At 70.4% G+C, this 56833-nt stretch carries 51 protein-coding genes (1 of these 51 cut by a window edge); 17 read left to right on the plus strand and 34 right to left on the minus strand.

All coding sequences use genetic code 11. The features are described from left to right. The 3 genes from sucB to ABD466_RS35305 all read left to right on the plus strand — a co-directional run. The coding region (gene sucB / locus ABD466_RS35295) for a 2-oxoglutarate dehydrogenase, E2 component, dihydrolipoamide succinyltransferase (protein WP_344661597.1) at nt 1-1591 on the plus strand (1591 nt) is incomplete at its 5' end. A 106-nt stretch (nt 1592-1697) separates the two neighbouring features. Next, nucleotides 1698-2600 carry a TIGR01777 family oxidoreductase gene (locus tag ABD466_RS35300; RefSeq protein WP_344661598.1) on the plus strand — a complete coding sequence of 301 codons (903 nt, stop codon included), beginning with the start codon at nt 1698-1700 and terminating at the stop codon, nt 2598-2600. Between the two features lie 225 nt (nt 2601-2825). Further along, the gene (locus tag ABD466_RS35305) at nt 2826-4130 is read left to right on the plus strand and encodes a protoporphyrinogen/coproporphyrinogen oxidase (RefSeq protein ID WP_344661599.1); all 1305 of its coding nucleotides are present in this window, start codon (nt 2826-2828) and stop codon (nt 4128-4130) included. Nucleotides 4131-4263: 133 nt separating this feature from the next. Here ABD466_RS35305 and ABD466_RS35310 read toward each other — a convergent pair whose 3' ends face one another. After that, nucleotides 4264-4887, minus strand: coding sequence for an NAD(P)-dependent oxidoreductase (locus tag ABD466_RS35310; RefSeq protein ID WP_344661600.1), 624 nt, complete (start codon nt 4885-4887; stop codon nt 4264-4266). Between the two features lie 86 nt (nt 4888-4973). On the opposite strand from ABD466_RS35310, the gene ABD466_RS35315 reads away from it, so the two are divergent. Further along, nucleotides 4974-5333, plus strand: a complete 360-nt coding sequence (locus tag ABD466_RS35315) for a winged helix-turn-helix transcriptional regulator (protein ID WP_344661653.1) — start codon at nt 4974-4976, stop codon at nt 5331-5333. Between the two features lie 34 nt (nt 5334-5367). Here the strand turns inward: ABD466_RS35315 and ABD466_RS35320 are convergent, their stop codons facing one another. Together ABD466_RS35320 and ABD466_RS35325 are read right to left on the minus strand one after the other, a co-directional pair. Continuing rightward, nucleotides 5368-6687, minus strand: coding sequence for an FAD-binding oxidoreductase (locus tag ABD466_RS35320; RefSeq protein WP_344661601.1), 1320 nt, complete (start codon nt 6685-6687; stop codon nt 5368-5370). A 113-nt stretch (nt 6688-6800) separates the two neighbouring features. Further along, entirely contained in the window at nt 6801-7703 is a 903-nt protein-coding gene (locus ABD466_RS35325; protein WP_344661602.1) for an NAD-dependent epimerase/dehydratase family protein, read from the minus strand. A 157-nt stretch (nt 7704-7860) separates the two neighbouring features. Here ABD466_RS35325 and ABD466_RS35330 point away from each other — a divergent pair, with 157 nt between their 5' ends. Further along, nucleotides 7861-8610 carry a TetR/AcrR family transcriptional regulator gene (locus tag ABD466_RS35330; RefSeq protein ID WP_344661603.1) on the plus strand — a complete coding sequence of 250 codons (750 nt, stop codon included), beginning with the start codon at nt 7861-7863 and terminating at the stop codon, nt 8608-8610. Here the strand turns inward: ABD466_RS35330 and ABD466_RS35335 are convergent. Further along, nucleotides 8594-9535, minus strand: coding sequence for a phosphotransferase family protein (locus ABD466_RS35335; RefSeq protein WP_344661604.1), 942 nt, complete (start codon nt 9533-9535; stop codon nt 8594-8596). The genes ABD466_RS35330 and ABD466_RS35335 overlap by 17 nt on opposite strands. 63 nt (nt 9536-9598) lie before the next feature. Here ABD466_RS35335 and ABD466_RS35340 point away from each other — a divergent pair, with 63 nt between their 5' ends. The 3 genes from ABD466_RS35340 to ABD466_RS35350 all read left to right on the plus strand — a co-directional run bounded on the left by ABD466_RS35340 (nt 9599) and on the right by ABD466_RS35350 (nt 11631). Next, complete coding sequence (locus tag ABD466_RS35340; protein ID WP_344661605.1) at nt 9599-10057, plus strand: MarR family winged helix-turn-helix transcriptional regulator; 459 nt, start codon at nt 9599-9601, stop codon at nt 10055-10057. 111 nt (nt 10058-10168) lie between these two features. Beyond that, nucleotides 10169-10798, plus strand: a complete 630-nt coding sequence (locus ABD466_RS35345) for a GTP cyclohydrolase II (protein ID WP_344661606.1) — start codon at nt 10169-10171, stop codon at nt 10796-10798. 26 nt (nt 10799-10824) lie between these two features. After that, nucleotides 10825-11631 carry a dioxygenase family protein gene (locus ABD466_RS35350; protein ID WP_344661607.1) on the plus strand — a complete coding sequence of 269 codons (807 nt, stop codon included), beginning with the start codon at nt 10825-10827 and terminating at the stop codon, nt 11629-11631. A gap of 7 nt (nt 11632-11638) precedes the next feature. Here the strand turns inward: ABD466_RS35350 and ABD466_RS35355 are convergent, their stop codons facing one another. The 4 genes from ABD466_RS35355 to nrdR form a co-directional block, all read right to left on the minus strand. Further along, on the minus strand, nt 11639-12043 hold the full coding sequence (locus ABD466_RS35355; protein ID WP_344661608.1) for an SRPBCC family protein: 405 nt from the start codon (nt 12041-12043) through the stop codon (nt 11639-11641). Between the two features lie 80 nt (nt 12044-12123). Next, on the minus strand, nt 12124-13026 hold the full coding sequence (locus ABD466_RS35360; protein WP_344661609.1) for a hypothetical protein: 903 nt from the start codon (nt 13024-13026) through the stop codon (nt 12124-12126). A gap of 172 nt (nt 13027-13198) precedes the next feature. Then, nucleotides 13199-16129 carry a vitamin B12-dependent ribonucleotide reductase gene (locus ABD466_RS35365; protein WP_344661610.1) on the minus strand — a complete coding sequence of 977 codons (2931 nt, stop codon included), beginning with the start codon at nt 16127-16129 and terminating at the stop codon, nt 13199-13201. A 159-nt stretch (nt 16130-16288) separates the two neighbouring features. Next, on the minus strand, nt 16289-16744 hold the full coding sequence (gene nrdR, locus ABD466_RS35370) for a transcriptional regulator NrdR (RefSeq protein WP_344661611.1): 456 nt from the start codon (nt 16742-16744) through the stop codon (nt 16289-16291). A 532-nt stretch (nt 16745-17276) separates the two neighbouring features. Between nrdR and lexA the strand changes: the two genes are divergently transcribed. Next, nucleotides 17277-17957, plus strand: coding sequence for a transcriptional repressor LexA (gene lexA / locus ABD466_RS35375; protein ID WP_344661612.1), 681 nt, complete (start codon nt 17277-17279; stop codon nt 17955-17957). Nucleotides 17958-18098: 141 nt separating this feature from the next. Next, on the plus strand, nt 18099-18830 hold the full coding sequence (locus tag ABD466_RS35380) for a hypothetical protein (RefSeq protein ID WP_344661613.1): 732 nt from the start codon (nt 18099-18101) through the stop codon (nt 18828-18830). Nucleotides 18831-18887: 57 nt separating this feature from the next. Here the strand turns inward: ABD466_RS35380 and ABD466_RS35385 are convergent, their stop codons facing one another. From ABD466_RS35385 to ABD466_RS35435, 11 genes are all read right to left on the minus strand, one after another. Continuing rightward, the gene (locus ABD466_RS35385) at nt 18888-20987 is read right to left on the minus strand and encodes an ATP-dependent DNA helicase (protein ID WP_344661614.1); all 2100 of its coding nucleotides are present in this window, start codon (nt 20985-20987) and stop codon (nt 18888-18890) included. Nucleotides 20988-21241: 254 nt separating this feature from the next. Beyond that, complete coding sequence (locus ABD466_RS35390) at nt 21242-23041, minus strand: IucA/IucC family protein (protein ID WP_344661615.1); 1800 nt, start codon at nt 23039-23041, stop codon at nt 21242-21244. Between the two features lie 2 nt (nt 23042-23043). After that, complete coding sequence (locus ABD466_RS35395; RefSeq protein WP_344661616.1) at nt 23044-24378, minus strand: lysine N(6)-hydroxylase/L-ornithine N(5)-oxygenase family protein; 1335 nt, start codon at nt 24376-24378, stop codon at nt 23044-23046. After that, a complete protein-coding gene (locus ABD466_RS35400; RefSeq protein ID WP_344661617.1) occupies nt 24378-24953 on the minus strand; it encodes a GNAT family N-acetyltransferase in 576 nt (191 codons plus the stop codon). The genes ABD466_RS35395 and ABD466_RS35400 overlap by 1 nt, the downstream gene beginning before the upstream one ends. Continuing rightward, on the minus strand, nt 24953-26758 hold the full coding sequence (locus ABD466_RS35405) for an IucA/IucC family protein (RefSeq protein WP_344661618.1): 1806 nt from the start codon (nt 26756-26758) through the stop codon (nt 24953-24955). Before ABD466_RS35405 ends, ABD466_RS35400 begins: the two co-directional genes overlap by 1 nt. Beyond that, on the minus strand, nt 26755-28629 hold the full coding sequence (locus ABD466_RS35410; RefSeq protein ID WP_344661619.1) for a pyridoxal phosphate-dependent decarboxylase family protein: 1875 nt from the start codon (nt 28627-28629) through the stop codon (nt 26755-26757). The genes ABD466_RS35405 and ABD466_RS35410 overlap by 4 nt, the downstream gene beginning before the upstream one ends. Further along, the gene (locus ABD466_RS35415) at nt 28622-30061 is read right to left on the minus strand and encodes a diaminobutyrate--2-oxoglutarate transaminase family protein (RefSeq protein WP_344661620.1); all 1440 of its coding nucleotides are present in this window, start codon (nt 30059-30061) and stop codon (nt 28622-28624) included. The genes ABD466_RS35410 and ABD466_RS35415 overlap by 8 nt, the downstream gene beginning before the upstream one ends. Before the next feature lie 171 nt (nt 30062-30232). After that, a complete protein-coding gene (locus ABD466_RS35420) occupies nt 30233-31045 on the minus strand; it encodes an ABC transporter permease (RefSeq protein ID WP_344661621.1) in 813 nt (270 codons plus the stop codon). A gap of 15 nt (nt 31046-31060) precedes the next feature. Further along, nucleotides 31061-31888: an ABC transporter permease gene (locus tag ABD466_RS35425; protein WP_344661622.1), complete on the minus strand. Its 828-nt coding sequence runs from the start codon at nt 31886-31888 to the stop codon at nt 31061-31063. A 2-nt stretch (nt 31889-31890) separates the two neighbouring features. Next, nucleotides 31891-32886, minus strand: coding sequence for an ABC transporter ATP-binding protein (locus tag ABD466_RS35430; RefSeq protein WP_344661623.1), 996 nt, complete (start codon nt 32884-32886; stop codon nt 31891-31893). Nucleotides 32887-32938: 52 nt separating this feature from the next. Then, nucleotides 32939-33607: a DUF1707 SHOCT-like domain-containing protein gene (locus tag ABD466_RS35435; protein ID WP_344661624.1), complete on the minus strand. Its 669-nt coding sequence runs from the start codon at nt 33605-33607 to the stop codon at nt 32939-32941. A 164-nt stretch (nt 33608-33771) separates the two neighbouring features. Between ABD466_RS35435 and ABD466_RS35440 the strand changes: the two genes are divergently transcribed. Next, nucleotides 33772-35040, plus strand: a complete 1269-nt coding sequence (locus ABD466_RS35440; RefSeq protein WP_344661625.1) for an RNA-guided endonuclease InsQ/TnpB family protein — start codon at nt 33772-33774, stop codon at nt 35038-35040. On the opposite strand, the gene ABD466_RS35445 is transcribed toward ABD466_RS35440, so the two are convergent. Genes ABD466_RS35445 through ABD466_RS35460 form a run of 4 tightly spaced genes read right to left on the minus strand, consistent with a single transcriptional unit; the run spans nt 35027 to nt 39330 of the window. Continuing rightward, nucleotides 35027-35809, minus strand: coding sequence for a 3-oxoacyl-ACP reductase (locus ABD466_RS35445; protein WP_344661626.1), 783 nt, complete (start codon nt 35807-35809; stop codon nt 35027-35029). The two genes, ABD466_RS35440 and ABD466_RS35445, sit on opposite strands and share 14 nt — an antisense overlap. Before the next feature lie 40 nt (nt 35810-35849). Beyond that, a complete protein-coding gene (locus ABD466_RS35450; protein WP_344661627.1) occupies nt 35850-37208 on the minus strand; it encodes an aldehyde dehydrogenase family protein in 1359 nt (452 codons plus the stop codon). Between the two features lie 3 nt (nt 37209-37211). Then, nucleotides 37212-37955: a gamma-glutamyl-gamma-aminobutyrate hydrolase family protein gene (locus ABD466_RS35455; RefSeq protein ID WP_344661628.1), complete on the minus strand. Its 744-nt coding sequence runs from the start codon at nt 37953-37955 to the stop codon at nt 37212-37214. A 7-nt stretch (nt 37956-37962) separates the two neighbouring features. Then, the gene (locus tag ABD466_RS35460) at nt 37963-39330 is read right to left on the minus strand and encodes a glutamine synthetase family protein (RefSeq protein WP_344661629.1); all 1368 of its coding nucleotides are present in this window, start codon (nt 39328-39330) and stop codon (nt 37963-37965) included. A 261-nt stretch (nt 39331-39591) separates the two neighbouring features. Here ABD466_RS35460 and ABD466_RS35465 point away from each other — a divergent pair, with 261 nt between their 5' ends. The 5 genes from ABD466_RS35465 to ABD466_RS35485 are packed head-to-tail and all read left to right on the plus strand — an operon-like array spanning nt 39592 to nt 42989. After that, nucleotides 39592-40428: a phosphatase PAP2 family protein gene (locus ABD466_RS35465; RefSeq protein ID WP_344661654.1), complete on the plus strand. Its 837-nt coding sequence runs from the start codon at nt 39592-39594 to the stop codon at nt 40426-40428. Then, nucleotides 40428-40658 carry a heavy-metal-associated domain-containing protein gene (locus ABD466_RS35470; RefSeq protein WP_344661630.1) on the plus strand — a complete coding sequence of 77 codons (231 nt, stop codon included), beginning with the start codon at nt 40428-40430 and terminating at the stop codon, nt 40656-40658. Before ABD466_RS35465 ends, ABD466_RS35470 begins: the two co-directional genes overlap by 1 nt. A gap of 39 nt (nt 40659-40697) precedes the next feature. Further along, the gene (locus ABD466_RS35475) at nt 40698-41426 is read left to right on the plus strand and encodes an alanyl-tRNA editing protein (RefSeq protein ID WP_344661631.1); all 729 of its coding nucleotides are present in this window, start codon (nt 40698-40700) and stop codon (nt 41424-41426) included. A 21-nt stretch (nt 41427-41447) separates the two neighbouring features. After that, the gene (locus tag ABD466_RS35480; protein WP_344661632.1) at nt 41448-42194 is read left to right on the plus strand and encodes a DUF427 domain-containing protein; all 747 of its coding nucleotides are present in this window, start codon (nt 41448-41450) and stop codon (nt 42192-42194) included. A gap of 60 nt (nt 42195-42254) precedes the next feature. Continuing rightward, nucleotides 42255-42989, plus strand: coding sequence for a DUF899 domain-containing protein (locus ABD466_RS35485; protein WP_344661633.1), 735 nt, complete (start codon nt 42255-42257; stop codon nt 42987-42989). A gap of 158 nt (nt 42990-43147) precedes the next feature. Here ABD466_RS35485 and ABD466_RS35490 read toward each other — a convergent pair whose 3' ends face one another. The 9 genes from ABD466_RS35490 to ABD466_RS35530 all read right to left on the minus strand — a co-directional run bounded on the left by ABD466_RS35490 (nt 43148) and on the right by ABD466_RS35530 (nt 55865). After that, complete coding sequence (locus ABD466_RS35490; RefSeq protein ID WP_344661634.1) at nt 43148-44287, minus strand: winged helix DNA-binding domain-containing protein; 1140 nt, start codon at nt 44285-44287, stop codon at nt 43148-43150. A 113-nt stretch (nt 44288-44400) separates the two neighbouring features. Then, the gene (locus tag ABD466_RS35495; protein ID WP_344661635.1) at nt 44401-45972 is read right to left on the minus strand and encodes an ArnT family glycosyltransferase; all 1572 of its coding nucleotides are present in this window, start codon (nt 45970-45972) and stop codon (nt 44401-44403) included. Nucleotides 45973-46148: 176 nt separating this feature from the next. Continuing rightward, nucleotides 46149-48272 (minus strand): 1-deoxy-D-xylulose-5-phosphate synthase, encoded by a 2124-nt coding sequence (gene dxs / locus ABD466_RS35500; protein WP_344661636.1) that lies wholly within the window; start codon nt 48270-48272, stop codon nt 46149-46151. 234 nt (nt 48273-48506) lie between these two features. Then, complete coding sequence (locus tag ABD466_RS35505) at nt 48507-49736, minus strand: ROK family transcriptional regulator (protein WP_344661637.1); 1230 nt, start codon at nt 49734-49736, stop codon at nt 48507-48509. Then, entirely contained in the window at nt 49733-50608 is an 876-nt protein-coding gene (locus tag ABD466_RS35510) for a carbohydrate ABC transporter permease (RefSeq protein ID WP_425558828.1), read from the minus strand. Before ABD466_RS35510 ends, ABD466_RS35505 begins: the two co-directional genes overlap by 4 nt. Then, nucleotides 50605-51501 (minus strand): carbohydrate ABC transporter permease, encoded by an 897-nt coding sequence (locus ABD466_RS35515; RefSeq protein ID WP_344661638.1) that lies wholly within the window; start codon nt 51499-51501, stop codon nt 50605-50607. The genes ABD466_RS35510 and ABD466_RS35515 overlap by 4 nt, the downstream gene beginning before the upstream one ends. 147 nt (nt 51502-51648) lie before the next feature. Continuing rightward, nucleotides 51649-52971, minus strand: a complete 1323-nt coding sequence (locus ABD466_RS35520; RefSeq protein WP_344661639.1) for an ABC transporter substrate-binding protein — start codon at nt 52969-52971, stop codon at nt 51649-51651. 184 nt (nt 52972-53155) lie between these two features. Further along, entirely contained in the window at nt 53156-54475 is a 1320-nt protein-coding gene (locus ABD466_RS35525; RefSeq protein ID WP_344661640.1) for a DUF1501 domain-containing protein, read from the minus strand. A 103-nt stretch (nt 54476-54578) separates the two neighbouring features. Then, nucleotides 54579-55865, minus strand: coding sequence for a DUF1800 domain-containing protein (locus ABD466_RS35530; protein ID WP_344661641.1), 1287 nt, complete (start codon nt 55863-55865; stop codon nt 54579-54581). Nucleotides 55866-55912: 47 nt separating this feature from the next. On the opposite strand from ABD466_RS35530, the gene ABD466_RS35535 reads away from it, so the two are divergent. Continuing rightward, entirely contained in the window at nt 55913-56308 is a 396-nt protein-coding gene (locus ABD466_RS35535; RefSeq protein WP_344661642.1) for a hypothetical protein, read from the plus strand. Between the two features lie 4 nt (nt 56309-56312). Here the strand turns inward: ABD466_RS35535 and ABD466_RS35540 are convergent, their stop codons facing one another. Beyond that, nucleotides 56313-56642, minus strand: coding sequence for a hypothetical protein (locus tag ABD466_RS35540; RefSeq protein WP_344661643.1), 330 nt, complete (start codon nt 56640-56642; stop codon nt 56313-56315). Beyond that, on the minus strand, nt 56642-56833 hold the 3' portion of the coding sequence (locus ABD466_RS35545) for a hypothetical protein (protein WP_344661644.1). It continues 1284 nt past the right edge of the window; 192 of the gene's 1476 nt are visible here — the last part of the coding sequence; the start codon falls outside the window, past its right edge; the stop codon is at nt 56642-56644. Before ABD466_RS35545 ends, ABD466_RS35540 begins: the two co-directional genes overlap by 1 nt.

Genomic DNA, 56833 nt, shown 5'->3' on the forward strand with positions numbered 1-56833 from the left:
CGCTCCCGCTCCGGCTCCGGCTCCGGCTCCTGCTCCCGCCCCGGCTCCGGCTCCGGCTCCGAAGGCGGCCGCGCCGCAGGCTCAGCCCGCCCCGGCCCCGCAGGCGGCCCCGGCTCCGTCCGGCGGCGGCGACGGCGGCACCCCGGTGTTCCTGCCGGCGATGGGCGAGTCGGTCACCGAGGCGACCGTGACCCGGTGGCTGAAGTCGGTCGGCGACACCGTCGCGGTCGACGAGCCGCTGCTCGAGGTCTCGACCGACAAGGTCGACACCGAGGTGCCCTCGCCGGTCGCCGGCACGCTCCTGGCGATCAACGTCCAGGAGGACGAGACCATCGACATCGGCGCGCAGCTCGCCGTGATCGGTGCCCCGGGCTCCGCTCCCGCCCCGGCGCCGCCCGCCGCCGCTCCGGCTCCGGCCGCCGCTCCCGCGCCGGCCCCGGCCGCACAGCAGCTCCCGGCCACCCCGCCGGTCGCGGCTCCGGCACCGGCTCCGGCCGCCCCGGCTCCCGCCGTCGCCGCCGCGCCGTCGTTCACCGCGACCGCTCCGGCCCCGACCGGCGCGGCTCCGGCCCCGGCCGGCGAGTACAAGCCGGGCACCCCGGCGGTCGTGGCCCAGGCCCAGACCGCCGCGCGGGTCGACGCCCCGGGCGCCGGCTCCGAGCCGGCCGCCGCGTACGTCACCCCGCTGGTCCGCAAGCTCGCCGCCGAGCACGGCGTGGACCTGGCCTCGGTCACCGGCACCGGCGTCGGCGGCCGGATCCGCAAGCAGGACGTGATCGACGCGGCCAAGGCCAAGCCCGCCGCCGCGCCGGCCGCCGTCTCCGGCGCGGCCCCCGCGGCGCCCAAGGCGCCGGTCACCCCGTCGCCGCTGCGGGGCCGCACCGAGAAGCTGACCCGGATGCGCGCGGTGATCGCCAAGCGCATGCTCGAGTCGGTGCAGACCTCGGCGCAGCTGACCACCGTGGTCGAGGTGGACGTCACCAACGTCGCCCGCCTGCGGGCCCGCGCCAAGAGCGAGTTCGAGGCGCGCGAGGGCACCAAGCTGTCGTTCCTGCCGTTCTTCGCGCTGGCCGCGGTGGAGGCGCTCAAGCAGCACCCGAACCTGAACGCGGTCATCGACACCGACGCCGGCACGGTCACGTACTTCGACTACGAGAACCTGGCCGTCGCGGTCGACACCGACCGCGGTCTGCTGACCCCGGTCATCAAGAACGCCGGCGACCTGAACCTGGGCGGCCTGGCGCGGTCCATCGCCGACCTGGCGGACCGGACCCGGAACAACAAGATCACGCCCGACGAGCTGTCCGGCGGCACGTTCACGCTGACCAACACCGGCAGCCGCGGCGCGCTGTTCGACACGCCGATCCTGAACCAGCCGCAGGTCGGCATCCTGGGCACCGGCGCGGTCGTCAAGCGCCCGGCGGTCATCAACGACCCCGAGCTCGGCGAGGTCATCGCGGTCCGCTCGATGGTGTACCTGGCGCTGACCTACGACCACCGGCTGGTGGACGGGGCCGACGCCGCGCGCTTCCTGAGCACGATCAAGGAGCGCCTGGAGGAGGGCCGGTTCGAGGCCGACCTCGGGCTCTGACCCCCTGAGCGACAGCGAGCGGGCCCGGTCCGGCAGGACCGGGGCCGTTTCGCGTCCTCGGCTTCTCCTCCCAGGCTGGGGAAGGTCACAGGTCTATGCTGCTGCTATGCGGATCGCCATCACCGGCTCCACGGGAATGATCGGCGCGGCTCTGACCGCCTCCCTGAGGGAGGACGGCCACGAGGTGGTCCGCCTCGTCCGCCACACGCATCCCGACGAGTCCGCCGGCGAGCGCCACTGGGCGCCGTTCGGCGAGCCGGATCCGAAGCCGTACGAGGGCTGCGACGCCGTGCTCCACCTCGCGGGCGCGGGGCTGGGCGACAAGCGCTGGTCGGCCGCCTACAAACGGGAGATCCGCGAGAGCCGCATCCACGGCACCGACACGCTGTCCCGCTCCCTGGCACAGCTCGCCGAGCCGCCGAAGGCCCTGCTGTCGGCCTCGGCGATCGGCTGGTACGGCGACACCGGCTCCACGCCGGTCACCGAGCAGGCCCCGGCCGCGGACGACTTCCTGGGCAGCCTGTGCCGGGACTGGGAGGAGGCGACCGGGCCCGCCGAGGACGCCGGGATCCCGGTGGCGCACCTGCGCAACGGCGTGGTGCTGGACCGTTCCGGCGGCGCCCTGGCCCGGATGCTGCCGTTCTTCAAGGCCGGGATCGGCGGCCCGATCGGCAGCGGCCGCCAGTACTTCTCGTTCATCAGCATGACCGACTACCTGGCCGCGGTGAAGCACATCATGGGCCTCACCATGGCCGGGAGCATGACCGGGGCGGTGAACGTCACCGGACCCCTGCCGGTCACCAACCGGGCCTTCACCAAGGCCCTGGGCCACGTGCTGCACCGGCCCGCGATCCTGCCGGTCCCGGGCTTCGCGCTGCGGGTGCTGTTCGGCCCGATGGGCGGCGAGCTCACCGGCAGCCAGCGGGTGCTGCCGGCCCGGCTGACCGACTCCGGCTTCACCTTCACGACCGCCGACCCGCGCTCCGCGCTGCGCTCCGCCCTGGCGTGAATCCGGCATTTAAGTGCACTGATAATCGCGGGTAGCCGGACGACCACCCAGAGTTCTCGAATGCTGAGACAGCGGGCGTTTCGCAAGAGTACGCCACGGGCGCAGGGGTAGGGATCCCTCCACAAGGCGCCGACGCTCGGCCGGCTTCGCCGTGCCCGTGCGCAGCCGCGCGGGCCCACAAGGCGCCGCCGGGTGGGTCGGCTCTAGGAGTGTGGAGGGGCTCTAGTGACAGCACAAGGTCCGAGCCATCGGCACCAGGACGCCGACGTGATCGTCGTCGGCGCGGGAGTGGCCGGATTGCAGGCCGCGGGACGGCTGCACGAGGCGGGGTTGGACGTCCTGGTCGTCGAGGCTTCCGACCGGGTGGGGGGCAGGGCCGGCACCGAGAGGGTCTCCGGCTTCGTCGTCGACAGAGGCTTCCACCTCGTGTCGACGGCCGAACACGGGGACAACACGAAACTGGAACTGGGCCTGTTCGCCCCCGGTGTGGACCTGCAACTGGACGGCAAGCGCATCCGCTACGGCGACCGCGCCATCAGCACGGACGCCTACCAGGTGGGCCCCAGCCCGGTGCTCCGCACCCCGCTGGGCTCCCCCGCCGAACGCCGCCGCCAGTCCGGCTGGCTCCTGCGCGTGGGGGCCGGCAGCACCGACGCGATCCTGGCGGCCCCCGAACGCCCGGCCGCCGATCTCATAGCCGAGCTCGGCCTCTCCCGCCGGGTGGTGGACGGCTTCCTCCGCCCCTACCTGGAAGCCTTCGCCGCCGAGTCCGACCCGCGTCTGCAGGTCTCCGGCCGCGCCGTGGAACTGGCCCTGCGCCAACTGGTCCGAGGCCGCTGGTGCCTCCCGGCCCAGGGCATCGCGGCCATCCCCCACCGCCTCGCCGAGCAGCTCCCCCCGGGCGCCGTGCGCCTGGAGACCGAGGTCCTGGTGGTCCACGCCAACGGCGTCGTGACCGCCGACGAGGTCCTGCGCAGCTCGGCGGTGGTGGTGGCGACCGACCCGGCGACCGCCGTGGAGCTGCTGCCGGGTCTGCACGAACCCCAGATGCGTTCCGTGACCACTTTCCACCACGCCGCCACCCTGTCCCCGCCCCGCGGCGAACCCACGGTCCTGGTCGACGCCGACCCCCACTCCCCGGTCAGCCGCACCGCCCCGGTGAGCCACGCGGCCCCGGCCCGCAGCCCGGACCACCGCACCCTGGTCTCCACCAACGTCGTCGGCCACACCGGCACCCGCACCTCCGAACTGGAGTCGGCGGTCCGCGCCCGCCTCGGCGAGCTCTATCCCACGCCCGACGACCACTGGGAATGCGTGGCCGTGCACCACTTCCCCCATGCCGCGCCCGCCATGACCTCGCCCCACAACTTCCGCCGCCCCGTCCGCCTGATCCACGGCCTGTATGTCTGCGGCGACCACCGCGGCACCACCGGCATCGACGGAGCACTGGAGTCCGGCCGCCGGGCGGCGCGGTCGGTGATGACAGACCTCGGCGTCACTTTTCGCACCGAGGATCGGTTCACCGCCTGAGGCGCCGTAGGGCGCCTGTTTCTTGTCGGAGCACGGACGACGGCCCCGACCGGTCCGGTCGGGGCCGGCGCCGGGGCACGGCCTGATGTAGTGCGAACGGCGATCCACTGAAGAGATACGAAGGGGTGCTACATCAGGCCACCGCGACGAGCTCCCGGAAGCGTGTGGGCTCCGTCGCCTCGTCCACGAGCGCCAAGGCCAGATCGGCGTAGGCGAACTTGTCGGCGCCAGGGATCACCTGCTCGTTCCCGAGCCGGTAGGAGCCGGTGCCGTCGCCCTCGTCCAAGAACACCAGGGGCGGCGCCAGGACGACCCACTCACGATCCGACGCGCGCAGGATCGGCAGCTGCGCGGCGTGGTTGCGCGAGAAGGTCCGGGCTTCCTCGGGCAGCCCGTCTCCGTCATGAGCCGCTACGCCCGGAGCCACCTCGAGGGCCCCGCCGATCCCGACCGCGACGAGCCGCGCGACGCCGGCCTCGGCCAGACCGGCGGTCAGGGCCCGTGCGGCGGACGCGAAGTGGTCCTCCTCGAACGCTGCCGCGGCGTTGATCGCGGCGTCGTGGCCGGGGGCGAGGGCGGCGACCGAGGCGGCGTCGGTGACGTCGCCGGCCACCACCGCCACCGTCTGTCCGGCCAGATGCGCATACTTCTCGGGATCGCGCACGACCGCCGTCACCCGATGCCCGCGCCGCACGGCCTCGGCCACCGTAGCCTTCCCGGCACGTCCGCCGGCTCCGAAAACAATGATGTTCGCCATGCCGCCGACGCTACGGCCGGTGGCCCCGCTTACTTCAACGTAACTATGCTCGACCTGTGGATACGCACGAGCCGCTGGACCCGGAGATGTTCGACCCGGCCTGCCCGTCGACGGCCAGCCCGTTCCGGATCGCCGACAAGTGGGGCGGTCTCGTCGTCCTCTGTCTCGAGTCCGGACCGCGCCGCTTCTCCGAACTCCGCGTCCCGCTGCGCCGCGTCGCGCCGAAAGTGCTCACCGAGACCCTGCGCTCCCTCGAACGGGACGGCTTCGTCACCCGCACCGACTACCACGAGAACCCGCCTCGCGTGGAGTACGAGCTCACGGCACTCGGCCGCAGCCTGCTGCCCGCCATCGCCGCCTGCCGCGAGTGGGGTGCCGCCAACTTCGACAGCCTGCTCGCCGCCCGTGACCGCTACGACGGCGGCACCGCCACCACAGCAGCCTGAGCCGCTGCGGCGCCGGCGTCCGATTCGGACGCGTCTACTCCCCGACCGGGAAGTTCGCCACGAACCGGCCCTCCGCGTCCCACTTCTTCTTCGTCGCGCGCAGGCGGTCCATCTCCTCGGCCGAGAAGGCGTGTGCCAGCGAGTCCGTCGGCCCCAGGAACGTCATCGGCTTCCGCCCCGTCACCGCGTCTCCCAGTCGCGCGGTCAGCTCCGCCTGCTTCGCCGCGACGGCCGCGCCGCCCTCCGGCGTCAGCGCCAGCCCGAGCATGTAGACCGCGTACTCCTCGCTCAGCGCCCCGTGCGGGCCCGGCCGCTCCTCCGCCAGCGCGCCGCCCAGGTGCCGCACCTGCACCGCCAGCAGCGGGTCGATCGGCTCGGCCAGCAGCGTGGCGACCACCTCGTCGTCGAACCGCGCGAACAGCTCCGTCCGCGACACGCTCGGGCCCGGGTCGACCGGGTCGTTCGTGATGGTCCCGATCTCCGGGAACGGCACCGTCCGCCACTCGCCCTGCAGCACGCCGCCGACCGCGTCGAGCGGCTTCAGCAGCGCCCGGCCCTCGTCCTCCGGGCCCAGATACGCCACCGAGGCCGCCACCATCGCGGGCGCCCCGCCCGGGAACTGCACCAGCGACGTCCAGACCGTCAGCTCCCTCGGCGCGGTCGCGGTGATCTCGCGGAACGCCGCGAACACCTCCGCCGCCCGCGCGGCCGGCCACATGACCGTGCCGCCGAACAGCTCACGCTCCTCGTGCAGCCGCACCGTCATCGCCGTCACGATCGCGTAGTCGCCGCCACCGCCGCGCAGCGCGTGGAACAGGTCGGCGTTCTCCTCGGCGTTCGCCCGCCGCCGCTCCCCCCGCGCGTCGACGACCTCGAACTCGATCACGTGGTCCGACGACATCCCGTACTTGCGCGCGAAGAAGCCGATGCCGCCACCGAGGGTGTATCCGGTCGCGGACACCACCGGCGAACTCCCCGGCTTGTGCACCAGCCCGTGCTCCGCGACCGCCTTCGTCACCGCGCCCGACTTCACGCCGGCGCCGAAGCGCGCGGTGCGGTTCCCCGGGTCCACGCTCAGCTCGTCCAAGCGCCCGGTGCGCAGCAGGATCGTGCCGATCGCGGTGCCCGAGGCGCCGTGACCGCTGGGCTGGACGGCGATCGGCACCCCGAGGCCGTTCGCGAAGCGGACCACCGCGGCCACGTCGTCGGCGTCGGCGGGCGTCACCACCGCGACCACGGGCTGGTCGATCGCCAGGTTCCAGGGACGCCGGGCGTCCTCGAAGCCGGGGTCGTCCTGCAGAAGGACCTCGCCGCGCACGGCGTCACGGAGCGGAAGGAGAGAGGGCAGAGACATGGTTGGTGCTCGCTTTCCTAGTCTTCGGTGATCGACCACCACGGTACGGATCACCACCGACAAACGATCATTACCCGCGGATCGTTCTCCGGTTCGAGCTCGAACCACCCGGCTCAGGCGCTGATGGTGGCCAGCACCTGGTCGAGCGGTGTCGGCGCCAGCCCGAACGTACGCTCGGTCAGGCTGCTGTCGATCGTGAAGGGCTTCGCGAACTGATAGCGCGTGTGCCGCAGCTCCTTGGTCATCTTGTCGAACAGCCCCGCCGTCCACAGCACGGCGTACGGCAGCTCGGTCAGCTTGGCCGGCGGCAGTCCCTTCACCGCCACGAACCGGTCCGCCACCTCCCGCACCGTCAACGGCGCGTTCGTCGGCACCAGCCACGCCTTCCCCCAGGCCCGCTCGTCCCCTGACACCGTCGCCAGCGTCCGTGCGACGTCCGCGATGGCGGTCCACGAATGCTTCACGTCCAGCGGCGTCGGCACGTACGCGCGCTTCCCCGCTTCCAGCGGCTTGGCCAGCGCGTAGGAGAAGATCGAGTTCGCCTCGAGATAGTCGCTCGCCCGCACCTCCGTCATGCGGATCCGCCCCTGCTCGTGCAGGGCCAGGGCGTCGCGGAACATGTCAGCGCGCAGCTTCAGCTTCGGATGCGTCGCCGCCAGCGGCGTCTCCGGGGTGATCGTCCCCGTGACCGGCCCGTACCCGTACAGATTGCTGGCCACGGTCAACACCGCCCCGCTCCGCTCCGCCGCCGCGAGCAGCGCGGCGGCCAGCGGCGGCCAGTCCCGGAACCACTGGTGGTACTGCGGGCTCGCGCAGTTGTAGAGCGCCGCGGCGCCCTCGGCGAGCGCGCTGAGCCGGTCGGCGTCCGTGGCGTCCGCCGCCACCCGCTCGACGTTCGCGTGCTCCGGGCCGCCTCCGCTGCGCGTGACGACCCGCACCTGCTCGCCGCGCTCGGCCAGCACCCGCGCGGTCGCCGTTCCGACCGGTCCCGCACCCACGATGACGTGCAGCGCCATGGTTCTCAACCCCTCAGTCCGCCCGCCGCGCGGTGCGGCGGATCCGGCGTGTCCACCGTTTCTGTTCGAGAGCACTGCTCTCTGTTGACATCACTGTGTCGCGGATCGCCTCTCACTGTCAAGAGCACTGCTCTCGTTTGTGTGCGATACTCGCGTCATGAGCGCTGAGAAGGCCCCGGCCCAGCCCCCAGCCCCGGCTCCGTCGATCCGAGCCCGCGTCCGCGCCGAGATGACCGACGAGATCAAGCGCGTCGCCCTGGAGCACCTCGCGCGCGACGGCTCGGCGCTGTCCCTCCGCGCCGTCTCCCGCGACATGGGAATGGTGTCCTCAGCGATCTACCGCTACTTCCCCAGCCGCGACGAGCTGCTGACCGCCCTGATCATCGACGCCTACAACTCCCTCGGCGACGCCGCGGACGCCGCCGACGGCGAGGTGGACCGCCGCGACGCCTACGCGGCACGCTGGTTCACCGTCGGCCACACGATCCGCCGGTGGGCTCTGGCCCACCCCGCCGAATACGCGCTCATCTACGGCAGCCCGATCCCCGGCTACAAGGCGCCGGAAGAGACCATCGTGCCGGCCACGCGCGCGATAGCCACACTGGCGCGGGTTGTCGCGGAAGCCGAGGCTGCGGGCAGACTCCGCACGCCCCAAGGCGCCGACGCGACAGTCCCGACCGAGAACGCCGACTACGCCGCTGAGCTTCGCGTGGTCGCCGCCAGTCTGGGATTCGCCGAGGACTCCTGGGTCGTCGAACGCTTCCTGGGCGCCGTGACGCACTTGTTCGGCGCGGTGAACTTCGAGCTGTTCGGCCGCCTGAACAACGTCGTCAACGAACGCAGCGAGTGGTTCGACCGCCAACTCCGCGAGCTGGCGGCCTCGATGGGGCTCAGCCCGCGGCGATGAGGCCGCGGATGTCCTCGATGATGCCTTCGGGCGTTCCCGGTTCGCGCCCGTAGAAGAAGCCCCACAACTCGAAGAGATGCACCATCTGGAACAGCCGGAAGCGGCGCTCCCACTCCACGATGGCCCCGCCATAGCCCTCGAAGAGACCTTCCAGCTTTACCTGGCTGCCGCGGATCGAGTAGCTGTGAGTCTTGGAGAGATCCACTATCGGATCGCCGGCCATAGCGTTCTCGACATCGATGACACCGCTGATCACCGGGCCGTCCACCGTCTGTTCCACGATGATGTTTCCCTCGTGGAAGTCGTTGTGGATCAGGACCGGCGCTTCGCATAGGGCGAAGAGTTCAGTACGCGCGGAGACGTATTCACGCGCGGCCTCATAGAGCTCCCGATCCCCGGTCGCCTCCAAGTAGGCACCGGAAGCGCGCGCGAGCACACTCTTCATACAAGCCTCGTTGGTCGGCTGCGGATCGATGATTTCCGTGCCGCGGTATCCATACGCTTCCTGGCTTATCGTGTGGATCTGCGCGACCAGCTCCCCCATCTGCCGGTAAAGAGAGCGCAGGTCCGCGTCGGACATCTCCGGACTCAGCCGATCTGCGGCCACTCCCCGCAGCTTGCTCATGACCAGATACGCACGCCCCAGAAGACCGTCGCTGCCGGCCCCCGTGAGCAGACGCGGGATCTTCGTGACCCCGTGCTGACGCAAGAGCCGATAGACACTGATCTCCTTAGAGAGCCGCCATCCCTCTCGGTCGCCATAAACCTTTATCACGACGTTCTGTTCAGGGTCCGCGCAGAGAACCTCATACGCGCCGCTCACTCCTCCTCCGACCAGGCGCACGACGCCAGTCACCTCGGCCCCCGGCACCGCCTCGCGGAGAATCTCAGCAGCCTGTTCCCGCGTCAGCCCGTCGTCGGTCATCGTGCCAAGCTAGAGACCGGCGACGAGCGATCTCAACCGATTATCGGCCGTTACAATCGGCGCATGGGTGACGAACCGCGGTGGCTGTCCGAGCAGGAGATGCGTGCCTGGACAGGCTTCCTCACCGCGGGGGCGCTGGTCGAGCGCCGGGTGGAGCAGCAGCTCAAGGAAGAGTCCGGGCTTTCCCACACCCAGTACGAGATCCTGGTCCGCCTGTCCGCCGCCCCGGACGGGGCGCTGCGGATGACCGAGCTGGCCGAAGCGCTGCTGAACTCCAAGAGCGGGCTGACCTACCAGATCACCCAGCTGGAGAAGGCCGGGCTCACTGAGCGCCGGTCCTGCCCGACGGACGTGCGCGGGGTCTTCGCGGTGCTCACCGAGGCCGGCCGCAAACGGCTGGAGGCGGCCGCGCCCGGGCACGTGGCGGTGGTGCGCGAGGCGCTGATCGACGTGCTGACCCCCGAACAGCTCGCGGTGCTGGCCGACGGGCTCGGGGAAGTGGCGCGCCGGTTACGGGAATAGCCCCGGGGCCCCTGGGACTTGTTCAAATTTGAACACCGGAGACGGCCGGGCTAGGCTCGGGTTCCGCCGGTGGTTCGAATTGGAACTACCACTTCCGGAGGAACCCCGCCCATGAGCGAGACGCCCGAGGCCACGGTCCGCACCCGAGTGCGTGTCCCCTTGCGTTTCGGCGACGGCTACAGCGTCGACGCCGAGCTGGTGACGTTCCACGGTCTGGTCGACGGCGGAGAGCACCTCGCCGTCGTGCTCGGCGAGCCCGGCCCCACCCCGCTCGTCCGCATGCACTCCGAATGCCTGACCGGCGACGTCTTCGGCTCGGCCCGCTGCGACTGCGGCCCGCAGCTGCGCGAGAGCGTGGAACGGATCGCCGAGGCCGGCGGCTACCTGCTCTACCTGCGGCAGGAGGGACGGGGGATCGGGCTCTACAACAAGCTCGACGCCTATGCCCTGCAGGACGCCGGACTGGACACCTACCAGGCCAACGTCGCCCTCGGGCTGCCCGAGGACGCGCGGGACTACACCGTCGCGGCGCAGATGCTGACCGCGCTCGGTGTGGACAGCGTGCACCTGCTGTCGAACAATCCGGACAAGGAGGCGCAGCTGGCGGGACTGGACGTGACCGTCGCCGAGCGCGTGCCGACCGGCGCCCACACCACAGCCCACAACCTGCGCTACCTGCGGGCCAAGGTCGAGCACACCCGGCACAGCATCGTGCTGGACGGCGCGCTCTCCGTAGCCTGAGGCCCCGCCGATCACCAGGAGCAACCATGACCGCCAGCACCGCGTCCCCCGAACGGCCCACAGCGGGCCGGATGCCCGCCCTGTACCTGAGCCACGGCGCTCCCCCGCTGGCCGACGACGCCGTCTGGCCCGGCCAGCTCGCCGCCTGGAGCGCCGACCTGCCCAAGCCGACCGCGGTCCTGATGGTGTCCGCGCACTGGGAGGAAGCGCCCCTGGCGCTCGGCGCGACCCAGACCATCCCCCTGGTCTACGACTTCTGGGGCTTCCCTCAGCACTACTACGAGGTGCAGTACCGCGCGCCGGGCGCCCCGGCCCTGGCCGACTCGGTCCGGAAACTGCTGCACGGCCCCGGCGGCGTCGAGGTCCGGGACGAGCCGGACCGCGGCCTGGACCACGGCGCGTACGTGCCGCTGGTGGAGATGTACCCGGATGCGGACGTGCCGGTGCTCCAGGTCTCCATGCCGACGCTGGACCCCGCACAGCTGATGGCGATCGGCCGCCGGCTGGCGCCGCTGCGGGATGAGGGCGTGCTGATCGTCGGCAGCGGCTTCTTCACCCACAACCTGCGGGCCCTGAGCCAGGACAACCAGGTCCACTCGGTGATGTCCGAGTTCGACGACTGGGGCAAGCGCGCCCTGGAGGCCGGCGACGTCGACGCCCTGCTCGACTTCGAGAACAAGGCCCCGGCCGGCCGCCTGGCCCACCCGCGCACCGAGCACTTCGCACCGCTGTTCGTGACGCTGGGCGCGGCGTCGGACGAGCTGGCAACGCAGCGGAGTGTGATCGACGGGTTCTGGATGGGGCTGGCCAAGCGGTCGGTGCAGTTCGGCTGAGCAGCTTCTAGAGAACCTGCTCCAGCGCGGCGATGACACCTCGCCAGTGCTCGCGCTGCCGCTCCCGCTCATCACCGTCGGCCAGCCACTCCTGGTGCACGCCGAGCCGGGTCTTGGCGGGGTCGGCGGCCTGCGTGACGGTGAGCTGGAGCGTGGTGTCGTGGTCCCAGTCCTTGGGCCGCCAGGTCAGCCGGACGCGGTGACGCTCGTGGTAACTGCGGATCTCGCCGACGGTGCCCTCGGCGGTCTCGTAGGTCTGCCCCGCCTCGGTCGGAAGCTGCTCGACCGTGCCGAGCCACAGGCGCAGCCCGTCCGGCCCGGTCAGCAGCTCCCACACGTGGTCGACGGGCGCGGCGAGGGTCTTGGAGACACCGATCTCCCAGCCCGCGTCCTTGGTTTGTCCGGTCGGCATGGTGGCCCCTTTCGTCGCCCCCAGATGTACCAGGCTCCACCCACACTCGGTCGTGCTCAGTCGTGCTCGGACGCGCTCGGTCAGCCGCAGGAGACGTTCGAGATCTGTCCCAGGGCGGCGTCCACGGTGTCACGGACAGGGCCGACCCGGTACTCGACCGAGTTGCCGGTCACCCCACCTTCCTGCGTGGCGATCCAGTAGGGGATGCCGTTCTGGCTGCAGCTCCACTTCGGGCCGACGTAGGTGGTGCCGCTCGGCCATCCGGCCCGGTAGGCGGGCGTGAAGTACTTGGCCTCGTCCATCGCGGGGTCGAGGCCGACGAGCGTGCCGAAATAGCCGGCGACGGGCCCCAGGCCGGGCAGGTCGGGCTGGGGGTCGGAGCACGAGAACCCCGTGACCTTGCCGGAGGCCGGGTCGAGGGTGATCGTGACCGGGTTGGGCGTCGTCGTCGTGTCCTGGAAGAGCCGGACGTAGACCTTGACGCCGCCGCCGTCCGCCCTCGGCTCCCCGATCGCGGCACCGTTCGTCCCCAGGACCGCGCCGCACATCAACGGCCGCGGCGACGTCGTCGAAGCCGAACCCCACAGCTTGTTCAGCACCGCGTCGCCGCCGACCAGCGGGGCGACGTCCTTGCTGCCGAGCCCGGCGGACACGAAGTGCGACTTCCCACCCCGGGTCACCGAGTCGTCGATCGCGGCGCGGTAGATCTGAGCGACGGCGGTCGAGAACCGCGTCGGGTCGGCGACGCCCGACGCGCTCGTGGGCGACGAAGCACCCGTGACCGTGCTCCCCGTCGGAGCCGCCGGCGACGAGGTCGCGACCGGCGCGGACGTCTCGGTCGCCGAGCTCGTCGCGGTGGTCACGGTGCCGGTCACGGCGCCGGTCCCCGCCGATGACGCAGCCCCGCTGTGTCCCGAGCAGCCGGCGGTCACCACGGCCGCCGTCATCGCGATGCCGAGCCCGCACAGCTTCTGCGCCTTCATGTCTGTCGTCCCTTCGTGGCTTCCGGCCCTTCAGCCGGAAGGACGCAGACCGCGACGACAGGTTGTCGATCGTGACAGAACCGTGATCCGCGGGCACAGACAAGGGCGGCGGAGACGCACAGCATCTCCACCGCCCTGACCAGCTACATCAAGCCCCTACCAGGGCCTGAGATCAGCTGCACCCACTCGTCGACCCGCACCCCTCGCACACGTAGCAGCTCCCCGAAGGACGCATCTTCGTCCCGCACGTCAGGCACAGCGGCGCGTCGGCCGCGTAGCCGAGCTTCGCCTCCAGCAGCTCCGTGGACGAGCCCACGCGCTTCGGGGCCTCGACGGCGACCGGGGCCGTCTTCTTCGCCGGGGCGGCCGGCTCGCTCCGATGCTCTATCGGCGCGGACTGGGCGAGCGTCTCGTGGTCGAGTTCCTCGTCGCCGTCCGGGAGGTAGCTGCCGGTTTCGAGCTGGCGCTGGCGCTCCTCGTTGGTGTAGATGCCGTAGGCCGCCCGGGTGTCGAAGTCCAGGTGGTCCAGGGCCAGGCGGCGGAAGATGTAGTCGATGATCGACTGGGCCATGCGGACGTCCGGGTCGTCGGTCATGCCGGCCGGCTCGAAGCGCATGTTGGTGAACTTGGCGACGTAGGTCTCCAGGGGGACGCCGTACTGCAGGCCCACCGAGATGGCGATGGAGAAGGCGTCCATCATGCCGGCCAGGGTCGAGCCCTGCTTCGACATCTTCAGGAAGACCTCGCCCAGGTCGCCGTCGTCGTAGGCGTTGGCGGTCATGTAGCCCTCGGCGCCGCCGACGGAGAAGGAGCTGGTGATGCCGCGGCGGCTCTTGCCCAGGCGCTTGCGGACCGGGTGCGCGACCGCGGCCAGGGGGGCGGCGGCCGGGGCCGGGGCGGAGGCCGACGCGGCCGCGGCGGCCTTCTGGCCCTTCGCGTCCTGCAGCGGCTGCCCCACCTTGCAGTTGTTCCGGTAGATCGCCAGCGCCTTCAGGCCCAGCTTCCAGCCCTCGAAGTAGATCTCCTCGACGTCCTCGACCGTGGCCTCCTCGGGCATGTTCACGGTCTTGGAGATGGCGCCGGACAGGAACGGCTGGATCGCCGCCATCATCCGGACGTGGCCCATCGGCGCGATCGAGCGCTCGCCCATCGCGCAGTCGAAGACCTCGTAGTGCTCCGGCTTCAGCCCCGGCGCGTCCACCACGTGGCCGTGCTCGCCGACGTACTCGACGATCGCCTCGATCTGCTCCTGCTGGTACCCCAGGCGCTTCAGCGCGCGCGGCACGGTGTTGTTCACGATCTGCATCGACCCGCCGCCGACCAGCTTCTTGAACTTCACCAGCGCCAGGTCCGGCTCCACGCCGGTGGTGTCGACGTCCATCATGAAGCCGATGGTGCCGGTCGGCGCCAGCAGCGAGGCCTGCGCGTTGCGCCAGCCGTTCTGCTCGCCGATCCGCAGGCCGCGCTTCCACTCGGCGCGCGACAGCTCCAGGATCTCCCGGTCGAAGTCCTCGACCGGCGCGTAGGCGTCGGCCGCGTCCGAGTGCTTCCTCATCACGGCGGCGTGCGGCTTGGCGTTGCGCGCGTAGCCGTTGTACGGGCCCACCACGCCGGCCAGCTCGGCCGAGCGGCGGTACGCGACGCCGGTCATCAGCGAGGTGATCGCCGCGGCGATGGCCCGGCCGCCCTCGGAGTCGTAGGCGTGGCCGGTCGCCATCAGCAGCGCGCCCAGGTTCGCGTAGCCGATGCCCAGCTGCCGGTAGTCCCGCGTGGTCTGGCCGATCTCCGGGGTCGGGAAGTCCGCGAACGAGATCGAGATGTCCATGGCCGTGATGACCAGCTCGACCAGCTTGACGAAGGTCTCGGTGTCGAAGCTGTCGTCCTCGCGCAGGAACTTCATCAGGTTCAGCGAGGCCAGGTTGCAGGACGAGTTGTCCAGCGACAGGTACTCCGAGCACGGGTTGGACGCGGTGATCCGGCCGGTCTCGGGGTTGGTGTGCCAGGCGTTGATCGTGTCGTCGTACTGCAGCCCCGGGTCGGCGCACTCCCACGCGGCCTGCGCCATGTCGCGGAACAGCTTCTTGGCGTCCAGGGTCTCGATGATCTCGCCGGTGGTGCGGGCGCGCAGGCCGAACCGCTCGCCGTTCTCCACGGCGGTCATGAACTCGTCGGTGACGCGGACCGAGTTGTTCGCGTTCTGGTACTGCACGCTGGTGATGTCCCGGCCGCCGAGGTCCATGTCGAACCCGGCGTCGCGGAGCGCGCGGATCTTGTCCTCCTCGCGCGCCTTGGTCTGGACGAACTCCTCGATGTCCGGGTGGTCCACGTCCAGCACCACCATCTTGGCGGCCCGGCGGGTGGCACCGCCGGACTTGATGGTGCCGGCCGAGGCGTCGGCGCCGCGCATGAACGACACCGGGCCGCTGGCGTTGCCGCCGGAGGACAGCAGCTCCTTGGAGGAGCGGATGCGGGACAGGTTCAGGCCGGCGCCGGAGCCGCCCTTGAAGATCAGGCCCTCCTCGCGGTACCAGTTCAGGATCGAGTCCATCGAGTCGTCCACCGCGAGGATGAAGCAGGCCGAGACCTGCTGCGGGGACTTGGTGCCGACGTTGAACCAGACCGGCGAGTTGAAGCTGAACATCTGGTGCAGCAGCGCGTACGCGAGCTCGTGCTCGAAGACCTCGGCGTCGGCCTCGGACGCGAAGTAGCCGTGGTCCTCGCCGCCCTTGCGGTAGGTCTTCACGATCCGGTCGATGAGCTGCTTGAGCGACCACTCGCGGGCCGGGGTGCCGACGGCGCCGCGGAAGTACTTGGTGGTGACGATGTTCGTGGCGTTCACCGACCAGAAGGCGGGGAACTCCACGCCCTTCTGCTCGAAGTTCACCGAGCCGTCCCGCCAGTTGGTCATGACGACGTCGCGGCGCTCCCACTCGACCTCGTCGTACGGGTGCACGCCGGGTGTGGTGTGGATGCGCTCGATCTTCATGCCCTTGCCGCCCTTAACGGGAGCCTGAGCCGGCACAACCTGCCCGGGCTTGATAGGAGCCTTCCCGTTGCCGCGAGCCGCCGCCGCGCCGCGCGGTCCGCTAGCCGTCTCCGTCATGCTTCTTCCCTCTCCCGTCCTGGGGAACCATTCCGACACCCCGCGGGCGGCCTGCCGCCTACGGAATTGATCAAGTTCTGAACCGCCGGGCCGCAGCCAACGACCCCGCGAAAGTCCTGCTTATGCCCGCCGGTTACGTGGCGACTCCGGCGGAGTGACTCAGGTCCGCTCGTGCTCCGCCCGGAGCATGAGGATCTCCGCCTCGAAGTCCTCCAGGGACTCGAACGCCCGGTACACCGACGCGAAGCGCAGATAAGCCACCGTGTCGAGCTCCCGGAGCGGCCCGAGTATCGCCAGCCCCACCTCGTGCGTGGGGATCTCGGCCGAGCCCTGGGCCCGCAGCACGTCCTCCACCCGCTGGGCCAGCACGGCCAGCTGGCCCTCGGTCACCGGCCGGCCCTGGCACGCCTTGCGCACCCCGCCGACCACCTTGTCCCGGCTGAAGGGCTCGGTCGCGCCGGAGCGCTTCACCACAACCAGCTGGGCGCTCTCCACCGTGGTGAAGCGCCGCCCGCACTCCGGACACTGCCGCCGGCGGCGGATCGAGGTGCCGTCCTCGGAACTGCGCGAGTCGACGACCCGGCTGTCGTCGTGCTTACAGAAGGGACAGTGCATTTTCCTGTCGTTCCTCCCTCTTCAGCATGACGTGACCCACAGCTCGCGGATGAGCGCGCGACGGGATGGCGTCACCCTCCGCTGTGTTGTACTAACCACAACCGGTGGAGCGTGAACGCTATTCCAATCACAAGATGTAGGGGTACCGTAGGGCAGCCGCCACACCGGCCGCAACCCGGAACGGCGTGTCGCGTAAGGGGTGAGCGGGGTTCGTGGGACTACCGTTCGCGATCGCCGCAGCTACGGGGGCAAGCCCGGACCGCTGTTCGAACCGCCAAGAATCTTCGGGGTTCCACCCGACCGGACCAACGGGTCCCGGACCCGGATGCGGACCCGATCCGAACGGACTATGGAACGGGCCGTTACCTTCCCGCCGGTGCCGCGTTAGACATTCCGTACGCCCGGCGCCCATCACCGCGTATCGAACAGCCGTTCGTCACCGTGGGGGTGGGAGCCGCTACCGTTGATCCCGAGCTACGAAGTCGACCCGCACCACCACCGCCCAGCTCAATGGCGAAGGAGCCGCAAAGCCATGGCCGTCCGGAGCACCAACCCGACCGTCACCCCCGAGGCCGCGCACGACGGGCACGTCCCGTCGCCGCGCCTGACCGAACGCCAGACGGCGGTCCTGAACGTCATCCGCGACTCGGTCCGCCGGCGCGGCTACCCGCCGTCGATGCGCGAGATCGGCGAGGCCGTCGGCCTGCAGTCCACCTCCAGCGTCCGGCACCAGCTGGTGACCCTCGAGAGCAAGGGCTACCTGCACCGCGACGCCAACCGCCCGCGCGCCTACATCGTGCGCGGCGCGGACGCCGACCAGCGCTCCGGCGAGTCCCCCGAGCCGGCGTACGTCCCGCTGGTCGGCCGGATCGCGGCCGGCGGCCCGATCCTGGCCGAGGAGCGGGTCGAGGAGCTGATCCCGATCCCGAAGCAGATGGTCGGCGAGGGCGAGTTCTTCGCCCTGAAGGTGGTCGGCGACTCCATGATCGAGGCCGCCATCTGCGACGGCGACGTGGTCGTCATCCGCCAGCAGAAGCAGGCCGAGAACGGCGAGTTCGTGGCCGCCATGATCGACGGCGAGGCCACCGTCAAGGAGCTGAAGAAGGAGGCGAACGCGGTCTGGCTGCTGCCCCGCAACGCCGCCTACGAGCCGATCCCGGGCAACGACGCGGTCATCCTCGGCCGCGTGGTGACCGTGCTGCGCCGCCTCTAGGACGCTTCGGCGCCGCCGCGATCCACCGGCCGACGCGGTTCGCGGCGGATCACGGCGGCGCCGAAAAGGAGCGGGCCCGTCCGCCCTCAACGGTTTTGAGGTTGTTAGCAACCTGGTGGCTGCGTCGCACGTCACCTCCACATGAAACGTCTGCAGTACGCACTTCTGACCGGCTCCGCCCTGGTGGCCCTGACGGTCGCGGGTTGTTCCTCGAACACGTCGAAGCCCGCCGCCCAGCAGCCCCCGGCGTCGACCTCCACGACGGCCGCGGCCTCCGGCACCCCCAGCACCACCGGCACCACCGCGCCGTCCACCGGGGGCACGGCGACGTCCGGCGCCCCGGCCGGCAGCGGCAAGTCCTCCAGCCCGGCCTCGAAGCCGTCGGGCAAGGCGAGCAGCGCCCCGGCGGGCACCCCCGCCGACTGTGACAACGCGAAGCTGAACGCGTCGCTGGCCCCGCGCACGTCGACGCAGAAGGCCTCGGTCCACGTCATCGCCGTGAAGAACACCGGCGCCGCCTGCACGCTCCAGTACCTGCCCTACGTCTGGATCACCGCCGGCCCCGGCGGCGGCCCGGAGCAGACCCGTCCGCTCATCCCCAGCGGCCTCGGCGGCGGCCCGAACATCCTCGCCGCCGGCGCTACCCAGTACGCCGCGATCGACCTGAACCCGGGCAACGCCTCGAACGCGGTCGACGGCTACACCTACCTGGCGGTCACCGCGAACCCGACGCCGAACACCAGCGGCAAGGACGTGCAGGACCTCAAGCTGCCGGCGCCGGCGAAGGTCGCCAAGGCCAAGCTCGGCATGTACCTGGCCAGCCCGGCCGAGGCGATCAGCTCCGCCGAGGGCGCCGACACCCCGGAGCAGTGACGGCTCGCGGGTGAAGGACCCCGAACGACCCGGCCGCCGGGCAGTACTGAGCGACAGTCAGTTCTGCTCGGCGGCCTTCGCCATCGCGTCGATGGCCCGCAGCGACTTCAGGACCCGGTCGGTGTCGTCGGTCTGCCAGAACGGCGGCATGGACGCCCGCAGGAACCCGCCGTAGCGCGCGGTGGCCAGGCGTGAGTCCAGGACCGCCACCACGCCCTTGTCGTCGATGGCCCGGATCAGGCGTCCCGCGCCCTGCGCCATCAGCAGCGCGGCGTGCGAGGCCGAGACGGCCATGAAGCCGTTGCCCCCGCTGCGCCCCACCGCCTCGGTCCGCGCCGCCGCCACCGGGTCGTCCGGCCGGGGGAACGGGATGCGGTCGATCACGACCAGCTGCAGCGACGGCCCCGGGACGTTCACGCCCTGCCACAGCGAGAGCGTGCCGAACAAGCACGTCTCCGGGTCCTCCGCGAACTTGCGCAGCAGCTCCGCGAGCGAGTCCTCGCCCTGACACAGGATCGGCAGATCGATCTTCTCCCGCAGCTTCTCCGCCGCGGTCTGCGCACCCCGCATCGACGAGAACAGGCCCAGGGTCCGGCCCCCGGCGTTGTCCATGAGGTCGGCCAGCAGGTCCAGCTGGTCGTCCCGGATGCCGTCGCGTCCCGGCGCGTCCAGATGCCGCGCGACATACAGGATGCCCTGTTTGGGGTAGTCGAACGGCGAACCGACGTCCAGGGCGCGCCAGTGCAGCGGCAGGTTCTGGACCATGTCCAGGAACTCCTCGCCGTCGCTGTCGCCGTCCCGGAGCAGCTTCACCGCGGCGTCGTAGAGCTCCTCCGGCTTCTCCGGCACGAAGTCCAGCTCGATCCGCTCGCCGCTGTTGAGGCCGACGCTGGCCGCCACCCCGGTAAAGTCGCCGCCGAGCTTGAGCGTGGCCGACGTCAGCACCACGGGCGTGCGCGCGAACATCTTGAAGCGGAGCAGCGACTCGATCCCGAGCGGGGCGATCTTGAGCGTGGAGTTCTTGTTCCCCTTGAACTCGGTCCGCTCCAGCCACACCACGTCCTGGTCGGAGCCCTCCAGGATCCGCTCGGCGACCTGGTGCACCCCCTCGCACGCGGCCCGCGCCTGTTTGCGCGCGCCGTCCATGTCCAGGTCGCCGCCCTTGTTCTTGGACAGGTCGGTCAGCGCCGCCCGACTCGCGTCCCGCAAAGCCGCCAGCGCCATGCCCAGCTCCTCCGGCAGCGCGCGGAAGCGGCCCTCGGGGATGTTCTCAAGCGCCTCGGTGAAGTCGAGGGTCGCCACGGCCAGGTTCGCGGCCGTGCCCTCCTTCACGAACTTGTCGGCCCGGTGGTGCGCCCGCTCGACCGCCGTCTTGGTCAGCTCCCCGGTGGCCGCCGACGTGACCCGGTTGACCAGCTCGTGGGCCTCGTCGACGATCACGGCGTCGTGCTCGGGGAGCACCTGCACGTCGGAGTCCATGGCGGCGATGGCCAGCAGGGCGTGGTTGGTGACGACCACGTCCGCGGCCCGCGCCAGCTCCCGGGCCTGCTCGGCGAAACAGTCCTCGAAGTAATGGCACTTCGAGCCCAGACACTCCCGCGCCGAGACCGACACCTGGGCCCACGCGCGGTCGGACACACCGGGCGACAGGTCGTCGCGGTCACCGGTCTCGGTCTCCTCGACCCACTCCCGGACGCGCAGCACCTCGGCGCCGAGCTTGCCGACCGCCAGGGGGTCGAACAGCATGTCCTGGTTGTCGTCGTCGGCCTGACCGCCCTCGACCTTGTTCAGGCAGACGTAGTTGTTCCGCCCCTTGAGCAGGGCGAACGCCGGCTCGCGCTTGATGAGCGGCGCTATCGCCGTGGCGAGCCGGGGCAGGTCGTGGGCGACCAGCTGCCGCTGGAGCGCGAGGGTCGCGGTGGCGACGATCACCCGCTTGTGGTGCGCCAGCGCGGGGACCAGGTAGGCCAGCGACTTCCCGGTGCCGGTCCCGGCCTGCACCAGGAGGTGGACCCGGTCGTCGAGGGCGGCTTCCACGGCCTTGGCCATGGCGATCTGCCCGGGGCGGGTCTGACCGCCCAACGCCTCCACCGCCGCGTCGAGCAGGGGAGTCAGGTCATCTTCGGAATCGGGGGCGGCCCCGCCAGAGTTCGGCATGGTCGGACCAGAGTACCGAGCGCCGGTGACAGGCCGGGCCGGAAACCGGTGGGTCGGCGGCGGTTCAGCGGGAGCGGGCCGGTCGGGACCGGCTCGGCGATCAGTGCGCGCTGAGCCGGCCCGCGACCGTCGACGCCAGCCAGCCGCCCCGGCCGGGCATCAGGACGACGGTGCCACCCCGGCCGGTGTCCTCGTAGGAGATCCGCCGCCCGATCAGCCCTGCCGGCTCATCGAGCCGACGGTACAGCGGGTCCTCACAAGCTCAGCGGGTTCGCCACCGTCCCCTCGGCCTCGACATGCGGCCGCTCGGCCCGATCGCGGTAGCCCGTCAGGTGCAGACGGTTACGGTTCAGGCACAGCCGGTCGATGCGCTGCTGGAAGAGGTCGAACATCTCGAACCGGTCCGCCATCTGCGGGAAGCTGGCCTGGTAGTCCAGGACGCGGTCCGCGACCAGGCCCCAGAACAGCCGCCGGTCCACCTCCAGGTGCTGCTCGGCCAGCCTGGCCAGGTACCGGAAGTGCCCGATGAACAACCCGGACTGGATGAACTGGCACAGATAGTCCGGCGACTCCCGGTTCAGGACCGCCTCGACGTCCGCCGGCAGGCTCCCCAACTCCGGCAGGTCCTTCTCGCTGATGTTCACATCGTCGACGAAGTCCTTCACCGCCAGCCGCGTCGGCCACTCCCGCTCGTCCGACACCAGCACCGTGTTCTCCCCGTGCGGATTGAACACGATCCCGTACTTGTACAGGAAGTGCAGAAGGGGCGGCAGCACCGCGGCGAACAGCTTGTCCAGCCAGTCCGCCCCGTCCAGCCCCGACCGCTCCACCAGCTCGACGACGAACGGCCGTCCCTCGGGGTCCACGTGCAGCAGCGACGCCATCGTCCGCGCCCGCTCCCCCGGGTCCAGCCTCGGCTGCAGCGGCTGCCGCCAGATCGCGCCCAGCAACTCCCGATACTGGTACGGCGCATCCGGCATCCGGTCCAACACCGGGTGGCGGACCGCCACCGACGCCACCTCGCCCAGGAGGATGACCCGGCACTCGTCCGACAGGAACGTGTCCCCGTCGGCCACGTCCAGCAGCCACTCGGTCACCGCCGGCGCCGCGACCGTCCGCTCCGTCGGCAGTCCCCGCCACACCATCGTGTTCAGCACCGACAGCGGCAGCTTCACGTGGTGGCGCTCGGGGTGGCTGACGTTCGCGAACGTCCGGATCGACTGCTGCGGCAGGTACTCGTCGTCCGCGTACCCCAAGGGCACGATCAGGCCGGCCGCCACCTCGGCTCCGAACAGCGGCTGGATCATCTCGTCCCACTGCCACGGATGCACCGGCAGCCACCAGTACCGCGCCGGGTTGAACCCGTTGCGCACCAGCTCGCTCCCGAACCGGATCCGCGTGTTCGAGTCCAGCTCCGTCGTGTACAGGCGCTGCGACGTCAGGTTCCGGACCGCGTTGAAGTCCGCCAGGTCCTGGTCCACCGCGATCCACGGCAGCCGCACCTGGTGCCGCGCCTCGGGCGCGTAGCGCAGCGCGTCCGAGGCCGAGAACCCGAACCGGCCCTTGTTGAACACGATCCACGGGTGCCCGGTCATGTGGCCCTCGAGCTCCGCGTACGACAGCTCGGCCAGCTCCGCCACCCCGACCGCGCCCCGGGCCAGGCACACGTCCGCGGACAGCGTCGCCGCCAGCTCGCGGATCAGGTGGCCGGCGGTGTCGCCGGGCAGGCCCAGCCGGCCCTGGGCGTCCCGGATGAAGGCCAGCGGATCGTGCGGGGCGCTCTCCGCGCCGCGCTCGGAGCGCCGCAGCGACTCGTCGTCGACGAACCAGGACCCGTAGTCCCCGCGGTCCGCGCGGAACCGGTAGCAGACGCCGTGGTCCAGATCGAGCCGGTACCTGTCACCCCCCTCCGCCTCCGGGTCCGGCTCGGGTGTGAGCAGCCCTTCGTAGCAGAACTCGCCGACGCACTTCGCCAGCAGCGCGCGCGCCGCCCTGCGCCAGGTCTCGGACGCCGCGCCGGCCTCGGCGCGGAGGTTGCGGGCCGTTGGGGACATCGTCAGGACACCTCGATTCGGATTCCGGGATCACGCTCGGCGGCCGCCGTCGGGTCGAAGGCGGTGTGCGCCGCGCGCCTGGGTAAGTCGTAGACAGTGCGGCCGGTGACGGCGTTCAGGATCACGGCGGCCCGATGCGCCCCCAGACCCAGGTCGGGGGCTCCGACCCCGTGGGTCCGCTGCTCGGCGTTCTGGACGTACACGCCGGGAGCGACGCGGTAGTCCAGATCGGCGTCGTCCAGCGCCGAGGCGAGGTCGGGGTCCAGGAAGTCCGGACGGCGCTCGCGATATCCGGTCGCCATGACCACGCCCTCGGTCAGGACCCTGAACTCACGCTTGTGCCGCTCGTGCAGACAGCTCAGTTCCACCCAGCCGCGCGGCGCGGGAGAGCCCCCGGTCACCGCGACCCCCGGGAGCAGCGTCACCCCGCTGTCCCCGGCCAAGCCCAGCGTGCCGCCGTAGAGACTGTCGAACGACCGCATGTGCAGCTCGCTGTGCAGCTCGGCGATGGTCTCGACGCTGATCGCCTTGTGCAGCCGCCCCTGCGTCCGCAGCAGGTCGGCCCGCACGTCGTCTCGCAGCCCATGGAAATAGCGGGTGTACTCCGGCGTGAAGTGCTCCAGGCCGAGCTTCGAGTACTCCATCGGCTCGAAGGCCGCACTCCGCGTCAGCCAGCGCACCCGCTGCCCCGGCGCCCCGCCGCGCAGCAGGTCCAGCACCACCTCCGCACCGGACTGCCCGGACCCGACGACCGTCACGTCGTCCAGGCCCCGCAGCCGCTCGCGGTGCGGCAGGTAGTCGGCGCTGTGCAGAACGGTTCCGGCGACCTCGAACGGCAGCACCGGCTCCGTCCCGATCCCGAGCACCACGTTCGCGGCGTGCACCGTGACCGGTCCGCTCGGCGCCGTGTACTCGACGTCGAACCCGCCTTCCTCCCGCACCGAGCGCCGGACCCGCGTCACCGTGGTGCCGAACCGGCAGAACGGGAGCTGCGCGGCGACCCACTGGCAGTAGGCCTCGTACTCGCGCCGCTGCAGGAACAGGTTCTCCGCGAAGTAGAAGCTGTAGAGCCGCTCGGTCTCCCGCAGCCAGTTCAGCACCGAGAACCGGCTGGTCGGATCGGTCAGCGACACCAGGTCCGCCAGGAACGGGACCTGGAGCGTGGCGCCGTCCAGCATCAGCCCCCGGTGCCAGGAGAACTCCGGCCGGCGCTCCAGGAACAGCGCCTCCAGGCTGTGGTTCTCCCGCAACGGCTCGGCCAGCGCCGCCAGCGCCAGGTTGAACGGCCCGATCCCCACCCCGACCAGATCGAAGTGGGGCGCGTTCGTCGCGGACATCAGCCGGCCCTCCTGGTCTCGGGGATCAGGGTCCGGTCGTAGACCATCAGCACGGCCTGCTTCTCCGGCAGGTCCAGCACCCCGCGCGGGGCGAACCCGGCGTTCGTGAAGGCCCGGATCGACCGCTGGTTGCGCAGGTCGGGCTCGGACACGACCCGCGACGAGGCGGTCCGCGACAGGGCCCAGTCGGCGACCGCGCGGATCAGCGTGGAACCGATGCCGCGCCCCCGGAACGAGCCCGGTCCGATCAGCAGATGGATGCCGACGTCGCCGCGCCGCGCCGAGTAATGGTCCGCCAGCGGGTCCTGGTCCGCCCGGTAGATCTCCCAGTAGCTCATGGCCTCCCCGTCGAGGCGGCCGAGATACGGCTCGGAGTGGGTCGAGGAGAGCACGGCCGCGATGTGCTGGTCCAGCACCTCGCGCGGCCCGGCCAGGTCCCAGAACGCCGCCACCTCGGGGTCGTTCATCCAGCCGTGCAGCAACGCCAGGTCCTTCAGCGGACGCAACTGGTCCAGCTCGAACCGGCCGAACGGCGTCGGCAGCAGCCAGCCCCCGCGCGTCTGCAGCGTCGTCATCAGGGCACCGCCAGCGGGTTCGGGATCTGCACGTACACGCTCTGCGTCTCCAGCGGCCCCACGAGCTCGTCGAGCCCGGCCACCCGGGTCAGCAGGTTCGCCTTGCAGGGCAGCGTCGGGCTCTCCAGCAGCGCCTCGGTCACCCGGTGCGCCCGCCCGGACGCCTGCCGCGCGGCCGCGAACCGCCCCAGCACCTCCCGGGCCCGCCGCAGCAGCAGGCGCTCGTCCACCAGGGCGGTGGCCCCGAGCGCCCCGATCATCCCGATCAGGTTGTTGACTCCGACGTAGTACGTGAGCCGCTCGTCCACCACGCCGTCGGCGACGACGGAATCGCTGTCCTCCCCGGGGCGCGGCACGAAGTCCGCCAGATGCGGCACCGCCGATTCCCGGAAGTAGTAGCCCTGGTTGTCGCGGTACCGGCCGCCCTCGGGCAGGCCGTGCGGGTCCAGGACCACGAGCGTGTTCTGGTGGTGCGCCTCCAGCGTGACGCCGTGGACGGCGTCGAGCCACAGGAGCGGCACGACGACCGCGTCGAGATACCGCGTGAACCAGTCCAGCACCGCCTCGGCCGGCCGGGCCCCCGTCCGCTCGGCCGAGCCGACGACGATGTCCGCCAGCAGGTTCTCCCGCAGGTGCCCGTTCCGCGACGGCCCGTACCCGAGGTCCGTGAACGCCGCGACGCAGTACACCCGGTCCATCGGGCCGAACGGGTTCTCGCGGAGCATCACGTCCAGGCCCGGCGCCCCGGTGTCGGCCGCCACCCACGCCGGGTCGCCCACGATCCCGAATCCGGGGTGCGCCGCGGCGATCGCCTTCGCCAGCCCGGCGTCCAGCATCCTCCGCACCTCGACGCCGCGCCGCAGCTCCTTGCGCAGGTTCTCACGCTTGGAGTTCGTGATCCGCAGCGCCAGCGGCAGTTTCAGCATGTACGGGGCATCGGCGCGGTACACCGTCCGGAGGGAGCTCGTGGCGTGCCAGGGCCGCCCGTGCGGCCCCAGGTCCGCCAGCAGTCCCTGCTCCACCAGGTCCTGGATCTCCGGCCGCCGCCGCAGGTCGTGGGACTGCCAGGGATGCGCCGGGATCAGGACGCTGTTCGGCGTCGCCCCCCGGGGCAGGTCTCCGCCGAGCAGCTTGTGCACCAGGACGGGGGCCGAGTCCGCCTCGGCGGAGTCGTGGACCGCGATCGTCGGGTCCACCGACCACCAGTGCAGCTGGAACGTGCCGTCGAGCTCCGGCGAGTAGCGCACGGCCTCCTCGTCCGTCAGGCCTTCCCTCGCCTTCGGCGCCGGATGGAACGGGTGCCCCGCCACCAACGCCTTCTCCGCCCACAGGAACCGCGTCTCCCCCTGGCTCGTCCCGTGCGACAGGTGCGCGGCGATCCGGCGGCTGGAGTCGACCACCCGCGCCACCAGCTCCGCCACCGCCGGCACCCCGCCTCCGGCCTCCCGCGCGATCAACGTCGCCAGCGTCGCGGCGTCCAGCGGCGGCGGGGCCGCCGGCGGCAGCCAGGACTCGGCGACCCAGGCGCTGTCCGGCTCGATCTCGTCCCCGGCCGGGCGGGCGAACGCCTTGTTCTTCGGCGCGCCGGACTTGCGGTTGGCGTGCGGCAGGGCCAGCGGGTAGATCGGCCCGAACCGGTGCCAGCCGACCGCCGACCAGGCGTCGACGTCCACCTCGACGGTGACGCCGGTGGCCGGGAACGTCAGCCGCATCGGGCCGCCGGTCGGCACCGGGATCCGCGTCTCGCGGACCCAGCAGCGGAGAAGGACTTCAGCCGACAGCTCGTCGGCGGCGAAGGTGTTCATGAGGGGCCGCTCCTAGCGGACACAGCGCCGCCGGCCGCGCAGACCGCGGCCACCAGGGCGTCGATCTGGGGCTCGGTGGTGTGGGGGTTGAGAAGGGTGAGCTTGAGCCGGACCGTGCCGGGAAGCGTCCCCGGCCGCTCCCGTGCCAGCTCGGTGCGCCCGAGGACGGCCTGGCCGGCCTCGAGCAGGCGACGCCGCAGGGCCCCGTTGACGCGGTCCGCGTCGCGGGGGTCCGACGGCAGATAGCGGAACAGGACGGTGGTCAGGTGCGGCTCGGCGGTGAGCTCGAGCTCGGGCTGCCGCCGCACGGCCCCCGCCGCGTACCGGGCCAGTTCCCGGCACCGGTCCAGCATGCGCTGGAAGCCCTCGCGCCCCAGCGCCTGGAACGCCGCCGCGATCTTCACCGCGTCGGCCCGCCGGGTGGTGCGCAGGGACCGGCCGAGCAGGCTCGGGTAGCCGGCCTGCTCGTCGTCGACCGAGTTGAGGTAGGCGACGCGCTTCTCCAGCGTGCGCAGCGAGGCGGCGCCCTTCACCAGGAAGCTGCCGGCCGGCACCGGCTGCCAGCCGAGCTTGTGCAGGTCGAGGGTGACGGAGTCGGCGAGCGCCAGGCCGCGGAGGCGCTCGTCGGTCTCGGTGCCGAGCAGCAGGCCGCCGCCGTAGGCCGCGTCGGCGTGGAACCACGCGCCGTGGCGCACGGCGAGCCGGGCGATCTCCTCCAGCGGGTCGAGCGCGCCGAGGTCCGTGGTCCCGGCGGTGCCGACGACCGCCATCGGGATCTCGTCCCGGGCGACGACCGCCTCCAGCGCCTCGGCCAGCGCGCCGACCCGCATCCGCCCCTCGGCGTCGGAGGCGACCGAGATCACGCACCGCTCCCCGAGCCCGAGGAACGCGGAGTTCCGGGCGACGGAGAAGTGCGCCTGGTCGGACGCCAGCACCCGCAGCCGCCCGGCCGCGATCGGCGGGATGCCGTCCAGGTCGGGATCGGCGTCGAAGCGGCGGCGCACCACCTCGTCGCGCGCCAGCAGCAGGCCCATGAGATTGGACTCGGTGCCGCCGGAGGTCAGCACGCCGGCGCTGGAGTCGGGGTACCCGATCGCGCGCGTCAGGGTCCGCACGACCCGCGCCTCGATCTCCCCGGCGGCCGGCGCCTGGTCCCACGAGTCGAGCGACTGGTTGAGCGCGGCGACGGCCGTCTCCGCCGCGACGCTGACGGCGAGCGTGGGGCAGTGCAGATGCGCGGCGCAGTGCGGATGCGCGGGGTCGGCGGCGCCCCAGGCGAGCAGGCGGCCGAGCGAGGCGACGGTCTCGAAGGGATCGGCGCCGCGGTCGGGCAGCGTGCCGAAGCCGCTGGCGACGACGGCGTCGCGGACGGCGGCCGGGCCGCCGGGCGGGACCGGGCCGAGCCAGTCGGCGCGGCCGCGGTCGAGACCGTCGAGGACCTCGGCGAGCAGGAGGGCGAGGGGGCCGGTGCCGGTCGGACCGGAGGCGAGGGCGGTGGCGTCGACGACGGACGGCGGACCGGGTGTCGCGGCGGCGGTGTTGGCGGCGATGTTGGCGGCGATGGAGAGAGCCGGACCAGTGGTCAGACCGCCGGCCTTGGCGGGCGCCGACACCAGCGGCCCGAAGGACTCGGCACGCAGGACACCGCGCAGGACTTCGGCTTCGATGTCACGAGGCTGATCGGTGCTCGCCACCACCACCTCCGTCAGCGCTCCGAGCGGCTCGGCCCGCAGGATGCCGCGCACCACATCGGCCTCGATGTCGTGCGCCACGTGGCCGGGGGCCGCGACCAGGCCGGCGACGGCCGGTCCGTCGGTCAGCGCCGCCACCGTCCCGTCGGGCAGGACGTCCGGAACCAGCTCCTCAGACACGTGCCACCTCCATCCGCGCGCGCGGCGCGTCCCGGTCCTCCGCCACCACGTCCAGGGCCCGGCCCAGCACTCCGAGCAGGTGTTCCGCCTCGTCGTCGCCCAGCGTCAGCGGCGGCAGCAGCCGCAGGACCGCGCCGTGGCGGCCGCCGAGCTCCGCGATCACGCCGCGCGCCAGCAGTTCCGCGCGCAGGCGGCGGGCGGCCGCGGGCGCGGCGGGCAGAGCGCCGAGGGCGTCCGGTTCGCCGGCCGGGTCGACGATCTCCAAGCCGATCATCAATCCGCGTCCGCGCACCTGGCCGAGCAGGGGATACTGGGCCTGATATCTGGTCAGACGACTGACAAGAAGTCTTCCCAACTCCGCGGCGCGGGCCGCCAGCCCTTCCGCCGCGATGAACCGAAGCGTCGCCGCGCCCGCCGCCATCGCCAGCTGGTTGCCGCGGAAGGTGCCCGTGTGCGCTCCTTCGGCCCAACGGTCCAGGGACGCACGGTAGACGACCACCGCCAACGGCAGCCCTCCGCCGACCGCCTTCGACAGCACCATCACGTCCGGCACCACACCCGCGTGGTCCACACCGAACAGCTCGCCGGTACGGCCGAAGCCGGTCTGGACCTCGTCGGCGATCAGCGGCACCCCGTGCTCCCGCGTCAGCGACCGCAGGGACCGCAGCCAGGCGTCCGGGGCCGGCACCACGCCGCCCTCGCCCTGCACCGGCTCGACCACCACGGCCGCGGGCAGCGGCGCGCCGGACTGCGGGTCCTCGATGAGGGTGCGCACATACGAGGCCGAAGCCGCCTCGCCGAGCGCACCGCCGAGGCCGAACGGACAGCGGTACGGATGCGGGAACGGCAGCCGCGTCAGGAACGGGTCCCCGGCCACCGCCGGCTCCCGGACCGCGTTCGCCCCGGTCAGGGCCAAAGCGCCGGCGGTCATGCCGTGGTAGGCGCCGGTGAACGCGAACAGCCCGCGCCGCCCGGTGGCGGTACGCGCCAGCTTCACCGCGGCCTCGACCGCGTCGGCGCCGGTCGGCCCGGCGAAGTGGATGCGGCAGTCGGCCGCCAGCTCCGGCGGGAGCACGCCCAGCAGCGCCGAGGTGAAGTCGTCCTTGACCGGGGTGGCCAGGTCCAGCACGTGCAGCGGCGCCCCGCTGTCCAGCACCGCGCGGATCGCGCCGACCACGACCGGGTGGTTGTGCCCGAGGGCGAGCGTCCCGGCGCCGGACAGGCAGTCCAGGTAGTCGCGGCCGTCGGCGCCGGTGATCCACGCCCCGCGGGCCCGCACCGGGACGATCGGCAGGTGCCGCGCGTACGTGCGCGCCGCGGATTCGCGCGCGGCCTGCCGGGCCAGGATCGGCCGGGACCCGCCCGGCACGCCATCGCCGGGTGGCACGGCCTGGGGAGTGGTGCGGTCGGCGGGCGGGGCGGGCGAGGGCATAGCGGTTCTCCATCCGTGGCAAGAGATCAGGTAAGGCTTACCTAACTCCCGTCACGGAAGTCAACCTGAATCACTACCGACAGTGATTCTTCCGCGTGCGGTCCGGGCCGCCGATCACCGACACGCAGTCAGGCCTCTTTGGCACCGGCGCGGGGAACGGCCGCTCCCCCGCTACGTCAGCAGCAGCCGCTCCAGCCGCCGTGCCGCGACCAGCGCGCCGATCAGCGCCATCACGCTGAGATACACCACGTCCCACAGCAGCCCGACATGCACCCGCCCCAGCGTCAGCGACCGCAGCAGGTCGATCCCGTGGTACAGCGGCAGCGCCTCGATCAGCCGCCTGACGCCGTCGCTGTAGACGGACAGCGGGTAGAAGGCCCCGGAGAACAGGAACATCGGCATCAGCGCGAGCGTCACCAGGTCGAAGTCCTGCCAGGACCGCATGAAGGTGGTGCACGCCATCCCGACCGCGCCGAACGCGAACCCGATGAGCACCGTCACCGGCAGGGCCAGCAGCGCCCACCAGGAGTGCACCAAGCCCATCACGACCATGATGGCCAGGAAGGCCGTGGAGTACAGCAGGCCCCGCAGCTGCGCCCAGGTGATCTCGCCGGCCGCGATGTCGCCGACGCGCAGCGGCGTGGCCAGCATGGCGTCGTAGGTCTTCGCGTACTTCATCTTGAAGAACACGTTGAACGTCGAGTCGAACACCGCGCCGTTCATCGCCGACACCGCCAGCAGCCCGGGCGCCACGAAGTCGGTGTACGGCACGCCGTCCACCGCGCCGGTCAGCTTGCCCAGCCCGACGCCGATGGACAGCAGGTAGAACAAGGGCTCGAAGAACCCGGAGGCCAGCATCAGCCACAGCCGCCGGTACACCATCACGTTCCGCTCGACCATCAGCGGCGCCTTGGATCCGCCCAGCGCCCCGAACGCGCGGCGGCCCAGGATCAGCCGGGTCAGCGGGAGTTCCGTCGTCGTCATCTGGCGATCTCCTCGCTACGGGTTCAGCCGACGGCGGTAGGTGTGGGCGCCGTACCAGACACCGACGGCGACCAGGGCGGACAGATAGCCGACGTGCAGCAGCACCGAGCCGGCCGTGGCGGTGCCCAGCGCCAGTCCCCGGCACAGGTCGACGCCGTGCCACAGCGGCGTGGCGTAGGCGAACGGCTGGATCACCGCGGGCAGCTGCGACACCGGGAAGAAGGTCCCGGAGAACAGGAACAGCGGGATCATCACGAAGCGGAACACGAGCGAGAAGCCGGTGTCCCGCTCCTGGGTGACGGCCCAAGCCACGGTCGGCGCGGCGAAGGCCAGGCCGGTCAGCACCGCCGCCGGCAGCGCCAGCAACGGGCCCAGGCCGGCGGGGCCGGCCGCCTCCACCGCCCCGAACAGCGCCATCACGCCGAGGAACACCCCGCAGTTCATCAGGATCCGCAGACCGATGAACATCACCTGGCCGAGGTACACGTCGCGCGCGCTCAGCGGGGAGGCGATCGCGGCGTGGTACGTCTTCTGCCACTTCATCGCGCCCATCACCGGGTACGTCGACTCGCCGATGGCGGTCTGCATCGCGGCGTTCGCCAGCAGCGCCGGGGCCAGGAACAGGAGGTACGTCACCGGCTTGCCGCCGACGGTGCCGAAGGAGTCCGCGCCCGGACCGGCGTCCACGATCTTGCCGAGCGACATGCCCAGCGCGACCAGGCCCATCAGCGGAGCCAGGATGCTGGAGAAGATCGAGGCACGCCAGGTGCGGCGGTAGTTGGTCAGCAGGCCCGCGAGTTCGCGGGAGGCCATCACCGGCCGGGTGGAGGTCGGGGCGCTCATCGTCAGTCCACCAGCGTCCGGCCGGTCAGGTGCAGGAACACGTCCTCCAGCGACGAGCGGCGGACGAGTGAGGCCAGCGGGGTGATGCCCGAGCCGTGCACGGCGGCCAGCGCGGCCTCGCCGTCGTCGCTGTAGAGCAGCAGCCGGTCCGGGAGCTCCTCCAGCCGGTCGATCGAGCCGCGCTCCCCGGTGCCGAGCAGCCCCTCGGCCTTGGCCACGGCGGACTCGTGCGCGCCGCTGCCGGGTTCGAACCGGATCTCCAGCACCTCGCGGGTGGAGTAGCGTTCGATGAGGGCGCGGGGCGAGCCCTCGGCGGCGATCTTGCCGTGGTCCATCACCACCAGGCGGTCGCAGAGCTGCTCGGCTTCGTCCATGTAGTGCGTGGTCAGGACGAGGGTGGTGCCGGCCTGCTTGAGGCGGAACAGGCGGTCCCAGACGACGTGCCGGGCCTGCGGGTCCAGACCGGTCGTGGGCTCGTCCAGGATCAGGATCTCCGGCGAGTTGATCAGCGAGCGGGCGATGGTCAGGCGGCGCTTCATCCCACCGCTGAGCGGTTCGACCGGCGACTCGGCCCGGTCCGCGAGCTGGACGAACTCCAGCAGCTCGGCGGTGCGCTCGGCGATCTCGGCCCGCTTGAGCCCGAAGTAGCGTCCGTAGATCAGCAGGTTCTCCCGGACCCGCAGCTCCAGGTCGAGCGAGTCCTCCTGCGGGACCACACCGAGCCGGGCCTTGATCTTCGCGGAGTCGACGCGGGGGTCCATGCCCAGGATGGTGAGCTCGCCACCGCTTATCGGCGAGACACAGCCGATCATCCGCATCGTCGAGGACTTGCCGGCCCCGTTCGGCCCGAGGAAGCCGAAGACCTCCCCACGCCGGAGCTCGAAGTCGACACCGTCGACCGCGGTGAAGGGCTCGCCCCCACGCTTGGCCGGCGGGAACACCTTGCGCAGGCCCACCGCCTTGATCAAGGGTGCGTCAGGGAATGTGGTCTGAGCCATGTCGGCAACCTAGCGGCGATCACCGACAGATCGTTAATGCTTTACGGCGGGATCAGCCGCCGAGCTCGCGCTGCTGGTCGTGCTGCAGCTCCTTGTTCTTGGGCTGCTTCGGCGGCTTGCGCTTGACGTCCACCGCACCCATGAACGCGAACCCGCGGATGTGCACGGTCGGCGCCGCGGGATCGACCTCCCCGCCGGGCGTCCCGGAGTACGCACCCATGAAGCCGAACCCGTGCACGTGGACGTTCAACCCCTCCGGCACGACGATCGCGATCCCGCCCATCCAGGTGGAGGCGTTGATCGTGACCTCCATGTCCTCGAAATCGGCGTCCCGCAGGTCCAGCTCGATACCACCCATCCACGCGAAAGCCTTGTAGCTCCGCGGGACGACCCACTTACCCTTGCTCTCCGAACCACCCATGACCACCACGGTCTTGGTCCGCCCGGGCTTCAGCCCCACCCGCCACCGCCCCCGCGTGGCCGGGGCCGGCACGCCGGCCGACCCCCGCACCGTGGTCCCCACGGGCAGATCCCGGGTGATGGGCTCCAGCTCGGCATAGGTCTTCGCGCTGTAGACCGCGGTGATGCGGTCCTCCAGCTCATCCAGGTCGAGACGGCCGTCCCCGGCCGCGACCCGCAGCTGTTCGGCGACCGCCTCGCGCTCGGTGTCGGACACGCGGAGCTGGCGCGGATCGATGGGTTCGGGGACGTTGCTCGTCATGCTTCAGACCTTACAAGAACGGTCCCGGCGGAAGTACCTCCCGCGACGACTTCAACGTCCGTACGAGACTCGGCTCGATGCCACCAAAGTCACGATGACCTGGTAACTCAGGGCCGAGAGAGCGCGCTGCCTGGTTTGTCAGAGCTCGCCTTTATGGTAAGCGTGTGTCGCGATTCCGGCTGTATCCGACCTGCGCTCAAGAAGCGTCGCTACGCGGACACTGCGCCATGGCGCGGTTCGTGTGGAACCTCGCGGTCGAACAGGGTTCGCACTGGCGTCCACACCGTAAGTCCGCGCCGCGGTTCGCTGAACAGTGCCGACAACTCACAGAGGCGCGAGCAGACAACGCGTGGCTGGCCGCGGGCTCGCACACAGTGCAGCAACAAGCGCTAAGAGACTTCGCGCAGGCGATGTCAGCCTTCTTCGCTGGAACTCATCGCAGGCCGACCTGGCGGAAGCTGGGACGGGACGAGGGGTTCCGAATCGTCGGCGGCCAAGCCCAGAAGGTGCGCCGACTGAGCCGCCGGCTCGGCGAGGTATGGATCCCGAAAGTCGGGTGGGTGAGATTCGCCTGGTCACGGCAGGTCCCGGCAGCCAAGTCCTATCGGGTGACGAAGGACCGGGCAGGACGTTGGCACATCGCCTTCGCCGCAGTCCCCGAGCCCATCCCGGCTCCAGCAACCGACGCCGTGGTGGGGGTGGACCGGGGCGTGGTGACCTCGGCAACTTTGTCCACGGGTGAGTTGTTCGTCGCACCGGGTCTCGGGCCGAAGGAAGCGGAGCGGCTGCTGCGTCTCAAACGCCGTCTGGCGCGCTCCGAGCCGGGCTCGAAGCGCCGGGCCCGGCTCACCTCCCAAATCGCCCGGCTCGCTGCCCGGCAGACTGACCGGCGCAAGGACTTCGTGGAGAAGGCGACCACCTATCTTGCGCGGTCCTTCGACGTTATCGCCATCGAAGACCTGAATATCAAGAACATGACGAGGTCGGCGAGAGGAACCGTCCAGGTTCCCGGGACGAGGGTCCGGCAGAAGGCAGGGCTGAACCGCGGCATTCTGAACTCAGGCTGGGGAGACCTTGCTCGCCGTCTGGAAGACAAGGCCCCCGGCCGCATCGTCAAAGTAAGAGCGGCATACACGAGCCAGACATGCTCTGCATGCGGCCGCGTGGATCCGGACTCGCGCAAGAGCCAAGCCGAGTTCGCCTGCACCGTTTGCGGACACACCGAGCACGCTGACGTGAACGCCGCCAAGAACATCATCGACCGCGCCCTCGGACGCGGATTCGCGGCAGGACGTGCCGTGACAGCGCGGGGAGGCGGACCGATGGGGACGCCTGCGAACCGCGAACCCACCTGCCGACCCGCCACCCGCACCAAGGCGAGTCGGGCGGTAATCCCCGCCCTCTCGGGCGGGGAGGACGTCAAAGTGCAGTGACGTAGGCGCCGCTGATCCCCCCGTCGACCAGGAAGTTGGACGCGGTGACGAACGACGCGTCGTCGCTGGCCAGGAACGCCACCGCGGCGGCGATCTCCTCCGGCTCGGCGAAGCTGCCGCGGGGGACGTGGACCAGCCGTCGGGCGGCGCGCTCCGGGTCCTTCGCGAACAGCTCCTTCAGCAGGGGCGTGTTCACCGGTCCGGGGGACAGGGCGTTGACGCGGATGCCCTGCTTGGCGAACTGGACGCCGAGTTCGCGGGACATGGCCAGGACGCCGCCTTTGGAGGCGGTGTAGGAGATCTGGGAGGTCGCCGAGCCGAGGGTGGCGACGAAGGAGGCGGTGTTGATGATCGAGCCGCCGCGGCCGGTCTCCTCGAACTGGCGGATCATGTGCGGGATGACCGCCTTGCAGCACAGGTAGACCGAGGTGAGGTTGACCTTCTGCACGCGGTCCCAGGCCTCGATGCCGGTGTCCAGGATCGAGTCGTCGTCCGGGGGGCTGATGCCGGCGTTGTTGAAGGCGACGTCGACGCGGCCGTAGGTGCTGACGGCGGTGTCGAACAGGGCCGCGACGCGGTCGGCGTCGGTGACGTCGGTGCGCACGAACAGGCCGCCGACCTCCTCGGCCGCCGCCTTGCCGGTGGCTTCGTCGAGGTCCGCGAGCACCACGTGCGCGCCCTCGGCGGCGAAGCGCCGGGCGGTGGCCAGCCCGATCCCGCCGGTGCCGCCGGTGATGACGGCCACCCGGCCGGAAAGACGCTCGGTCATCGTTCTCCTCGTTCTCGAGCCGTTCTCGACTGCTCTGTCGTCACAGAGCGATGAAGATGTTCTTGGTCTCGGTGAAGGCCGCCAGCGCGTCCGGTCCCAGTTCCCGTCCGAGGCCGGACTGCTTGAAGCCGCCGAAGGGGGTCGAGTAGCGCACCGACGAGTTCGAGTTCACCGAGAGGTTCCCGGACTGTACCGCGCGGGAGACGCGCAGGGCGCGGGAGAGGTCGCGGGTCCAGATCGAGCCGGACAGGCCGTATTCGGAGCGGTTGGCCGCTTCGACCACCTCGGCCTCGGAAGCGAACGGCGTCACCGTCACCACCGGCCCGAACACCTCGTCGCACTGGATCGCCGCGTCCGGCGCGACGCCCGTGACGACCGTCGGCGGGTACCAGAACCCGCCGTTGTCCGGCACCTCGCCGCGGAACGCGATGTCCGCGTCGGCGACCGCCTCGACGAACCCCGCGACGCGCGCCTTCTGCGCGGCCGAGATGAGCGGCCCCATCTCGGTCTTCTCGTCGAGCAGATCGCCGACCACGACCCCGCGGCAGGCGTCCAGGAACCGCTCCATGAACGCGTCGTACACCGCCGCCTCGACGTAGATCCGGGACCGCGCGCAGCAGTCCTGGCCGGCGTTGTCGAAGACCCCGTACGGTGCCGCGGCCGCCGCCTTCTCGACGTCCGCGTCGGCGAACACGATGTTCGGGCTCTTCCCGCCGAGCTCCAGCGTGACCCGCTTGACCTGCTCCGCGCATCGCGCCATGATCGCGCGCCCCACGGCCGACGAGCCGGTGAACACGATCTTGCGGACGTCCGGGTGCTCGACCAGCCGCGCCCCGGCCTCCGGCCCGAAGCCGGGCACGACCTGCAGCACGCCCTCGGGCAGCCCGGCCTCCAGCCCGAGCTCCGCCAGCCGCAGCGCGGTCAGCGGCGTGGTCTCGGCGGGTTTGAGCACCACGGTGTTGCCGGCCGCCAGGGCCGGCGCGAAGCCCCACGCCGCGATCGGCATCGGGAAGTTCCAGGGCACGATGACGCCGACCACGCCGAGCGGTTCGGCCACGGTCAGGTCCAGCCCGCCGGCCACCGGGATCTGGCGGCCGAACAGCCGCTCCGGCGCCGCCGCGTAGTACGTCAGCACGTCGCGGACGTTGCCGGCCTCCCAGCGCGCGTTGCCGATGGTGTGGCCGGCGTTCTCGACCTCGGTCCGCGCCAGGTCCTCTCCGTTGGTGTCGACGAGCTCGGCGAAGCGCCGCAGCAGCCGGGCGCGGTCCGCCGGGGCGACGTCGCGCCAGGCCGGGAACGCCGCCCGCGCCCGGGCCACCGCGGCGTCGACGCCGTCGGCGGTGGTCATCTCGATGCTGCGGAAGACGGCGCCGGTGGCCGGGTTGATCAGGTCGTACACGCGCTATTTTCCTTTGGCGTAACGGGTCGCGGCCTCGATGAGGGACCGGAAGAGCTCCGGCTTGCTGTCCTCCTCGGGGTGCCACTGCACCCCGACGACGAACGTCTTCTTGGGCATCCACGCCGCCTCGATCAGACCGTCGGGCGCGTTGCCGGTGGACTCCAGCCCTTCGCCGAGCTTGTCGATGCCCTGATGGTGGTGGCACCAGGCGATGATGTGCGCGCCGAGGTGGCGCCCGGGCGGCGCGGCCGGGTCCAGGTCGATGCGGACCGCGGCGAACTGGCCGAGCTGCTGGCGGTGCGCGTCGCCGAACACCGCCTCGTCGGGCAGGTGCTGGCGCAGGGTGCCGCCGAGCGCGGCGTTGAGCAGCTGGAAGCCGCGGCAGATGGCCAGTACCGGCAGGTCCCGCTCCAGCGCGGCGGCGAGCAGCGCGTACTCCCAGGCGTCGCGGTCGCGGCGCGGGTTGTCGGTGTCGAGGTGGCGGACCGCGCCGTAGCCGGCCGGGTCGATGTCCGGGCCGCCGGTGAGGATCAGGCCGTCCAGGACGGAGACGACCTGCGCGCCCTCGGTCCGCAGCGCGTCCTCGTCGTGCGCCTCCAGGTGCGGCGGCAGCAGCAGCGGAACGCCGCCGACCCGGGTCACCGACTCGACGTAGCGGTGCGGCAGCAGCGCCGCGGGGACGTTCCGCCACGGCCCCCACGTGGCGGTCTCCTGATAGGTGCTCAGGCCGATGAGAGGCGCCGGCATCCCGGGCTCACATCCTTTCGAAGGAACGGAACCGCTCCCAGTCGGTGACCGTCGACTGGAAGGCCGCGAGCTCCACGCGGCCCATGTTGATGTAGTGCTCCACGACGTCGTTGCCGAGCGCCACGCGCGCCGGCTCGCTCCAGGAGAACATGTCCACGGCCTCGCTGAGCATGTCCGGGACCCGCGGGACGTCGGCGTCGTAGGCGTTGCCGGTGAACTCCGGCGGCAGCGTCAGGTTGCGCTCGATGCCGGCCAGGCCGGCGGCGATCATGCCGGCGATCGCCAGGTAGGGGTTGACGTCGCCGCCGGGCACCCGGTTCTCGACGCGCAGCGAGAGCCCCTCCCCCACCACCCGCATCGAACAGGTGCGGTTGTCGCGTCCCCAGGCGATGCCGGTGGGGGCGAAGGAGCCGTGCGCGTAGCGCTTGTACGAGTTGATGTTCGGGGCGTAGAGCAGGGTGAAGTCGCGCAGGAAGGCCAGCTGCCCGGCCAGGAAGTGCTCCATCATCTCGGACATGCCGTGCGGCCGGTCCGGATCGGCCATCACCGGCGAGCCGTCGGCGTCGCGCAGGCTGAGATGGATGTGGCAGGAGTTGCCCTCGCGGTGGTCGTACTTGGCCATGAAGGTGACGGACTTGCCGTCCTGCTGCGCGATGGTCTTCGCGCCCGTCTTGTAGATGACGTGGTTGTCGCACGTGGTGAGGGCGTCGGCGTAGCGGAAGGCGATCTCCTGCTGGCCGAGGTTGCACTCGCCCTTGGCGGACTCCACATACATGCCGGCGCCGGTCATGCCGGTGCGGATGCGCTTGAGCAGCGGCTCGACGATGGCGCCGCCGAGCAGCGAGTAGTCGCCGTTGTAGTGCACCGCGGGCTGCATGTCCCGGTAGCCCTTGCCGAACGCCTCCTGGTAGGAGTCGTTGAAGACCATGAACTCCAGCTCGGTGCCGGCGTAGGCGGTCCAGCCGCGCTCGGCGAGCCGGGCCAGCTGCTTCTTGAGGACCTGGCGCGGGCTCTGGGCGACCGGATGCCCGTGGTGGTCGGTGACGTCGGCCAGGACCAGGGCCGTGCCGGGCTCCCAGGGGATGTTGCGCAGGGTGCTCAGGTCGGGCTTGAGGACGAAGTCGCCGTAACCGGTCTCCCAGCTGGAGGTCTCGTAGCCGGAGACGGTGTTCATGTCGACGTCGACGGCGAGCAGGTAGCTGCAGGCCTCGGTCTCGTGGGCGGCGACCTCGTCGAGGAAGTACTCGGCGGACAGGCGTTTACCCTGCAGCCGGCCCTGCATGTCGGTCATCGCGATCTGGACGGTGTCTATTCGGCCGACCGAGATCAGGTCGCGAAGCTGCTGGAGCGTGAGCATGCCGGTGCGCGCGGGCATTGTGCCTACCTTGGGTCAAACACTGGCGGGCACGACGATACGGGTGACCCGCGGGGGCTGCAGACAGAGTTTTGCGACGGTGCTGGCCCCTACCCTGGTGTGCGGTGGGGGTGCGCGTCAAGATCCGTAGTGATCGCGCAGATGCGCGGGGTGGCGGGCCGGACGCCACCCCCGGACTCTGCCCGACACACGCCATACCACTCCCGTTAAGCTGGGCCATTGATCACGCGCTGACCGCCACGGGAGTCCCACGTGCACTGGATGATGCCCTATCAGATGGCCTTCTGGCTGTGCGGCATCCTGCTGGTGCTGGCCGCCGCCATGTACTTCTCCCGCAAGCCGCTGATGGTCCGCTACATGCCGTTCCCCCGCGAGCTGGGAACCGTCCTCGGCCTGTTCGGCCTGTGGCAGGTCGCCGGCCGCCTGTCGGTCATGAAGGTGAACGGCGCCCTGGACCGCGGCGAGTGGCTGTGGGACGTGGAACGGGACGTGTTCCTGCCCAGCGAGCACTGGGTGCAGCACCTGTTCTTCCCGGCGCATCCGCAGGTGGTGAAGTTCTTCAACCTGTACTACGCGTCGATGCACTTCACCTGCATGATCATTTTTTTGATCTGGCTCTTCGTCCGGCACCGCGAGCACTACCCGCGGGTCCGCACGACGATGGCCATGGCGACCGCCTTCGCCCTGGTCATCCAGCTGATCCCGGTGGCGCCGCCGCGCATGATCGAGAAGGCGCACCTGACCGACACCGCGCTGTACTTCCACCAGTCGGTCTACGGCCCGATGAACGCCGACTCCCCCGACCAGCTGTCGGCGATGCCCTCCGTCCACGTCATCTGGGCGGTGATCGTCGGCTACACGGTGTGGCGGGTCTCGCCGAGCAAGTGGCGCTGGATCGGGCCCGCCCACACGGTCATGACCATCACCGTGGTGGTGGCCACCGCGAACCACTACTGGGCGGACGGCATCGTCGGCGTGGCGCTGCTGATGCTTTCGGCTGGAATCCAGGCCCTGGTGCGGCGCGCCGCCGCGTGGATCAAGAGCACGCGGGTAGCGTCGGCCGAAGTACCGGCCCCCGAACTCGCCAGGAGCACGTGATGTCAGCCGCCGCCCCCACCTCCCCCGTCAGCACCGCCGCCTACGGCGTCGCCGGGATGAGCTGCGGCCACTGCAGCGCGGCGGTGACCGAGGCCCTGACGGCACTGCCCGGCGTCACCGGCGTGGAGATCGACCTGCCCGGCAAGCGCGCGGTGGTGGCCAGCCGCGCGCCACTGGATATCGCCGCGGTGCGCGACGCGGTCGAGGGCGCCGGCTACCAACTGGTCTGAGGTCGCCGTCCACAGTGGCGGCGGGACTACGCTTCGCGCATGACGGCGACTCCCCACACCCAGCGACTCGAACTCGACGACCAGACCCTCCGCGAATGGGACGCGACGGTCCTGAGGTCCGACGCCGAGGGCATCATCCTGGACCGCTCGGCCTTCTACCCGGGCGGCGGAGGCCAGCCGCCGGACGAGGGTGTGCTGCTGTGGGGCGGCGTGCGAACCCGGATCGTCGGCGTGCGCAAGGGGGACGACCTCGTCCTGATCCCGCACGACGAGGATCCGCTGCCACCGGCCGGGACCGCGGTGCGCGGCGCACTGGACGACGAGCGGCGGACCTGGCTCATGCGGACGCACTCAGGACTGCACCTGCTGTCCGGAGTGGTCTTCCGCGACTTCGACGCGCTGGTCACCGGCGGCAACATGGAACCCGGGACCGCCCGCATGGACTTCAACCTCCCCGAGGTACCGGCCGACTTCAAGGCCCGGGTGGAGGAGGCGTGCAACGTCGAGGTGGGCGAAGACCGCCGAATCGACGTGAAGACCCTGCCCCGCGACGAGGCCTTCGCCATCCCGGACATCATCCGCACCGCGACCAACCTGGTCCCCCCGGAGCTGACCGAGGTCCGGATCGTCGACATCGTCGGCCTGGACACCCAGGCCGACGGCGGCACCCACGTGGAGTCGACGAAATGGATCGGCCGCATCGAGGTGTTGAAGGTGGAGAACAAAGGCAAGGGCTTCAGGCGCTTGCGCATCGCCATCCGAGACTGACGATCGAGAGGCGGCACCACCATGGCTGAGAACGCCCGAGGACGCGTGAAGGTGGAGCAGGGACAGAAGCGCGTGCGCATCTACCTGCGGAACAAGCTGGTGGCAGACACCCTGCGGCCACTGTTGGTATGGGAGTCGCCCTACTACCCGACCTACTACGTGCCGGCCGCCGACGTCTCCGCCGAGCTGAAACCGACCAGCGGAACCGAGCACTCGCCGAGCCGGGGCGACGCCCAGGTCCACGACGTGCTGGTCGACGGCACAACCGCCGAGGCCAAGGCCCGCACCCTGCCGGAGTCCCCGCTGGAGGAGCTGCGCGACGCGGTCCGCTTCGACTTCGACGCCTTCGACTGGTTCGAAGAGGACGAGCCGATCTACACCCACCCCCGCGACCCGTACAGTCGGATCGACGTCCTGGCCAGCAGCCGCAGCTTCCGCGCCGAGCTGGACGGCGTGGTCCTGGCCGAATCACCCAACAGCATGATCTTGTTCGAAACCGGACTACCGCCCCGCTACTACGTGCCGATCACCGCACTGAACCAGGACGTGCTGCGGCCGTCAGACTCGGTGACGCACTGCCCTTACAAGGGCGCGGCGACGTACTGGTCGGTCGAGATCGACGACAAGGTCCACAAGGACCTGATCTGGTGCTACCGCACACCGTTCGCCGAAGTGCAGAAGATCGCCGGTCTGGCTGCGGTCTACAACGAGAAGGTCGACATCTACGTGGACGGAATCCTGCAGGAGCGACCCAAGAAGCGGTACTGATCCGGAGCCCGTTTGTGCCTGGCGGAACGACTGTCAGACCCCGACGATACCCTCCGCCCCATGAGCCTTCCCGAGATCACGACCAGGGAAGAGTGGCTTGCCGCGCGCAAGGCTCTCCTGGCCAAGGAGAAAGAACTGCGACGGGCACAGGACGCCCTCAACACCGAGCGCCGAATGCTACCGATGGTCCGCATCGACGAGCCCTACCGGTTCACCGGCCCGGACGAACAGGTCGGCCTGGCCGACCTGTTCGACGGCAAACGCCAACTGGTGATCCAGCACGTGATGTTCGACCCGTCCTGGGAGGACGCCTGCATGGGCTGCACCGCCTCCATCGACGAGTTGTCCACCGGCCTGTTCCGCCACCTGGAAGCCCGCGACACCCGCTACGTGTTCGTAGCCCGCGCCCCGTACGAGAAGATCGCCGCCTACGCCGCCAAGCGAGGCTGGGACCTGCCGTTCTACTCGTCCTTCGGCAGCAGGTTCAACTACGACTTCGGCGTCACCACCGACCCGACGGTGATGCCCGTGGTGTGGAACTACCGCAACGCGGCCGAACTGGAAGAGGCCGGCGAGGCCTGGATCCTGGAAGGCAGCTCGGAACAGCCGGGTATGAGCTGCTTCCTGAGGGACGGCGACGAGATCTTCCACACCTACTCGACCTACGCCCGCGGCACCGACTTCGGCGGCGCGTACTCGATCCTGGACCTGACCGCCCTCGGCCGGCAGGAGGAATGGGAGGAGCCGAAGGGGCGGGCGGTCAACGTGCGGCCGAATATGCCCACGTTTGACTGAAGCGGCGCACGTGCCGCCCCTGGTCTCGCAGAGTGTGGCACGTGGTGCCTGAACACAGTTGTGGTGACCTGGATCCCCCGTCACGTCGGCGGGCGAAGCCAATCGGACAAGCCCAGCCGACCATCCAGGCCGGCCGACCATCCAGCGCAACCCACCAGCTAGCCCGCCACCTCAACCGCATACGCCCCCGACTCAGGCGCCTGCAACCGCAGCACCCGCTCCGCCTCCGCCATCAGCGCCTTGCCCTCCGCCTTCCCCAGCTTGTGGAACGGCTCCAGCGTCAGCGTCGCCAGCTTCTTCTTCACCTCGACCGACCAGATCCCGGCGACATACCCCCCGACCAGGAACGACGGCAGGATCTGCAGATTCTTCCCGTTGTACACGCGGTCCCAATACTCGCGGGAGATGATCCGCTGGCGGTGCTTCGCATTGTGCGCGAGCAGGATGCTGTCGAAGCGGGGCAACAGGCGGGGCGGTGCCGCCACGTCCGCCCCGGCGTGGACGACCTCGCCCTCCGGCAGATCGTAGAGCGTGCGGCCGGCCTCGTCCGTATACGTCACCAAGTCCTCGAAGCCCTCGACAACCGCCCGCGCCACCGACACCTTCAGCCCCAGCCAGGTCGCCACATCATCGACCGCCGCCGGGCCGAACGCCCCGAGATGCCGTCGCACCAGCGTCGCGGTGGCGGTGTCCGTATCAGCGGCACGCTCCGGCTGGTACATGTACGTCTTCGGCCCGGTCGCAGCAGACCACCGCCCATCGGCCGGAAACCGGATCAAGGCGTTGCTCCGGTAGATCGGCCGCCAGTTCCGCGACTCGTGATACTCCAGGTTCGCCGCCGACATCCGCCCCGGATGCTTCGCGGCCCACTCCTGTGCGAACGTCAGAAACTCCGCAGCACTCCGCGGCTTCTCCGCAGCGAACTCCAACACGGCCGCACGCAGCTCCCGCATACCAGGGTCCTTGCCCTCGTTACGCGAGGCGACGATGTCAGCGTCGGTGGCCTCGGAAACGGCGGCGTACAGGGGATGCTCAGCGCGGCTGACAGCATGAACCGTGCCCCGAATGGAGGACCCGACGACAAGCTCGCGCCGCTCGAACGCGTCGTAGACCCCCTCCAGCGTCGCAGTGCTGTTCCGCGTGAACAGCGACACCGCAACAGCCGGCCAATACTGCGCCTGAATCGCGCCGACGGCCTCCACGGTCTCGGCGAACGCCCCAGAGAACGGCGTCAGCAGACCCTGGCGGGCGAGCAAGGTGCGGTTCAGGACGTCCTGGGAGAGCACTGTCGGAGCCATGGCTTCGATCCTCCCACGGGACAGCCGACTCTTCCCGGCCCGCCCATCTCCCCCATCCCAGCCCAGCACAGCCGCTTAGCTCGGCCCAGCCCAGCCCAGCCGCCCACCCCAGCTCAGTCATCACCAGGGTTGATGAAGTCCCACTGATTCTTGTTCCAAACGTCCTGCATCCCCTTGTCGACTATCGTCTGCGCCCATACCCGCAGCCCATCCCGATCCTTCAGTTCATAGACAAACGTATGATCAACACCGCGAACAAATGTGTAGTAATTCGTCAGCAAGTCATCGATCACCGCGATGTCCTTCGGCTGGTACGGCTTCCCCCACGAGTCGTCGACGAAGAGCTTCGGCGCCTGCCCCTTCCGCAAAAGATTCAGGAAGTCCTGAGCCATACCCACCATCGGGCTGTTCGGGTCATAAACAATCTCCGGCACCTTGTCCTGCTCGCCGCCCCCGGCGAACCCGGACAGGAAACCAGCGGTGATGAACCGGCTGGCCGGAATCTGCCCCGACATGAAGTAGATCGACGGGTCCATGCCCCACACGATGATCGGCAGCGCCCGCCCGTCAGCGGCCTTCTGCACCGCCTGCGCCACCTCCCAGTTGTGCTCCTTGTTGGTCCGCGGCCACGTGAACGCCAACGTCAGAAACAACGTCGCCGTGATAGCGGTGACGCCGAGCATGGTCCACCGCAGCCGGGACCCGTTGCGGTGCAGGGCACCAGTCGCCAGGATCACGATCGGCGGCAGCATCTGCAGGAAGTAGTGCCCGAAGAAGTGGAAGCCGCTGGACACCCCGATGGCCGCACCGGCCAGCCACAGCCACAGGTCCGCGTCGGCCTTGAAGATGCCGTTGCGTGCCGTCATGTACATGATCGCCAGGAACGCCGCGGCGGAAGCGCCGGAGAAGATCCCGAGGTTCCCCCACAACCGGGCCATGATCGTCGAGAACGAGCCCAGCGACGTGAGGTACTCGCTGTTGCCGGTGAACACCCAGAAGAAGAAGTCCCCGAACCCGACCCACAACGCCACGCCCAAGATCGGCAGCGCGAACGCCGGGATCACCGTGGCCAGGCCCTTCCACCGCTTGTCCTTCCAGGCCCGCCACATCACCGGCAGCATCGTGACGCCGGCGGTCTGCTTGGTCAGCGTGGCCAGCGCCGCCGCCACCCCCGCCCCGGCCAGCAGCGGGACGGCCCGGGCCCGGCGGCGCCTGGCACTGTCGGCGAGCAGGAACGCCGCGCACGTCCACGGCAGCATGAAGACCTCGAACGACGCGGCCTGCGAGTCCTCAGGCGCCATCCCGGCCGACCCCAGCAGGTAGAGCAGGCCGGCCCACACGCCGTGCCGCCCGAACCGTCGTTTGGCGATCTGGGTGATCAGCACCGCGGTGATCACGTGGACCACGATCGCCAGGGCCCGGATCACCACCACCGTGGACAGTCCGTGGTCACCGAAGAGCTTGAACACCCACGCGTACAGATACGGCAGCAGCGGCGGCTTGCGGTCGACGATGATCTGGTAGAACTGCCCGTCCTCGGTGTTCAGCGCCCGGGCCTGGGTGGCCAGGAAGCCCTCGTCCGGGTTCCAGAACGTGCGGCTGAACGCCGGCAGATGGGTGATCGTCGCCACCGCGAGGAACAACAGGATGACCCGCGTCCACGAGGCCTGCGGGGTATCCCACATGCGCCGGAACCACGACGTTTCCGGCGGTTCGTCCGGGGGTTCGGCCAGGCCGGGCCCGGATCTCGGGGGAGCATCAGTCGCGACCATCGTCGTGCTATGCCTCATCACCCATGTCGAAGAGGTTACCTCCCCCGCAGCTGCCCGCGGGGAGGTAACCACCTAAGATCAGCCGATCGCTACCGCGCCGTTACCTTCGGTGCCGCCCCGTTCGGCGACTCCGGCACGTCCGAGGCCCCGGCCGCCGCCTGCTCCACGCGCTCCGCACGCTCCACGCGCTCGACCGAGTGCTCGATCACGTGCTCGACGCCGCTCCCGACCCCATGCTCGACCCCGTGTTCACCCACACGGTCCACCCGCTCGACACGGTCCATCCGCTCCGCGCCCCCACCCGGAGCCCCGAGCCCGGCGACCAGCCCCACGACCTCGTGCGCGACCCGCTGCCCGGTCAGCCCGATCTGCTCCAGCACCGTCCCCCGGTGCGCGTGGTCCAGGAACCGCGCCGGGATGCCGAAGTCGCGCAGCGGCGTCCACACACCCGCGTCCCGCAGTTCCTGCGCGATCACCGAGCCGACCCCGCCCACCCGCACGTTGTCCTCGATCGTGACCACCAGCCGGTGCTCCGCGGCCAGTCGCACCAACGCCCGGTCCACCGGCTTCACCCAGCGCGGGTCCACCACGGTGGCGCCGATGCCCTGGTCGGCCAGCCGCTCGGCGACGTCCAGCGCCACCCCGGCCATGGCGCCGACGCTCACCACCAGCACGTCCGGGGTGAGCGCGGTGCCGTCCGGGGTGAGCGCGGTGCCGGCCGTCGTGCGCAGCACGTCCATGCCGCCGGCCGTGGCGACCGCCGGGATGTCGTCGCAGACCGCGCCCTTGGAGAACCGGATCATCGTCGGGGCGTCCGCCACGTCCAGCGCCTCCCGCAGCTGCGCCCGCAGCTGCGCACCGTCCCGCGGCGCGGCGATGCGCAGACCCGGCACCACCTGGAAGATCGACATGTCCCACATGCCGTTGTGGCTGGCGCCGTCGTTACCGGTGACCCCGGCCCGGTCGGCGATGAACGTGACGCCCGCCTTGTGCAGCGCACAGTCCATCAACACCTGGTCGAACGCACGGTTCAGGAAAGTCGCGTAGATGGCGACCACCGGGTGCAGGCCCGCGAACGCCATGCCGGCCGCGGAGGTGACCGCGTGCTGCTCGGCGATGCCGACGTCGAAGATCCGGTCCGGGTGGCGCTCGGCGAACTTGTGCAGGCCCACCGGGTGCAGCATGGCGGCGGTGATCCCGACCACGTCGTCGCGCTCGGCGCCGACCTTGACCATCTCGTCGGCGAACACCGAGGTCCAGGACGTGCCGGCAGGGGCCAGCGGCTGGCCGGTCTCCGGGTCGCTGTCCGGGCCCACCTGGTGCAGCTGGTCCAGCTGGTGGTTGCGGGCGGCCGGGTAGCCCTCGCCCTTGCGGGTGATGGCGTGCACGATCACCGGGCCGTGGTAGTTCCGGGCCCGCCGCAGGGCGGCCTCCATCCCGGCGATGTCGTGGCCGTCGACCGGGCCGACGTACTTCAGGCCGAGGTCCTCGAACATGCCCTGCGGGGCGACGATGTCCTTCAGGCCCTTCTTCACCCCGTGCAGCGCCTCGTAGAGCGGGGTGCCGATGACCGGGGTGCGGCCGAGCATGCCGCGGCCCCACTCCAGGAAGCGCTCGTAGCCCTGGGTGGTGCGCAGGGTGGCCAGGTGGTCGGCCAGGCCGCCGATGGTCGGGGTGTAGGAGCGCTCGTTGTCGTTGACGACGATGATCACCGGGCGGTCCTTGGCCGCGGCGATGTTGTTCAGCGCCTCCCAGGCCATGCCGCCGGTCAGGGCCCCGTCCCCGATCACCGCCACCACCTGGCGGTCGGTGACGCCGCGCACCTGGTGCGCCTTGGCGATGCCGTCGGCGTAGGCCAGGGCGGTGGAGGCGTGGGAGTTCTCGATGACGTCGTGCTCGGACTCGGCGCGGGCCGGGTAGCCGGACAGGCCGCCCTCCTGGCGCAGGGTCGAGAAGTCGTGCCGGCCGGTGAGCAGCTTGTGCACGTAGGCCTGGTGACCCACGTCCCACAGCACGGTGTCCCGGGGCGAGTCGAAGACCCGGTGCAGCGCGATGGTCAGCTCCACCACCCCGAGGTTCGGGCCGATGTGCCCGCTCGTCTTCGCCACGGTCGGGATCAGGTAAGCGCGGATCTCCGCAGCCAGCTCGGTGAGCTGCTCGGAGCTGAGCTTGTCCAGATCGCGCGGACCCTGGATCGTCTCCAGCAGTGCCACCCGATCCTCCTTCAGTTGATACAACGCTCGCTGGCTTCCATTTATACGCGAGAGAGTCTAGGGCGTGGTCCGGGCGCCGCCCTGGCACTCGGCGGCCATCTACATGATCTTCACACGGCCTGCGCAGGCCGTTCACCGGACACTGAGCTTCCTCACCGCCTTCTCACCGCATTCTCACCCGCGGCGCGCCGCCTACCCCGGTTCCGACGCGCCATGCGCTTCGGATGACGTGGCTCACATGCCGCCGCGCACCGGACCGCGTACGCCGAGCGGGTCGTCGAGCAGCGGGGCGAAGGCCAGTTCGGCCGCGCCCAGCAGGGTGGAGTCGGCGCCCAGACCCGGCAGGACGAAGCGGACGTCCTGGCGCGGGGGCTGCAGCCCGCCGGTGCCGAGGGCGCTCAGCACCTGGTCACGGACCAGCGGGAAGATCTCCCGGAACATGCCACCCATGATCACCACCTCCGGGTTGAGGATGGAGACCAGGTTGCCGATGCCGATCGCCAGCCACCCGCCGATGTGCCGGACCGCGGCCACGCTGCGGCCGTCGCCGGCCCGGGCGGCGGCCACCACCTCGGCGACCGTGGTGCGCGCCCCCTGCCGGCCGGCGGCGTCCAGGATCGCCTTCTCCCCCACCTCGGTCTCCCAGCAGCCGCGCAGCCCGCAGGAGCACAGCCGGCCGGTGGGGTTCACGACGGTGTGACCGATCTCGCCGCTGTAGCCGCCGAAACCGTTGAGCGGGCGGCCGTTGTTGATGATGCCGGCGCCGACGCCGACCTCGCCGGTGAGGTACACCACGAAGTCCGAGCCGCGCCCGGCCCCGCGCAGGTGCTCGGCCAGCGCGCCGAGGTCGGCGTCGTTGCGGATGTGCACCGGCGCCCGCAGCCCGAGGCCGGCGAGCACGTCCGCGATCTCCGCCTGCAGCGGCGCGTCCTGCCACACCAGGTTCGGCGCGTCCCGGGCCAGGCCGTCGGCGTGCCGCACCAGCGCCGGGATCGCGACCCCGCCCCCGGCGCACCACGATCCCGGCCGCGCGCCCGCGATCAGCTCCGAGGCGAACCGGCGCACATGCCCGAGCACGTCGGACAGCGGGTACTCGCCCCGGGGCCGGTAGAGGTCACGCCGGTCCAGCACCTGCCCGCCCAGCCCGACCCGCGCGGCGAACAGGTAGTCGACCCCGATGTCGAACGCCAGCACGTAGTTCTGGTTCCCCCGCGGCGTCACCAGCAGCGACGGCCGCCCGGCTCCGGCCCGCGCCGCCGACGGCTCCTCACACACCAGCTCGGCGTTGGTGAGCTCGGTGGTGAGGGCGCCGATCGTGGACCGGTTCAGGCCGGTGAGGGCGGTGAGCTCGGCCCGGGTGGTGGGACCGTGGACGTGGACGTGGCGCAGGAGGGCGGAGAGGTTGCGGGTGCGGACGCGGTCCTGGCCCCCCGCGGTCGTCGTCCCCGGCGCCACCGCTGTCATCCCTTCAGTGCCCCCGCCATCATCCCTCGCATGAAGAACCGTCCAAGAAGCACATATATCAGCAAAGTCGGCGCCGAGGTGATGATGGCGCCGGCCATCGGCTGGTTGAAGTTGACCGTCTGGGCGCCGAGGAGGTTGTTCAGGTGGACGGTGGCGGTCCAGTTGTTGGTGCCGGTCAGGAAGACGGCGAACAGGAAGTCGTTCCAGATCGACGTGAACTGCCAGATGATGACCACCGCGAACGCCGGGCCGGAGTTCGGGACGATGATCGACCAGTACGTGCGCAGCATGCCGGCGCCGTCCACGCGGGATGCCTCGATGAGCTCGTTGGGGATCGTCGCGTAATAGTTGCGCATGATCAGCGTGCAGATCGGGATGCCGTAGACCACGTGCGCGAGCATCAGCGACGTCAGCGATCCGGAGAGGTTGATGTTCGTGAACAGCTGCACCAGCGGGATCATCACGGCCTGGTAGGGGATGAACATCCCGAACAGGAACAGCGTGAAGACCACGTCCGCGCCGGGGAAGCGCCACTTGGAGAGCACGTAGCCGTTCAGCGAGCCCAGGATCGCGGAGATCAGCGCGCCGGGGATCGCGACCTTGAAGCTGTTGGCCAGGCCCGGTGAGATCTCGTCCCACGCGGTGCGCCAGCCGTCCAGGCTCCAGTGGCTGGGCAGGGCCCAGGCGTGCGAGGGGTCGGTCTCCGAGGCCAGCTTGAAGCTGGTGACCACCAGGACGTAGACGGGCAGGATGAAGAAGAGGACGAAGAACAGCAGCAGGACGAAGCGCGCCGTCTTCCAGGCCCGCTGCTTGCGGACGGCGTGCAGGCCCGCCTGCTGCGGGGCCCGCTTCTCCACGGCGACGGCGGTCAACGCTTCTTCTCCGATCGCACGAACCAAATCAGATAGGGGATCACGAACACCGCGACCGCCAGCAGGATGTAGGCGCCGGCCGTCGCGCCGTTCGCGGCGTCGCCGCGGTCGTAGACGCGCTGCCACATGAAGATCGCCGGCACCTCGGTGTTCACGCTCTTGCCGTTGATCGAGTAGACGAGGTCGAAGATCTTCAGGGAGATGTGGCCCAGGATGATGATCGCGGTCAGCAGCACCGGCCGCAGGGCCGGCAGCACCACGTAGCGGTACACCTTCCACTCGTTGGCGCCGTCGACGCGGGCCGCCTCGCGCAGGTCGTCCGGGACGCCCCGGAAGCCGGCCAGGAACAGGGCCATGATGTAGCCGGACATCTGCCAGATCGCCGGCAGCGCCAGCGAGGCCATGTTGGTCCAGGTGGTGCTGTTGTACCAGTCGTTCTGCAGGGACCCGAGCCCGAGGTCGATGAACAGCCGGTTCAGTCCGGAGGCGTTCTTGTCGTGCGGGGAGGCCATCAGCCACTTCCACACCACGCCGGTGGCGACGAAGCTCACCGCCATCGGGAACAGGTAGACGGCGCGGAACGAGCCCTCGCCCTTGATCGCCTTGTCCATCAGGAAGGCGAGGAAGAAGCCCAGCACCAGGGCGCCGCCGACGAAGACGGCCGTGAACACCAGGCCGTTCTTCACCGAGCTGCTCCAGACCTGGATGTCCCAGATCTTGCTGAAGTTCTCCGTCCCGACGAACTTGCCGGGGTCGTAGCTGTGGTGCTCGTCGGAGAGCGCGACCTTGAAGTTCCAGCCGATCAGGCCGTAGACGAAGATCGCGACGAGGATGATCGAGGGGGCCACCAGGAGGAGCCCCGGAAGCCAGTTGCGAGCACGTGCGTGGCGCACCGAGGCTCCTCCTGTCTGCGTGGTGCCGTTCACTGCGGGGTGCCGTTCACTTCGTGGTGCCGTTCAGTGCGTGGTGCCGTTCAGTGCGTGGTGCCGTTCAGTGCGGGCCGGCGCCGGCGGAGGTCCACCGACGCCGGATCGGGAAGGTCAGTCAGCGTCCTGCTGCGCGGCGTTCACCAGCGCCTTCTGGAAGCTGTCCACGTTCCAGTCCTTCAGGAACTGGCCCTCGGCGTTGTCGATGTCGTTGTGCCACGCGTTGTTGGCCACGACGCCGTGGTAGAAGCTGCCGACCAGCTTGTCCTTGCCCCACTCGTCCAGCGCCCAGGAGAGGTAGCCGGTGTACTTCGACTTGTCCTCGTCGGTGCGGGCCGGGATCGAGCCCTTGATCGGGTTGAAGATGTCCTGGCCGTCCTTGCTGCCGATCTCGGCGAGCCAGGCCTTGGCGGCCGACGGGTGCGGGGCGCCCTTGGCCAGGGTGAAGGAGTCCGACAGCCAGTCGTAGACGCCGTCGGTGCCGGGCGCGGCGGCCCAGTCGAAGTCCGTCTTCGCGGTCTTGGCCAGACCGCCGGAGGCGACCGAGGAGGTGAAGTAGCCGGCGGCCCAGTCACCCATCACGTTGTAGGCGGCCTTGCCGTCGATGACCGCCTTGGCAGCGGTCTGCCAGTCCGCCGCGTACTGCGAGCTGGGCACGTAGGACATGATCTTCTTGAAGTCGTTGATCGCCTGCGTGACCTTCGGGTCGCCCCAGTTGGCGCCGGACTTCCACAGCGCGTTCCAGCCGTCGGCGCCCAGGTCGCCGATCATCACCGTCTCCCACAGGTGCTCGGTGGTCCACTGGTCGCCCACCGAGATCGGCTGCACGTCCGGCTGCGTCTGCTTCACCTTGTCCAGGTCGGCGATGAAGTCCGCCACCGAGGTCGGCGCCGAGGTGATGCCGGCCTTCTGCACCACCTGCGGGTTGAACCACAGCACGTTGGCCCGGTGGATGTTCGCCGGCACCGAGTAGATGTGGCCCTTGTAGCTGATCTCGTCCCGCAGGCTCTGGGGGAACGCCTTGTCGAGACCCTGCTGCTGGTAGAAGTCGTCGAGCGGCTCGACCTGGCCGGCCTTGATGTAGTCCTGCAGTTCGGCGCCGGCGTGGCCCTGGAAGGAGTCCGGCGGCTGGTTGGCCTTGAGGCGGGACTGGAGCACCGCCTTGGCGTTGGTGCCGGCGCCGCCGGCCACCGCGGCGTTGACGAAGTCGACGCCCGAGTTCTTCTTCTTGTAGTCGGCGATCAGCGCCTGCAGGCCGGCGGCCTCACCGCCGCCGGTCCACCAGGAGAAGACCTCGACCTTGCTGTCGGTCACCGCACCGGTGTTGTTCCCCGGAGAGGTACCGCTGGGCTTGTTGCTCTTGCTGCTGCTGCACGCACTGAGCGCGAGGGCGCCCGCTGCGGCGATCGCCACGACGGCAGAAAGTCTTCCGCGCATGGGAGTTCCTCCCCTGGACGAGATCCGGTCAGGAATGTTGTGTCAGGCAACTTATTCCGGGCCGGTCTTGATCACCAGGGGGCTGAGAAGACTTTCGGACATCTGCGCGTAACGATTCGGCATACGTCGACCGACGTAGACGGTCTACGCCGCAGGGGCTCCGCGGTCTAGACCGGGTTCGTTGTCACAGGAACGCGATCCGCGGCTGGTCCGCGCCCAGGACCTGCACGGGATCGGCGCCGAGGACTTTGTCCAACAATGTCGCGTAGACGGACCGGAAATCAGTGGTGAACTTCAGGTCGCCGTTGTCGAGGTCGGTCAGCGACGGCTGTTCACCGTAGAAACCGCCGTTGACCGGCTCGCCGAGGACCAGGACCGGCCCCGCGGTGCCGTGGTCGGTCCCCTCGTTCGCGTTCGCCTTCACCCGGCGCCCGAACTCCGTGTACAGCACCGTGACCACGTCCTTTCCGTGCGGACCGGCCGCGATCGCGTTCTGGAAGTCGACGACCGCCTTGTCCACCTCGCCCCACAGCTGCGACTGGGTCTGCTTCTCGGCGCTGTGCGTGTCGAACCCGCCGAGCGAGACGCTGTAGACACGGGTCGGCACCGAGGCGTTGATGCAGTCGGCCACGACAGCCAGCTGTTGAGCCAACGCTGAGCCTTTGGCCGCCTTGCCGCCGGCCCCGGCCGCCGGGGTTTTGTTGTTCCCCGCGTCCTTCTTCGCCGATTCGAGCGCCGGGGTGAAGGTTTTGGCCACCGTGAACAAGTCGGAGACGTCGCGGGCGGCGTACGCGGCCATCGGCGAGTCCTGTGCCGAAGACTGCCCCAGCGCCACGAACCCGCTGTCCAGCGGCCCGGGCTTGGGCAGCCGGAACTGCCCGATCGGCAGCGAACTGCCGGCCGTCTTCGTCCCACCGAGCAGCGGCGGCAGCGTCCCCCCGACGGAAATCGCCTTCAGGGCCCGGATCTGGTCGTCGGGCTGCGCATCCAGCCACCGGCCGAGCCACCCCGACCCGGCGGGCCCGCCAGGCGAGGCGGTCTGCCAGATGTCCATGGACACGAAGTGGCTGTGGTTCGGCTTGGGATACCCGACCCCGCGCACCACGGCGCACAGCTTGCGCTGCCACATCGCGTGCAGCCCGGTCATCGCCGGGTTGAAGCCCAGCCCGTCACCGAGGTCGAGGACCTCCTTGTCGGTGAAGGCGAGATCGGGGCGCGAGTCGTGGTACGCCGCGTCCGTGTACGGGATCACGGTGTTGAGACCGTCGTTGCCGCCGTACAACGTGACCAGGACCAGCACGCCCTGCCCCGGGGTCAGGGGCGCGTGCTGGGCGGCGGCGCCGAGCTGGGCGCCGGAGGTGATCGGGCCGCCGGGGCTCATGGTGGAGCCGCCGTGCGGGTCCGTGGCGCTGTGGCCGTGCGAGCCCGAACAGGCGGCGGCGAACGTCCCGGTGGACAGCACGCCGGACAGCTCGAGGAAGCGGCGGCGGGTCACTGTGTCCATGTCGAAATCCCTGCTCTTCCTGCTCAGTTCGCGAGGTACCTCGAACTCGAGGTATTTCGTACACGAGGTACCTAGATTGCGAGGTACCCAGTTCGCGGGGTATTCAGTTCACGAGGTACTCGGGCGCGATCAGCGCCAGGGTGACCAGCTGCTTCGGATCGGCGACGACCTCGCGCAGAGCCGCGGAGCTGCGGTCGGTGAAGGCGTCCACGCCGAGCAGGTGCGCGACGGCGTCGAGACGCTGCGACGGGCTCGCGGTCGCCACCTCCGAGAGGTCGCCCCTGCCGACCGCCCACTCGGCGAACACGAACCGGGTCTGCGCGGCCGCTGTGGTCAGCCAGGCTGTGCCCTCGGGCCAGCCGCCGACGTTCGGCGGGTAGAAGGGGATCTGGCCCAGGCCCGACAGGGCGGTGCGCAGCGCCTGCACGTCCTTCGAGTTCTGACCCGTGTCGATCTTGATCTTCAGGGCGCGCAGCACTCCGACGACATATTCGGCCGGTTGTTTCACCAACGCGTAGCGGGCTTGCGGACCGCGGAAGACCGGGTCGAGGAACAGGGCTTTGAGAAGTGCGGAGAAGTCGCGGTTCGCTCCGTAGGCGGCCTGCAGGCGGCCGGACACGTCGTCCGGGATCGGCCCCGGCATCCCGAAGCGGTTCCAGGCCCGCGCGGCGATGAACTTCGGGGACGCCGGCTGCTGCACCAGCCAGTCCACCAGCGAGGCGTCGTCGAAGTCCGCGGACTTGCCGAGCACGGTCTTGGAGGTGGCGTCGTGCAGCCTGGGCACCAGGGTGGCGCCGCCGTTCACGTCCAGCCGCCAGCCGGTCAGCGCCCGCGCGGCCTCGCGCACGTCGGTCTCGGTGTAGTTGCCGACCCCGAGGGTGAAGAGCTCCATCAGCTCGCGCGCCAGGTTCTCGTTCGGCGCCTTCAGCGTGTTGCCGGCGCTGTCCAGCCACAGCATCATCGCCGGATCGCGGACCATCGCGTGCGCCAGCGCGGAGAAGTCACCGCCGCCGAGCGTGCGCAGCGTCTGGTTCTGCTTCAGCATGAAGCCGACGCTCTTCACCTTCTGCAACGAGGTGGCGAAGTGGCCGTGCCAGAAGAAGGTGCGCTTCTCCACGAGCGGCTGCGTCACGGCCGCCATCCGGGCCAGCCACCACCCGACCAACTCGTAGTCCTGCGGAGCGCTGCCCTTCTTCTGGTCCTTGGCCAGCGGAAAGTCCGGCGGCGGCGTCGAGGCGGCGCCGGGATCGGCCCCGGCCGGACCGACCAGCACACCGACGGTGGCCTCGTACCCGGCCTTGGCGGCGGCGTCGATCTCCGCCCCGTTCGCCCCGAACCCGGCGCGCCGGATCAGGTGCGCCACAGCGGATCTGTTCTGGTCGATGCTCACATCCCCAGAATCGGGGAACACGGTTAAGCGGCGGGTAAGTACGCCATATGTCCCCGGATACGGCCCCCACCTCCGAATCGCCGACCCCGCGCCACGCAGGACGGAACCACGACGCCCACGCGGCCATAGCCCGTTCCCTGCACCCTCCGCCCCGCGAACCCCCACCGGTCCCACTGCGGCTCCGCGCCGAAGCCGAAGCCTTCTTCGCCGGCGCCATGTACGCGTACGCCGACGGCGACCTGGCCGGCGCCCGCCTGTCGCTGCTGACGGTGGTCGGGATCGGCGCACCGGAGACGGCGCCAGGCGCGATGGTGTTTCTCGGGGTGATCGCGTGCCGGCACCGTGAGTTCGCGCAGGCTTACATGTGGTTCGCGCGGGCTTCGGCGGGGCCGGACGAGCACTGGGCTCTGGTGGCGGATGAGGAGTTGAAGCGGATGGCCTGAGGGGTCAGGACACCGAGTCGAGGAACTCGAACATGCCGTCCAGGTCACCCTCGAGGCTGAGCTCCCGGAACCGTGCCTGCTGCTCCTCGGGCAGCTTCACCAGGAAGTCGTCGAGATCCTCGGAGTACATCGAGGTCCAGCCCGTGAAGTGCCGGCTGGCCCGGCACCACGCGTAGCCCATGGTCTTGGTGACCTCGCCGTGCGTCGAGGCGTACTGGCGGATGCGCACGTCCATCTCGCCGCAGGCCGGACAGCGGAACGGTTCGACGGCGCCGGGGGAGGCGAAGCGCTCCTCGGTAAGGGCACGCACTTCCTCGGGGGTGTAGTTGATCATTACTTCCCGAGCCTCCTCATGACTTCCTGCCACATCTTGACACCATGCGCCTCGGCCGCGTCCTCGGTGCCGCCGACCCCCATCTTAAAGAACGTGTCCCAGTGGTACGTCTCGTGGAAGAAGGTCTTGATCGCCTCGTCCATGGAGGACAGGCCGCGGTGCGAGATCTGGATGATCGGCTTCTCGCCCTC

The sequence above is a fragment of the Catenulispora subtropica genome (assembly GCF_039531675.1).
GTDB classification, from domain to species: domain Bacteria; phylum Actinomycetota; class Actinomycetes; order Streptomycetales; family Catenulisporaceae; genus Catenulispora; species Catenulispora subtropica.

Bases quoted from the DNA above. Each gene is read 5' to 3' on its own strand.
- ABD466_RS35300 (WP_344661598.1), top strand. From the start codon at position 1,698: ATGCGGATCGCCATCACCGGCTCCACGGGAATGATCGGCGCGGCTCTG.
- ABD466_RS35310 (WP_344661600.1), bottom strand. From the start codon at position 4,887: ATGGCGAACATCATTGTTTTCGGAGCCGGCGGACGTGCCGGGAAGGCT.
- ABD466_RS35315 (WP_344661653.1), top strand. From the start codon at position 4,974: ATGTTCGACCCGGCCTGCCCGTCGACGGCCAGCCCGTTCCGGATCGCC.
- ABD466_RS35320 (WP_344661601.1), bottom strand. From the start codon at position 6,687: ATGTCTCTGCCCTCTCTCCTTCCGCTCCGTGACGCCGTGCGCGGCGAG.
- ABD466_RS35325 (WP_344661602.1), bottom strand. From the start codon at position 7,703: ATGGCGCTGCACGTCATCGTGGGTGCGGGACCGGTCGGAACGGCGACC.
- ABD466_RS35330 (WP_344661603.1), top strand. From the start codon at position 7,861: ATGAGCGCTGAGAAGGCCCCGGCCCAGCCCCCAGCCCCGGCTCCGTCG.
- ABD466_RS35335 (WP_344661604.1), bottom strand. From the start codon at position 9,535: ATGACCGACGACGGGCTGACGCGGGAACAGGCTGCTGAGATTCTCCGC.
- ABD466_RS35340 (WP_344661605.1), top strand. From the start codon at position 9,599: ATGGGTGACGAACCGCGGTGGCTGTCCGAGCAGGAGATGCGTGCCTGG.
- ABD466_RS35345 (WP_344661606.1), top strand. From the start codon at position 10,169: ATGAGCGAGACGCCCGAGGCCACGGTCCGCACCCGAGTGCGTGTCCCC.
- ABD466_RS35350 (WP_344661607.1), top strand. From the start codon at position 10,825: ATGACCGCCAGCACCGCGTCCCCCGAACGGCCCACAGCGGGCCGGATG.
- ABD466_RS35355 (WP_344661608.1), bottom strand. From the start codon at position 12,043: ATGCCGACCGGACAAACCAAGGACGCGGGCTGGGAGATCGGTGTCTCC.
- ABD466_RS35360 (WP_344661609.1), bottom strand. From the start codon at position 13,026: ATGAAGGCGCAGAAGCTGTGCGGGCTCGGCATCGCGATGACGGCGGCC.
- ABD466_RS35365 (WP_344661610.1), bottom strand. From the start codon at position 16,129: ATGACGGAGACGGCTAGCGGACCGCGCGGCGCGGCGGCGGCTCGCGGC.
- nrdR (WP_344661611.1), bottom strand. From the start codon at position 16,744: ATGCACTGTCCCTTCTGTAAGCACGACGACAGCCGGGTCGTCGACTCG.
- lexA (WP_344661612.1), top strand. From the start codon at position 17,277: ATGGCCGTCCGGAGCACCAACCCGACCGTCACCCCCGAGGCCGCGCAC.
- ABD466_RS35380 (WP_344661613.1), top strand. From the start codon at position 18,099: ATGAAACGTCTGCAGTACGCACTTCTGACCGGCTCCGCCCTGGTGGCC.
- ABD466_RS35385 (WP_344661614.1), bottom strand. From the start codon at position 20,987: ATGCCGAACTCTGGCGGGGCCGCCCCCGATTCCGAAGATGACCTGACT.
- ABD466_RS35390 (WP_344661615.1), bottom strand. From the start codon at position 23,041: ATGTCCCCAACGGCCCGCAACCTCCGCGCCGAGGCCGGCGCGGCGTCC.
- ABD466_RS35395 (WP_344661616.1), bottom strand. From the start codon at position 24,378: ATGTCCGCGACGAACGCGCCCCACTTCGATCTGGTCGGGGTGGGGATC.
- ABD466_RS35400 (WP_344661617.1), bottom strand. From the start codon at position 24,953: ATGACGACGCTGCAGACGCGCGGGGGCTGGCTGCTGCCGACGCCGTTC.
- ABD466_RS35405 (WP_344661618.1), bottom strand. From the start codon at position 26,758: ATGAACACCTTCGCCGCCGACGAGCTGTCGGCTGAAGTCCTTCTCCGC.
- ABD466_RS35415 (WP_344661620.1), bottom strand. From the start codon at position 30,061: ATGCCCTCGCCCGCCCCGCCCGCCGACCGCACCACTCCCCAGGCCGTG.
- ABD466_RS35420 (WP_344661621.1), bottom strand. From the start codon at position 31,045: ATGACGACGACGGAACTCCCGCTGACCCGGCTGATCCTGGGCCGCCGC.
- ABD466_RS35425 (WP_344661622.1), bottom strand. From the start codon at position 31,888: ATGAGCGCCCCGACCTCCACCCGGCCGGTGATGGCCTCCCGCGAACTC.
- ABD466_RS35430 (WP_344661623.1), bottom strand. From the start codon at position 32,886: ATGGCTCAGACCACATTCCCTGACGCACCCTTGATCAAGGCGGTGGGC.
- ABD466_RS35435 (WP_344661624.1), bottom strand. From the start codon at position 33,607: ATGACGAGCAACGTCCCCGAACCCATCGATCCGCGCCAGCTCCGCGTG.
- ABD466_RS35445 (WP_344661626.1), bottom strand. From the start codon at position 35,809: ATGACCGAGCGTCTTTCCGGCCGGGTGGCCGTCATCACCGGCGGCACC.
- ABD466_RS35455 (WP_344661628.1), bottom strand. From the start codon at position 37,955: ATGCCGGCGCCTCTCATCGGCCTGAGCACCTATCAGGAGACCGCCACG.
- ABD466_RS35460 (WP_344661629.1), bottom strand. From the start codon at position 39,330: ATGCCCGCGCGCACCGGCATGCTCACGCTCCAGCAGCTTCGCGACCTG.
- ABD466_RS35465 (WP_344661654.1), top strand. From the start codon at position 39,592: ATGATGCCCTATCAGATGGCCTTCTGGCTGTGCGGCATCCTGCTGGTG.
- ABD466_RS35470 (WP_344661630.1), top strand. From the start codon at position 40,428: ATGTCAGCCGCCGCCCCCACCTCCCCCGTCAGCACCGCCGCCTACGGC.
- ABD466_RS35475 (WP_344661631.1), top strand. From the start codon at position 40,698: ATGACGGCGACTCCCCACACCCAGCGACTCGAACTCGACGACCAGACC.
- ABD466_RS35480 (WP_344661632.1), top strand. From the start codon at position 41,448: ATGGCTGAGAACGCCCGAGGACGCGTGAAGGTGGAGCAGGGACAGAAG.
- ABD466_RS35485 (WP_344661633.1), top strand. From the start codon at position 42,255: ATGAGCCTTCCCGAGATCACGACCAGGGAAGAGTGGCTTGCCGCGCGC.
- ABD466_RS35490 (WP_344661634.1), bottom strand. From the start codon at position 44,287: ATGGCTCCGACAGTGCTCTCCCAGGACGTCCTGAACCGCACCTTGCTC.
- ABD466_RS35495 (WP_344661635.1), bottom strand. From the start codon at position 45,972: ATGTGGGATACCCCGCAGGCCTCGTGGACGCGGGTCATCCTGTTGTTC.
- ABD466_RS35505 (WP_344661637.1), bottom strand. From the start codon at position 49,736: ATGACAGCGGTGGCGCCGGGGACGACGACCGCGGGGGGCCAGGACCGC.
- ABD466_RS35520 (WP_344661639.1), bottom strand. From the start codon at position 52,971: ATGCGCGGAAGACTTTCTGCCGTCGTGGCGATCGCCGCAGCGGGCGCC.
- ABD466_RS35525 (WP_344661640.1), bottom strand. From the start codon at position 54,475: ATGGACACAGTGACCCGCCGCCGCTTCCTCGAGCTGTCCGGCGTGCTG.
- ABD466_RS35535 (WP_344661642.1), top strand. From the start codon at position 55,913: ATGTCCCCGGATACGGCCCCCACCTCCGAATCGCCGACCCCGCGCCAC.
- ABD466_RS35540 (WP_344661643.1), bottom strand. From the start codon at position 56,642: ATGATCAACTACACCCCCGAGGAAGTGCGTGCCCTTACCGAGGAGCGC.